A 55435-nucleotide genomic window follows, 5' to 3' on the forward strand; every position below is an offset into this window, starting at 1 on the left:
CCCGCCAGTTACTGGCCGACGCGCTCAAGGCGATCGACGCTGAACTCGGTGACGTCCGCGAGTTCCTCATCACCCATGTCCACCGCGACCACTACACGCAGGCGGTCGCGCTTCGGCGCGAGTTCGGCAACCGGATCGCCCTCGGCAAGCTCGAGCAGCCGTCGCTCGACGCGAGCGCCAACCCAGACCAGTTCCCCATGCAAGCGCAGCTCGACCTCCTTCGCCTCAGCGGCGGGCAAGAGGTCATCACCGCGCTCAGCAAGCTGTTCGGCTCGGAGCCTCGCCACCCGGAGGCGAATCTTTGGGAAGAGCCGGACGAATGGCTGACGCCTGGCCGGCGAGCGGTGTTGCCCGACCGTGAGTTCGACGTGGTCCACACCCCAGGACATACCAACGGCCACGTGGTTTTCGTCGACGGCGCAGCCGACCTGTTGTTCTCCGGCGACCACGTGCTCCCGCACATCACTCCGTCGATCGGCTTCCAGCCGGTTCCGGCCGAGTTGCCGCTGAACGACTATCTCGACTCCCTTCGCCTGGTTCGTGGCATGCCCGACCGGCGCATGTTGCCGGCACACGGTCCAGTCACCGACAGCGCGCACGCCCGTATCGACGAACTTCTCGAACACCACCGGCAACGTCTCGAAACGATGGCGGCTCAAATCGAAGCCGGAGCGAGCACCGCTTTCGAGGCCGCCAACCGCCTCGGCTGGACGCGCCGCGGCCGCAAGCTGTCCGAAATGGACGCGTTCAATCAGATGCTCGCCGTCCTCGAGACCGGGGCGCACCTGGACCTGCTGGTCTCGCAGAACAAGCTCGCAGCCGAAGACATCGACGGCGTTCGCCGCTACAAGACCGCGTAGCGCCCAGCCGTCCATCACTCCCTCGATGGAATACTGATTCGCCGTGCCTCCTATCACTGTGAGACGTGCTCGCGCCGACGATGTCGAGGCGATCGTCCAAATGCTCGCGGACGACCAACTGGGAGCAACCCGCGACTCGCCAGCCGACCTTGAGCCCTACCTTCAAGCGTTCAAAACCATTGCGGCAGACCCGAATCAGCTGCTGGTCGTCGCAACGGCAAACGACCGACCCCTAGCCACGCTTCAGCTGACGATCATCCCCGGCCTCGCACGGCGTGGTGCCCTTCGCGGGCAAATCGAAGCTGTGCGTGTCCACCGTGATCACCGGGGCTCAGGCATGGGCGCACAACTCGTGCAGTGGGCCATCGACGAATCGCGACGACGCGGCTGCAACCTAGTCCAACTCACGTCGGATACAACGAGGACGGCAGCGCACCGCTTCTACGAACGACTGGGCTTCGTCGCCAGCCACACGGGTTTCAAGCTGCATCTCTGATCACCCCCTCCACACAGCTTCAGCTTTCCGCGCTCGGTCGCCCAGCTTTCACCGTGCCAGAGTTGCGACGCAGAAGACAAGAGATTGCACGAGGGGTCCCTTCGTGCAATTTAGCTGACTGTGCTCGAATCAATGCGTATCGTGACCATCATGAGCAAGTCGACTGCCCCGGCGGGCACCGCCAGCCAGACCAACAACACCAAGACCGAAACCGCGGACCTCGCCTTCCTGCTTCGCGCCATGCACGCGAATCTCAGCCTCTTCGATCGGCTGCAACCAGACCAGCTGATGGCGGCAGTGAAGGACGCGAACCGTCAGATCGCGCGCTTGCAAGCGCTGCAGCTCCACTGCATGGCAGGCCTGCGAAGACGAAGATCAGACCCGCAAGAGCTCGCCTGCGAGCTCGCGATCGCGTTGCATATCACCGATACTCGCGCGGGAGCGATGATCGCCGCCGCCGAAGCTTTGGCCCAGCGCCTGCCTCGAACATTTCGGCTGATGGACCAAGGCAAGTTCGACCTCTATCGCGCCATGAGGGTCACGGACGGAACCAGCCAGCTGTCCGACCGCCACGCACGGATGGTCGACTACCTGCTCGAACACCGGTTGGAAGACAAGAACCCAACCCAAGTCCGCAAGGCGACCGCTTACGCCGCAACGAAAATCGACCCGGACGGCGCAATGAACCGGCTGGCTCAGCGGAAATCTGAACGTCGCGTCGCCCTGCAGCACCAGAACGAAGGCATCTCGCGGATCTCCGTCGACAACGTTTCGACGGACAAAGCTACCGCGGCCTACCTCCGCGTCGACAAGATCGCACGATCGCTCAAGACGGGCGACGAGAAGCGAACTCTCGACCAGCTGCGCGCTGACGTCGCGATCGACCTGCTGCTCAGCGGCAAGGGCGGCGTTCCAGAGAAAACCGAGGTATACCTCTATGTCGATCTGAAGACATACCTCGGCCTCAATGACAATCCCGCCGAATTGGCTGGCCACGGGCATATCCCGGCCGAACTAGCACGCCACATCGCCACTGGTCCCGACACGGTCGTTCGTCGAGTCATCACCGACCCGCTGACCGGGCAGGTGATCGAGGTCGGCAAGTTCCGGTATCGGCCAACCATCGATGTCGAAGAGTTCGTGCGGGTCCGCGACCGCGAGTGCCGACAGCCCGGCTGCCCGCGGCCCGCGCAAAACTGCTTCGCGGAACCGACCACTCCTGACTCCGCGGACGCCGACTCGACGTTGAGCTACTGCATACGCCACCGGCGGCTCAAGAACCGAGCCGACTGGAGTTACGAGGTCATGCAGGACGGCAAGCTGATCGTCACCACACCGACTGGCGAGAAGGCTGAAAGCGCGCCACCGCCGCTGCACGACCCCCAACCCACACCAGAACAGCCTGAAGAGGAACGCCTGGGCGCATAAGGAGATCAGCGCGTGCCGGAGATCTTGGCGCTGCCGAGCACGAGGTCGCCAGCATCATCGTCTCGCCGATAAAGGACAACTACCTGGCCGGGGGCCACGCCGCGCAACGACTCGCGCAGTTGGATGGAGACTCGCCCGTCTTCATCCACTTCGGCGACCGCATCGGCAATGCCCCCGTGAGCGCGAACCTGAACAGTGCACTCGGTCGGCCCGTCCAAGGCTCGCCCGCTCGGCCAGATGGCCCGGTCCGCTTCGATGGCCTGGACGCCGAGGTCCGCCGACGAGCCGACCTTCACCGTGCCCGAAACAGGTTCGAGCGAAAGGACGTACCGCGGTCGCCCGTCAGCGGCCGGCGCGTCGATGCCGAGACCCTTCCGCTGGCCCACGGTGAATCCGTGGACGCCGGTGTGACGCCCGAGCACTGCACCAGTCTCTGCATCGACGAGTTCGCCCGGACGCTCGCCCAACCGCTTCTCCAAGAACTTCTTGGTGTCGCCGTCCGGGATGAAGCAGATGTCGTGACTGTCCGGCTTCCGCGCGACGGAAAGCCCGCGCCGCTCCGCCTCCGCGCGCACATCCGACTTCCACGAATCGCCCAGCGGAAACATCGCATGACGCAACTGCTCTGGCTGCAATGAAGCCAGCACATACGACTGGTCCTTGCCCTCGTCCGCGCTCCGGCGAAGTTCCAACTCGCCGTCCACAGTCGCGAGCCGCGCATAGTGGCCGGTCGCAACGGCGTCGAAGCCGAGAGCGAGTGCCTTCTCGAGCAGAGCCTCGAACTTGATCTTCTCGTTGCAGGTCACGCAAGGGTTCGGCGTGCGCCCGGCGGCGTATTCGCCAACGAAGGTCTCGACGACCTCCTCAGTGAAGCGCTCCGCGAAATCCCAGATGTAGAAGGGGATGCCGAGAATGTCCGCGGCCCGGCGGGCGTCGTGCGAGTCCTCAATCGTGCAGCAGCCGCGGGAACCTGTCCGCAGCGTGCCAGGTTGGGCCGAAAGCGCCAGGTGCACTCCGACGACGTCGTGGCCGGCGTCCACTGCGCGCGCAGCGGCGACGGCCGAATCGACTCCTCCGCTCATTGCGGCCAGTACCCGCATTGCTTACACCTCTTGCTTCTGGGTCTGCTTGCGCATGCCGGCGAGACCGGCCTGTCGGGCGCGGGTGACGACGCCACCGATCTCGCGTGCCAGGGTGTGCACATCGTCCAGTGTTGACGTGTGGCCAAGCGAGAACCGGAGCGAACCGCGCGCTGCGGCGGCGTCTGCCCCCATTGCCAGGAGGACGTGACTTGGCTGCGCGACACCCGCCGTGCACGCCGAGCCGGTCGAGCACTCGATGCCTTTGGCGTCCAAGAGCATCAGCAGGCTGTCGCCCGCACAGCCGGGGAAAGTGAAGTGAGCGTGGCTCGGCAGACGCTCTCCGTCGCGACCATTCAGGATCGCGTCTGGGACCTCGCGAAGGACCGCAGCGACGAGTTCGTCGCGCAGCTTCTCGACGCGGTCGGCGTACTCCGCGCGTCCGCTGATGGCCGCCTGCACCGCAGCGGCGAAACCGGCGATCGCCGGGACGTCGAGAGTGCCCGAGCGAACGCTGCGTTCCTGGCCACCGCCGTGGAGGACCGGGACGCAGGAGGTGTCGCGGTCAAGAAGAAGCGCGCCCACACCGTACGGACCGCCAAGCTTATGACCGGTCAGCGTAAGTGCGGCTGCGCCGGAGGCGGTGAAGTCGACGGGAACTGCGCCGACCGCCTGGACGGCGTCGGTGTGCAGGGGAACCCCGTATTCGTTGCAGACCTCAGCGAGCGTGGCGATCGGGTTGACAGTGCCGACCTCGTTGTTCGCCCACATCACAGTCGCCAAGGCGACAGTCTCCGGTGCCGCATCAATCGCGGCGCGCAGCGTTTCCGGCGATACTCGGCCCTGGTCGTCGACTTCGAGCCAGGTGATTTCGGCTCCGGAGTGCTGCTCCAGCCACTCCACCGTGTCGAGGACGGCGTGATGCTCGACCGTGCTGCAAAGGATGCGCCGCCGAGCCGAGTCCTCGCCGTGGCGGGCCCAAAAGATGCCCTTGACCGCGAGGTTGTCACTCTCCGTACCGCCGCCGGTGAAGATAACTTCCGATGGTCGCGCGCCCAAAGCAGCGGCGATCACTTCGCGCGCTTCCTCGACGGCACGCCGAGCTCGCCGACCCGAAGAATGCAACGCGGAAGCGTTGCCCACGGTGGACAAAGCCTCAGTCATCGCCGCAATGGCTTCGGGCAGCATCGGTGTCGTTGCCGCATGGTCGAGATAGGTCATCGCTCTATCAGGGTAGACCGATGCGGCCTGTGACGAAGCTCGCCCCAGGCCGCGGAGTGGCACGTCACACCTGTTTCGGCCACCTGCTCGTGAGTCGGACGCCGAGCAGCGCCAGCAGGACGAGGGCGATACTGAGCAGTCCCATCGCGGCGGAAGGATGAGCCGCCGACGCAACGGCGGCCAGAAGCACCCCGCCGAGGCCGATGAGCAGCGCTGATCCGACCCAGTCGGCGAGCTGCATGGCGGATGTGTTGAACCCGCGCTCCCCCTCCGGCGAGTAGCGCAGCAGGAGGACCGAGATGGCGGGCATCGCGATTCCCATCCCCGCGCCGCCGACCGCGCAGACCACGAAGGCCACCCAGGCCGGGAACCACGGTTGCGCGACAAAACCGAAGCCGACCAGCCCGACGGCGACGAGCGCGAAGCCAGTCCGCAGCGATGCCTCGCGGGACCAGTCGAGGAACCGGCCTTGGAGCGCTGAGGCGGCGGACCAGCCGAGCGCCGTGATGGTCAGCGGCAGACCGGCGAGCGCGGGGCTGTAACCGTGGACGGCGGTCATGGTCAACGGGAGGTACGCCTCCATGCCCGCATATGCGCCGGCGATCAGGGCTCGGGAGGCGACCACCGTCGGCAGACCAGGACGAGAGGTCATGGTTCCGGTGGGCAGGAGCTTGCGCAGTGCGACGGCCAGTGCGACAAGGCCCGAAGCCCCGTATGCGACCGCGGCAGGCGACGGGTGCTGCGCGGCCCAGCTCAGGGCAGCGACTCCGAGAGCAGCCACCACAGCAGCGATCACCCCCGCGCGGCGGCTAGCCGGCAGCAGTGCATGGGCTGGCAAGCGGCGAGTGATCTTGTAAAGGAGAACCATGCCGACCCCGACCAGCGGAAGCAGCCCGAGGAAGACCCATCGCCAGCCCACGGTCACCGTCACCACACCGGCGACAGAGGGGCCGATGACCGCCGGGAGCACCCAAGCGGCCGCGTTGGCCGCATAGATGACGGGACGTTCGCGGTCGGTGAACGTCAGGGCGATCAGCAGCGAGACGGACACCAGGAGAAAGCCCGAGCCGAAGCCCTGCAGTGCGCGGCCGACCAGAAGCATCGGCATCGTGGTGGCAATGCCGGCGACAGCTAGTCCTGCGGCAAACAGCGCCGGCCCGACCAGGAGTGCCGGTGCTGGACCTCGACGGTCGCCCAGTCGTCCGGACAAGACCGTGGCGACCACGCTGGCCACCAGGAACGTGGTGAACGGCCAGGAGTAGAGCGCGAGACCGTGAAGTTCGGCGACCAGCGTCGGCATCGCGGTGGCGACGCCCATGTTTTCGAAGGCCACCAGCGTGACCACAAGGAGCAGGCCGACGGTGACAAGGCGGTGTTCGCGACTCCAGAGGACGCTCTTTCGAGGCTGCGCTTCGACGGTCTGGCTCATGATCGCGAGCTTGCAACCTCCAGCGCTCTGGAGGTCAAGTCGTCCGCTGGCCTTTCGGAGTGAACGGTAGGGCGTCTCATCGGGGTCGAAATCGAGACCTCGGGTTGGCGTTGCGCGGCTGAGGCCGGATCTGAGAAGGCTCGTGGATGCCAAGCCAAGGGCAAACGCGGGCGCTCGACTCAAGACGTCGATGTCGCGGGCTGCGTCGCAGCGCTCGGCTAGACCGACGGTTCGGGCTCTTGCGGCGGCGGGCAGCACTGTCTAGGTCACCGGGTTGGGTGGTCGAGGGCGACACAGTGCGCGGTGTTGCCGCTGACTGGCGAATCGAGCGCGCGGTTCGGAATGCGCTGGATGCTGGTTGGCTTTAAGTAGGACGTACAGCGACCGAAGGAGAGTGCGAACCGAGATGCGAGCCATCACTTTCGCCGAGTACGGCGGGCCCGAAGTGCTGCGACTGGAAGACGTTCCGGCACCGGAGCCTGGCCCAGGGCAGGTCCGGGTCGCAGTCCGGCGCGCCGGCGTCAACCCGATCGACTGGAAGATTCGTTCGGGGGCGATGGCCGGAGGCGCGGCGCTCGAAGGCCCGCGGATTCCGGGACTGGAGATCGCCGGCGTCGTCGACGCAGTGGGCGACGGCGCTGAATTCGGCGTCGGAGATGAGGTGTTCGGCTGGTCGGCGACCGGCGCGTACGCGGAGTACGCGCTCGGTGGAGCGATCGTGCGCAAGCCGGCCGATCTCTCCTGGGATGACGCGGCGGCGTTGCCGGTTGCTGGCGAAACTGCGCTGCGTGTGTTGCGACTGCTCGACGTCAAGGCTGGCGAACTACTGGTGGTCCACGGAGCGAGTGGCGCTGTCGGTCGTTTCGCGACACAGATCGCGGTCGCACTGGGTGCGACGGTGATCGGAACGGCTGGACAACACAATCTCGATGAGGTGAAAGCGCTCGGTGCGATTCCGGTGCGTTACGGCGACGGGTGGCTCGAGCGGGTACGCGAAGTCGCGGACCGACCGGTCGATGCGGTGTTCGACGCGTCCGGCCATGGCGTTTTGCCGGAATCGGTCGAGCTGCGCGGCTCGAAGGAGCGGATCGTGACCATTGCCGATGGTGCCGCGTTCCAGCTCGGGTTGCCGTTCTCGTCTGGCGGACAGGATGGGCAGACACAAGAGGTGCTCAACGAGATCCTCGGATACGTACGCAATGGACTGCGGATTGCGCAGGGGAATACGTTTCCGTTGGAGGAAGCGGCAGCCGCGCAGGAAGAGAGCCAGAACGGGCACCCTGGCGGGAAGCTGACTATTGCCGTTTCCTGACCACGGTCTTCGGTTAGGCTCGACAACGGATGCAGCTCGGACGACGTGACACATCGATGTCGTCATTGTGCGGCGACCTCGGCGAGTGAGCTGTTGCCGCACAGTGGCGAATGGCTAAGCGACGGACGCGCAGATGCGCAGAAGCAGGCGACTGTCGCCACTCAGCGGCGACAAATATGTGTCGCTGAAACCAGACGCGAGTGGTTCGTCGCTGTGAGGCGACGACCCGATAGGGAAATAACGGCTCGCAGTGAGGAGCCCGGGGGTGTAGCCATCCGGCGGTGAGACGGGGTGGGTGGCTGTCGCCGTTGAGTGGCGAATCGGCTCGGGCGAATCGGCTCGTCGGAACGTCCGCCAGTGGAGCCTGGAGAGCTCCGGAGAAGTGTCGCCAAAAAACGGCAACACCCTCCGCAGCCTCGTGACCAGGGTGTTCGTCAGTGCGCAACCGGCTGGGAAGGCGCAGGGCGGCCGACCAGAACCCGGCGACGCTGGGGCGGGATGCGGACCGTGCCGAGTGCCGAGTGGACGGCGGCCTCGGCGAGGGCTGCCAGCGAACGGCGGTCTTCGGCGCGGCCCGGGGCGATCTCCGGGCACACGTGCACTTCCAGGACCAAGCCGCGCAGCGCGGCGACCCGGCGTAAGGAGGCGATGAGCGATTCCGGCCCGATGAACGCCGGCTGGCTGGTTTCGCGACCGTCGGCGAGGCGGTAGCGGAGGGCGATCGGCCGAACCGGGACACCGCCGTCGATCGCGGCTTGGAAGGTGGCGGTCGTGAAACGGCCAGAGGCCAAGCCGCACCAGGTGGTGCCCTCGGGGGTGACGTTGACGAGCGCGCCGGCGCGGAGGCTGTCGGCGAGTTCGGTCATCGTGCCCGGCAGAGTGCGCAGACGGTTGCGGTCCAGGAAGATGCTGCCGCCGCGACGCACGAGCGCCCCCAGGATCGGCCAGGAGGCGATCTCGATCTTCGCGAGCGCGCGCATCGGGCGGAGTGCGTTGATGGCGATGATGTCCAGCCACGAGATGTGGTTATTCACCACGAGTGCACCGCGGCCGGCCGGAGCGGCGAGGAAATCCGCACCGCCCACGACAGACATTCGCACGCCGAACGCCCGCAGCACCGCGCGGAAAATCCGCCGCACCAACCGTTCCCGGCTCCGCCCGCGAATCACGAGCAACGCCGGCGCGATCAGCAGCGCCGCGACAAGCACTGAAATCGCCGCGGTGAAACGCAGAACCCGTCGCGGCAAGCCGACCGTTGGCGCGCCCTCGGTGAGGCAACCGTCACCGCAGGGTGACGTCGGCATCCATGCGTGGCTCATCCTTGCGCTCCGAGGAAGAACTTCAGGTAACGCTCGTCGACCTGCTGCAGGTCAAGAAGGACAAAGAAGTCCGCGACACCGAAGTCGGCGTCGAGGGCCGGCGGGCCGCACACCTTGGCGCCCAACCGCACGTAACCCTTGATCAGCGGCGGAAGCATGGCCCGGTCAGGACGCGCGATCGCGCCTGGCTCCCACGGGTTCAACGGCGAGACGCGCAGCGAGTCGTCGGCGTGATGCTTGGTGCGCAAGACATCCCAGACGACCGCGGCGTAGCTGCCGCCATCGTTCAGCGGGACCGAAGCGCATCCGGCGAGGTAACGGTGTCCGGAAAGGAGCATGTAGCGAGCAATCCCGGCCCACACCAGGCTCACGACGGCACCGCTGCGGTGGTCGGGGTGCACGCAGGACCGTCCGGTCTCGACCAAGGACGGCCGCAGCGCGGCGAGCGTCGTCAGGTCGAATTCGCTGTCGGAATAGAGCTTTCCGGCCTGCGCGGCGCGCTCCGGCGGGAGCATCCGGTAGCAGCCGACGATCTCACCGGTGTTGTCGTCGCGGACCACCAGGTGGTCACAGAATTCGTCGAAGTAGTCGACGTCCCGGCCGGGCTCCGGGGAATGCAGTTCCGCCCCCATCTCCTCGGCGAAAACCCGGTACCGCAGTTTCTGCGCGGCGAGCACTTCATCGTTCCCGTTGGCGACCAGAAGCGAATACCGCGGAGCGCCTGCGGGAAGGTCGGCACCCGCCTGATCAGTACTGACGAGGAGCTGTGACGACGTCATGGTCAAGGTGTACCTGCCGGTAAGAGGCCTCGGAGAGTGCCAATCGATGACCGGTCAGTGCACGTTTAGTTAATTGCGGGTTCTCAGGTTCCTCTCAGGCAGCCGGCACGGTCCCGGAGAACGCGGAAGGCCGCCGCGTGGCGAACACGCGACGGCCTTCCGGGCGAAAGAAAACGTCAGCCCTTGCGCTTCTCGACAGCCTCGGTCAGCTGCGGCGCGACGTTGAACAGGTCCCCCACCACGCCGAAGTCGGCGATCTCGAAGATCGGGGCCTCGGCGTCCTTGTTGACCGCGATGATCGTCTTCGACGTCTGCATGCCGGCGCGGTGCTGGATCGCGCCGGAGATGCCGAGCGCGATGTACAGCTGCGGCGACACCGTCTTGCCGGTCTGGCCGACCTGGAACTGCGCCGGGTAGTAGCCGGAGTCGACCGCGGCACGGGACGCGCCGACGGCCGCGCCGAGCGAGTCGGCCAGCTTCTCGACGACGTCGAACTTCTCCGCCGAACCGACGCCGCGGCCACCGGACACCACGATCGACGCCTCGGTCAGCTCCGGACGGTCGCCGCCCACGACCGGCTCGATGCCGGTGATCTTGGCCGACTTCGCCGGGTCCTGCGCCGGGATCTCGACGGTCTCCTCGGCGGCCGCGCCGTCGGCAGCCTCCGCCTCGACCGCGCCCGGACGCACCGAAACGACCGGCACGCCCTTGGCGGCCTTGGCCTTCACGGAGAACGCGCCACCGAAGATCGACTGCTCCACGGTCCCGTCGGAGTTGACGCCGACCGCGTCGTACAGCAGACCGGAGCCCAGCCGCAGCGCGACTCGCGCGGCCACCTCCTTGCCCTCGGCGCTGGCGGCGACGAGCACCGCGGCCGGGGAGACCTGCTCGGCGAGCTTCGCGAGCACGTCGACCTTCGGCGTCACCAGGTAGCCAGCGGCGTCGTCGCCCTCGGCGACGTACACCTTCGCCGCGCCGTGACCGGCGAGCGCTTCCTTGGCCTTCGCCGCGGTGCCGGTCGGGCCCACCACGACGGCGGAGGGCTCGCCCAGGGCGCGCGCAGCGGTCAGCAGCTCGAGCGTGACCTTCTTGACATCACCGTCGACGTGGTCGACGAGGACGAGTACTTCAGCCATTTTCCGGAATCCTCCTCGAAACCGTGTCTCAGATGAGCTTCTGCGCGACCAGGTACTCGGCGACCTTCGAGCCGCCGTCGCCCTCGTCCTCGACCTTTTCGCCCGCGGTGCGCGGCGGCTTCGGCGAGGCCTCGACGACCGTCGACCACGCGTTGGCGAGGCCGACCTCGCCCGCGTCGATGCCCAGGTCGGCGATGGTCAGCGTCTCGACCGGCTTCTTCTTCGCGGCCATGATGCCCTTGAACGACGGGTACCGCGGCTCGTTGATCTTCTCGCTCACGCTCACCAGCGCCGGCAGGTTCGCCTCGAGGTGGGTGATGCCGTCCTCGGTCTCGCGGTCGGCCTTCACGGCGGAGCCTTCGACGGTCAGCTGGCGCACGTAGGTCAGCTGCGGCACGCCGAGCAGCTCGGCGAGGATCGCGGGCACGGCAGCGCCGCGGCCGTCGGAGGCCTCGTTGCCGGCCAGGATCAGGTCGAAGCCCTCGACCTTGCCGACGGCGGCGGCCAGGACCTTCGCCGTCGCGATCGCGTCGGAGCCGTGCAGCGACTCGTCGGACACGTGGATGGCCTTGTCGGCGCCCATGGAGAGCGCCTTGCGGATCGCGTCGGTGGCGCGGTCCGGGCCGACCGAGATCACGGTGACCTCGCCCTCGCCGGCTTCCTTGATCTTGAGGGCCTCTTCGACGGCCTTCTCGTTGATCTCGTCGAGCACGGCGTCGGCGGATTCGCGGTCAAGGGTGTTGTCGGAACCGGAGAGCTTCCGCTCCGAGTAGGTGTCCGGTACCTGCTTGACCAGGACAACGATGTTCGTCATGGGTCTTCTTCGACCTCCCGGTTGGGGCCGGCTCTCGGCCGCGGGACAGTGCTCTACTGAGCGGTAGATTAGGGCCAATTCCGCGGCCGGACCCCTCGAGGTGACGGCATTCACCTGGATGAGCAATCTATTGGGACCATCGTCCCAGTAGTTGGCCGGTTAGCCCGTCCAGCGCGCCGCTCGCCCGATCGGAGCAACGGTCACTTACTCGCAGTAGGCCGTCAGGGGTTACGCTCCGACACCATGTCCGCGCACATCGCCGTAGTCACCGACTCGACCTCGTGCCTGCCCGAGCAACTCGCCGCCCAGTGGCGAATCAGTGTCGTCCAGGTCCAGCTGCACGTCGGCGACCAGACGGACGACGAGCACCGCTTCGACCGGAGCGAGCTCATCCAGACGATGAAATCCGGCGCGGCCGTCACGACTTCGCCGCCCGATCCGGGTGCGTTCTTCTGGAGCTACCAAGACGCGGCCTCCGCGGGCGCGTCCGCCATCGTGAGCCTGCACATCTCCGGACGGCTTTCGCAGACCGTCGAAGCGGCCCGCGAAGCCGCCCAGCAGGTCCGAATCCCGGTGCACATCCTCGACAGCGGAACGGCGAGCATGAGCCTCGGCTACGCGGCGGTGTCCGCCGCCCGGGTCGCCGGGGCCGGCGGACAGCTTGAGCGGGTCCTGGACGCCGCGGAACGGCGAGTGCGCAACTCGACCGAGCTGATCTACGTCGACACCCTCGAGTACCTGCGGCGATCGGGACGGATCGGTGCCGCCCAGTCGATGCTCGGAAGCGCGTTCGCGATCAAGCCGCTGCTCACCGTCCGCAATGGAGAGGTGAGCCCGCTCGCCCGCGTTCCCGGCACTAAACGAGCGATGAACCGGCTCGTCGACCTGGCGGTGAAGGCCGCCGGCGACCAGCCCGTGGACCTCGCGGTGACCCGGTTCGGCTCCGACGAGAGCGAGATCGTCCAGCGGCTGCGGGAGCGCGTGCCAGGTGCGGGCGAGATCGTGGTGGGCGACGCGAGCACGGTGATCGGCGCTCACGTCGGTCCGGGTGCGCTCAGCATCACGGTGTCGCCGTCGAACTGACCTCGATTCGCCGCCCCGGGACCACAAGCACCACGAGCGGAAGCAGGACCGTCACCGCTAGGCCGCCGATGATGAGTACTTGGTCGAGCTGCGGATAGTGCGCGACGTGCCCAGCGTGGTACACGAGGTGCGGGACGGCGAACAGCAGCGCCGCGATCGCCACCAGCCGCGCGACAGTTGTGGTCCCCATCACTGCTGCCCCGACCAGCACCGCGCCGAGCGCCAGGCTGAGGCCGCCGAAATCGATGATGAAGTGCTCGTTGTAGGGCCCGTCCATGGACACCCAGCCGTGCCGGAAACCGGGGAAGTCCTGGTAAAACCCCATCGGGTCGAGCAGCGGCCATAGGCCCTGCGCCAGGGTGTAGAGACCGAGCAGGATCAGGAGGATGCGCGTGATCGTCCGTTGCATACGGCTGGAACGAGACGGCTGCGCGAAACGTGACAGGCGCTAGGGTCGCGCAGGTGACCAACGCAGCCACCCGGGCCGAGGCACTGCACCTCACCGGCGAACGGACCGTCCCCGGCATCCCCGAGGAAAATTATTGGTTCCGCCGCCACGAAGCCGCATACCTCGCCCTCCTCCCCCACTGCACCGACGCGACGGTGCTCGAAGCCGGCTGCGGCGAGGGCTACGGTGCCGGGCTCATCGCCCAGCACGCCCGCCAAGTCCTCGCTCTGGACTACGACGTGCCGACTACCGAGCACGTGGCACGCCGGTACCCGGACGTCGCCGTCGCGCGGGCGAACCTGGCGTACCTCCCGCTTCGGGACGGCGCGGTCGACGTGGTGGCGAACTTCCAGGTCATCGAGCACCTCTGGGACCAGGCCGGCTTTCTGGCCGAGTGCTTCCGCGTCCTGCGTCCTGGCGGAAAACTGCTGGTCACGACCCCGAACCGGCTCACCTTCACGCCAGACAGCGACACCCCGCTCAACCCGTTCCACACGCGCGAACTGGCACCGTCCGAAATGGACGACCTGCTCCGCGCAGCCGGATTCACCGTTGCGGCGCTGAACGGGCTGCACCATGCGGAATCCCTGCGCGCGGTGGAGGCCCGCTACGGCGGCTCGATCATCGACGCGCAACTGGAGGTCGTCATGGGTTCTCTGCCCGGGCAGGCCACCTGGCCAGCTGACCTCCTCGCCGACGTCGCAGCGATCCGAGCCGACGACTTCTCCGTGCACGGTGACGACCTCGACGCGAGCCTCGATCTGGTGGCCGTGGCGGTGCGCCCGTGAGCGCCCGGAATCCCGCGTACGAAGGCACGTTTTGCCTCGTCCTGCACAGTCACCTGCCGTGGCTGCCCCACCACGGCAGCTGGCCGGTCGGCGAAGAGTGGCTGTACCAGGCGTGGACGCATTCGTATCTGCCGGTCGTCGACCTGCTGCGCCGTTTCGCCGCTGAAGGGCGACGCGAGGTTCTGACGCTCGGCATGACGCCAGTCCTCGCCGCACAGCTTGACGACCCGTACGCGATCCGCGCCTGCCACGACTGGGTCGGCCACTGGCAACTGCGCACGCAGCACGCATCGACGCTCTGGCACGGCGATCCGTTGCTGCGCGATCTCGCCGCCGCCGAGCACCAGGCCGCGATGCACGCCACCGAAGAGCTGGAAACGCGCTGGCGGCACGGTTTCTCGCCGATCCTTCGGTCGCTTGTGGACAGTGACACGGTCGAACTGCTCGGCGGGCCGCTGGCGCATCCGTTCCAGCCACTCCTGGACCAGCGAGTGCGACGGTTCGCGCTCCAGGCCGGGTTGGAGGACACCGCGCTGCGCATCGGCCGCGCGCAAGAAGGTATTTGGGCACCTGAATGTGGTTATGCACCGGGAATGGAGCGAGATTATCACGACGCTGGTGTGCGGCGCTTCCTCGTCGATGGCCCTTCACTCCATGGTGACACTTCGGCCGCGCATCCCGTCGGCGATTCCGACGTGGTCTGCTTCGGCCGTGATCTCGAAGTGACCTACCGGGTTTGGTCGCCGAAAGCAGGCTATCCAGGCCACGCGGCGTACCGGGATTTCCACACCTGGGCGCACGAAGTGGGGCTGAAGGCGTCACGCGTAACCGGCAAAACTGTTGAGCCGCAAGATAAAGCTCCCTACGACCCCGCACTCGCCGCGGACGTTCTAGGTTCGCATGTCAAGGATTTCGTCGAAACAGTCGTCACGCGGCTGAGGTCCCTCCGCGAGCAGCACGGCCGCGAATCGCTGGTCGTTGCGGCCTACGACACGGAACTCTTCGGCCACTGGTGGCATGAAGGACCCGCGTGGCTCGAAGGAATTCTCCGTGCTCTGCCTGAGGCGGGAGTCCGCGCGACCACATTGCGCGGCGCGCTCGAGGCCGGCCATCTCGGCGAACCGGTCCAGCTGCCCGCGTCCTCGTGGGGCTCCGGCAAGGACTGGCGAGTCTGGGACGGCGAACAGGTCGCGGACATGGTGCAGGACAACACCGCACTGCAAACCCGACTTCTCGACCTGGTCGACATGCACGATGGGACCACTCGCGACGCAGTCGCCGATCAGGCCGTCGCCGAGGCGATGATGGCGCTGTCCAGCGACTGGGCGTTCATGGTCACCAAAGACTCCGCCGCGGACTACGCCCGCCGGCGCGCCCGAGTGCACACCGAACGATTCGACACCTTGGCAGGGTTGCGGCGCAGCGGTGATCGTGCTCGCGCACTTGCTCTTGCCGAGGAATACCGCCGGGCCGACGGCCCGTTCGGACATCTGGACGCGCGCGCCCTGCGGCGTCCACGCGCATGACGATCGAAGGGAATTCCATGGGAATCCGCGACCTGCCCCTCAAGACCCTGGCCGGCGAGGACACCACTCTCGACGGACCGCTGGCCGGCAAGACGCTGCTCGTGGTGAACGTGGCGTCGAAGTGCGGGTTGACGCCGCAGTACACCGCTTTGGAGCGACTGCAGAAACGCTACGGCGACAACGGTTTCTCTGTCGTCGGATTCCCGTGCAACCAGTTCGCCGGCCAGGAGCCAGGAACGGCGGAGGAAATCCAGACGTTCTGCTCCACCACGTACGGAGTGTCCTTCCCGCTGTTCGAGAAGATCGATGTCAACGGCGAAGGCCGGCACCCGCTCTACGCGAGCATCACGGAAACTCCCGACGCGGACGGCGAAGCCGGCGACGTGCAGTGGAACTTCGAGAAGTTCCTGATCAGCCCGGACGGCAAGGTGCTCGGTCGCTTCCGCCCGCGCACGGAGCCCGAAGACGAGACGATCGTCGCCGCGATCGAAGCGGCTCTGCCTGCTTGAGTTTCGGTCCTGCTCTCCGGCCAGCGTTCATCGCGGCCGGAGAGCATTTGCCGTTTTTCGGCAACTGCCAGCGACCGCATAGGCAGCTCGCTCCCGACGGGCCGCGGCAGCCGTCGGTCCCGCCGTTGCCGTTGAGTGGCGAAAGGCCCATCACCCACCGCACTTGCTCATCCGCAACGTAGTCGCCACTTATCGGCGACTACCGACCGACGACATGAGCGTGCGTCACCACAACCTCTGCCCGAGGCCACCCGGCCGAGATGCCGCCGCTGTCCCCAAGCCAGGCTCGCCGACAATGGTCGCCACGGTGCCGTAGCCGCCAACCGGCGACGGCGACGCAGCGCGTCCGCGCCGGAGTGCACTAGCCAGCGTCGAATGACCGTTGGCCAGTTCATCGCCGGTGAGCGGCGAAACGCAAGTCGGCCTGGTTCGCCCCCCAGGCCACAGTCCTTGTGCAGACTGCGTCTCTTGCGTCGCCGCTCAGTGGCGAATCGCAGGTCAACGGCTGTCCGAAGCTTCACTAGCCAGTTCGGCAGCGGTCTTCACCTCGGGATGCGAGCCACGCGCGATCACCGCTCGGTTGTGGTTCGCGGCGCCGGCGAAGTCGAGCTTCCGCACTCGGCGGTCGTAGGTGAGAAGGCCGTTCACTTCGTTCTCTACATCAGTGGTCTGAGTATAGATCGCGCCGGACAGCCCAAGATCGGAAACCAGCCGTTCGAGCCGTTCGCTCACCTCTGCGTACCGGCGACTGAGGTGTGCGGAATCGGTCGTCATTTCGTAGGCGTTGGGTGGACCTGGCCAAATGTGGCCTTCGAGAACCAAGCCCAGGCCGCCGTATTCGCCGTCCACCAATGCGCGATGGTCCCCTTCGTGCGGCTCCCCCGGGCCGACGTAGGTGTGATCGTCGTAGACGTCGCCGGCACCAGTGTCCTGGCGGGAGAAACAGCAGTTCACGCCGCTGTTGGCGATCACCAGCCGAGTCGGGTCGAGTTCCTTTACGAGTGCCGCGATCCGTGCGGTGTCGAATTCTCCCCAGCCCTCGTTGAACGGCACCCAGGCGATGATCGACGTGATGTTGCGCAGCTGCGCGACCATTTCCCGCAGTTCGGCTTCGAATCGCTGTTGTCCTTCTGGCAACGGATCCGGCGCGTGCCCGGGCGGTCCGGCGAATGAGACGACCAGCGACGGCATGTCCTGCCAGACCGCCAGACCCAGCCGGTCCGCCCAGTAGTACCAGCGTGCGGGCTCGACCTTGACGTGCTTGCGGACCAGGTTGAACGCGAGTTCCTTCGTCTTCTCGAGATCGAAGCGGAGGGCCTCGTCCGTCGGCGCGGTGTAACCGCCGTCCGGCCAGTAGCCCTGGTCGAGTGGTCCGTGCAGGAAGGCGATCCGGCCGTTCAAAGCGATTCGTGGCCGTCCGTCGACATCCGGGACGATTTCTACCGTTCGCAGGCCGCAATAGCTGGCGACTTCGTCCAAGACGTCACCGTGCGAATCCAGGAGCCGGACGGTGAGGTCGTAGAGAAACGGATCGTCCGGAGACCACGGATGTGGTTCCGGAAGGTTGGCCCGCAGCCGCGTGCCTGCCGCGCCGCGAACCCGAGCGGCCTCGTCGCCGTTTGGCGGCGAAACGATCAACTCGACTTGAGCACCGCCGGTGACCTGCGGGAATATCGACACTCCGGACAGGTCTGAGGTGACTTCGACAGAGGAGATGCGTTCGTTCGGCACCGGCTCGATCCACACCGTCTGCCAGATTCCTGACGTCGGGGTATAGCAGATGCCGCCGGGTTCGTTGCGCTGCTTGCCGATCGGGTACGGCTCGATGTCCGTCCGGTCCTCGGCGCGAACGGTAATCTCCTGCGGTCCCGATGCACGGAGCGCGTCCGTGATGTCCGCGGAGAACGATGTGTAGCCGCCCTCATGGGTGACCACCGACTGGTTGTTGACCCGCACTTCGGCCTTCTGGTCGACTGCACCGAAATGCAGAAGCACCCGTCGCCCGCTCCAGCTTTCCGGGATCTCGAAGAGCCGTCGGTACCACAACACTTCGTCGCGTCGGCCAATGCCGGAGAGCGCCGATTCCGGCGCGAAGGGAACCAGGATGCGTTCGCTGTACCCGACAGGTCGCGGCTCAGCGGGCGAAGCAGGCCATCCTGCGTACTCCCAGATGCCGTTGAGGCTCAGCCATTCCGGCCGGCGGAGCTGCGGGCGCGGGTACTCGGGCAGCACCGCGGCCGGGTCGACTCGATCGGTCCACGGGGTGGTCAGCGGTGCGTCCGCGCGCTGCCATTCGGGCTCTGTGGGAGTCATCACTGGCCATGGTGGCAGAGAATCGCGGTCCGCGGCATGGCCTGCGGGCTACATGGCCAACCGGTGGGCGACCGCCGTTCGACGGCGATGGCGGGGGCTTCGGTGACCGATGGCTGGCAACGGGTCATCGGCGAGCCTTCCCGGTCAAGCAGCAGAGGTGCCGTCGATGACATTTTCGCCGCCGAGCGGCTAATAGCTGGTCAGCAGGTGGCCAGGGCCGGTCGACAAGGGTACCGAGAGCCTGGCGCGGCGCGTGAGGATCGCTGATCGTCGCAGTTGGCCGCAGCAGGAGACTCGCGTTCACTCTGGCGGCCGCGACTGTCCAGGCAGAGGGCTGAGCTGCGGCGATGCTTGCATCGCGGGCTGGCCAAGCGACCAGGCGGACCTGTTGCCGTTTTTTTGGCGAAACGCTCTGACCAGCGCGTTCTTTCCGGCTCAGGCACTTTTTCGCCAGGCTACGACGAGGCTTTCCACCGGTCGTTCGGGCGGCCGCCCCGGAGTAAGCGACTGGCGAGTAACCTCGGGCCATGCGCGTGCTGATGTTGTCCTGGGAGTACCCGCCGGTGGTCATCGGCGGCCTGGCCCGGCATGTTCACGCGCTGGCGAGGCATCTCGCGCAGCAGGGCCACGACGTAGTCGTCCTTTGCCGGCACACCGCGGGCACCGACGCGTCGACGCATCCGCGCAGCGACCGGGTCATCGAGGGGGTCCGAGTCGTCCGGGTGGCCGAGGACCCGATGCACCTGACTTTCGAGCGGGATCTCGTCGCCTGGACACTCGCCATGGGACACGCGATGATCCGGGCGGCTCAGGATTTGCTCCGCACGTGGCAGCCGGACGTGGTCCACGCGCACGACTGGTTGGTCACGCATCCGGCGATCGCGGTCGCCGAGGCTGCCCGGGTGCCGCTCGTTGGGACGATCCATGCGACCGAAGCGGGCCGGCACTCCGGGTGGCTGTCGCATCCGCTCAACCAGCAGGTGCACTCGGTCGAATGGTGGCTGGCCAACCGCGCCGACGCGGTGATCACCTGTTCGCAGGCGATGCGCAAGGAGGTCGCGCATCTCTTCGAGATCGACCCGGCCGATGTCTCGGTGATCCACAACGGCATCGAGGGCCGCAGCTGGCGCGTGTCGTCTGGGGAAGTCGCGAGGATGCGGGAGCAGCACAGTCCGGACGGCGCTCCGTTCCTGCTGTTCTTCGGCCGGTTGGAGTGGGAAAAAGGCGTGCAAGACCTGCTGGCCGCGCTGCCGCGGATCCGGCGTCGGTTCCCGGGGACCCGCGTAGTCGTCGCCGGAAAAGGGCGACATCACGACGAGCTTGTCGCACAGGCTCGCAAGCTGCGGATTCGCCGGGCGGTGGACTTCGTCGGCCACCTCTCCGACCGCGACCTGCGTGCGCTCCTCGCCGCGGCTGACGCGGTCGTGCTGCCCAGCCGGTACGAGCCGTTCGGGATTGTCGCGCTGGAGGCGGCTGCCGCGAAAGCGCCGCTGGTGGCGTCGACTGCGGGCGGGCTCGGCGAGGTTGTCATCGACGGGGAAACCGGCTTGGCCTTCGCGCCGGGTGACGTCGCAGGCCTCGCCTCTTCAGTGGTGAAGGTCTTGAGCGACGTTCCGGCCGCGGCCCGGCGCGCGCGTGCGGCGCAGGCCCGGCTTGGCGCGGATTTCGATTGGGGCCGGATCGCCGAGGCGACCGTCGAGGTTTACCGGCGAGCCCGGGTCGGCGAGCCGGTAGAGTTGGGGCGGCCGAAGATCGCGACTGGCAACGCGTTCGAGGTGTAGGACGCCGAGGTGCAGGACGCGCGCTGGTCAGCGGCGCTGCGGAGATTCGCCGCTCAGTGGCTAATGGCTGGTCAGCGGGGGTCGACGGCGGCGATGAGGTCGCGGTAGTCCGGGTCCGCTGCCACTCGGTCGAAGGCGCTCGCCAGAGCTGCTTCGTAGACCGGGACGGCTTTGCGCAACGTGGCTCGGCCGGCGTCGGTGATTCCGGTGTAGACGCCTCGGCGGTCGTATTCGCAGAGACGTCGTTCAGTCAGACCGGTACGCTCGAGGCGGCCGACGAGGCGGGTCGCGGAGCTCTGGTTGAGCGACGTCGCGTCCGCGAGTTCCTGCATGCGGAGTTCACCGTCGGGGCGATCGGCGAGCGACATCAACGCAACGAATTCCGAGAAGCCCAGGTGCAGCTGCCGCTGCAAGGCCTGCTCGACCTCGTGGTCGATGCGGCTGCGAAGCGCCATCATCCGGGGCCACATCGCGCCGAGGGTGCTGAGTTTCGCCCCTGCCTGCTTGCGGCCAGGGGAAGGTGTGGTGGTCACGCGAACGACCTCTCCGGCAAAGGCTTGTCCGGCATCGACGAGTGACGCCGACGATTCTTGTATAGCACATGTGCGTGCATGCAATTGGGCGTTCGGCAAGCCTGTCGTTGGTCGGCGAGCGTGGTTGATCAGCGCGGCAGGGGATGGTGGGGACTCGGCGTTCCGACTGCGGATGAGCCCGGATAGCCGAGGGAAAGAGTCAGACCAAAGTCTGCAAAAAGTGGTGCAGCAAGGGGTTTGACCTGCTCTGGATGAGTCAAGGTCGGGGTGTGGGCTGCGCCTCGGATTACGTGCACCTCGCTCGCGTTCGGGAGGCGTTCGCTCAGCAGGTCCATGCGGTCGCGCGGAAGCGAAACGTCCTTTTCTCCCCACATGAGGAGCGTCGGGCAGGTGATTTCGTTCAGCCGATCCGAGACGTCGTCTCGCTCCAGAAGGCAGCGCGCGGCTGGACCCAGCGGCAGCGCGGGAGTGGCGCGCCATCGTGCGCGTAGTTCGTCGCGCAGATCGGATTCTCCGAGTAGCTGCGTCGACAGGGGTATGGTCAGGTCATCAAGAGGGCCGTGTTCGCGCAAGGCAGCGAACATGTCGCAGTAGGCTGCCTTGTCGGTTGGGTCGCACGGTGTTGCTTCGGTGTCCCATAGAACCAGAGCTGCGACCCGTTCGGGTGCCAGCAATGCGGTTCGTAGCGCTGTGAAGCCGCCCTGAGACAGTCCACCTGCGACAGCGCGTTCGACGTCGAGGTGGTCCAGCAAGGCGAGTGCGTCCCGAGCCTGGTCCCAATAGGTGTATGACGTGCCGGGTTCGTCGTCCGGGGTTTGTCCATGGCCCCGGGCGTCCCAGGTGATCAGACGCCACTCCGGTGCGAGCGCCGATGCTTGCGGCGAGAACGTTGAGTGGTCCAGGAAGTAGCCGTGTCCCAGGAGCAAGGCCGGTCCGTCTCCCCCGGTGTCGGTGAAGAAGATCGGGCGGTCGTTGACTGTCACCGTGGGCATCGGCTGGCCTCCAGGTTCGTCGCATGCGAAGGTGCAGCGTAGTGACAAATCATGAGCACGGGTCCGCGGCCAGAACTGCCTGGTTCGCTGCCAGCTGGCGGATTTCGGTCGGACGTCGGGCTGGATACGGTCAGTCGCAGGCTTTCGCCGAATCGGTTGAGCCGCCAGCGAGTTTGAGGCAGATGACTCCGGCGATGATCACTGCGAGGAACAGGATTCGGAGCGGGCCAAGGTTTTCGCCGAAGATGATCGCGCCGAAGATCGCGGCGCCGCTGGCACCGATGCCGGTCCAGACCGCATAACCGACGCCCACGTCGATGGTGCGTAAGGCAAGGCTGAGCGTGAAGATCGTCGCGGCAGCCGTTACCACTGTGGCGATTGACCACGGCAGGTTGGTGAAGCCGCGGCTGCCGTCCGTGCTGACGGCGAACGCAATTTCGCAGACTCCGGCGAAGAGGAGAATCCCCCACGCTCGGCGAGTGGTCTGCGTCTTCGTCGGTGTGATGGCTGCTGCTTCGGGCTGAACGGACACGGCGAGAATCCTTTCGGGAGAGAGAAGGCCGGGTCAGACACCGGTCAACTGGAGACCGACGATGCCGCAGATCACCAGGCCGAATCCGATGAGCTTGCGCCAGTTGAGCTTCTCCTTGAAGATCAGCGCGCCCAGCAGCACGATGCCGACCGAACCGAGACCGGTCCAGATCGCGTAGCCGACGCCGACGTCGAGGGTCAGCAGGGCGCGGCTGAGGAAGAAGATGCCGCCGGCCGCCATGACCAGCGTGAACACGGACGGCCACAGCTTGGTGAATCCGTTCGTGGCGTTGGCTCCAAGCGCGAAGGCGATCTCGAAGAACACAGCGATGCCGAGGTAAAGCCAGTGCATGGTTTCTCCGGAGGCGAGTGAGGTCGGAAGCTGCTCGGCGCCCTCGCCGGCGACGCCCCCCCAGGTAGTTACATGTGCAATATATGTATGTCGAATCAAATAGGCAAGAGGGTTCCGGCCGATCCGTCGCGGTGGGAGCGAGTTGGGGCTGCCAGCGGCGAGATCGGGCCAAAAGAGGTGCTGACCAGGTATTCGCCGCTGAGCGGCAACGGCAGTTCGGGCGAGGCGAAGTCGGAGCCGGAGAGTTCAGTGCAGCCCATTCGCGCACCGCGCGGGCCGAGCGGCCGGGCGGGCCGGGCCAAGAATCGAGACCTCCACGAGATCGTCCGTCGAGAGACGACGGCGGCCAAGCGTGGACAAGGCCTCGGTAATGATGGAACGGAGCACGCGGGGGGCATGGACTTACGTGGAGCCGCGCCGGTCCGGGCGCATTAGGCCACCCTGGAGGTCGCGTCCGAACTGGGCAATCTGGCCGCACCGGCGGTTGGGAATCACGGGCGCCGGGGCAAAACGAGTCCTGGCACCGAGGCCGGTATTCGCCGCTGAGCGGCAACGGCGAACGCACGCTTCGGCAAGCCACCCGAGATTTCCTGGCAGAGCATCGACAGCGGCCGAGCACGGAGGTCGGAAACGCCCAAGAACCCGAGCCAAGCAAGGCAGCAACCGAGAACACCGGGAACTCCCCAAACCGAAACCCGCGCTCTTTCGCCGCTGAGCGGCGAAAGAGCGCGGGTTCGGAAAGACCCGGGCCCGGTGGCGGGGAGCCTCCGCCACCGGACCCGTCCCCTGCACCATCCCAAAAGTGGTGCGGGGTAACCGGTCGCCGGTGGTCAGGTCACTGGCGACCGGAGCCGGTCACCGCTCGGTCAGGTAGCGGGCGTAGGCGACGGTCGTGAGGAAGCTCGGCAGCTTCTCGCCGAGGGCGGTTTCGGTGAAGATCGCGCGGGCGTCGTCGAGGCGGGCCGACGGGCCGAGGTCCGCGCGGACCTTCGCCAGTTCGTCGTCCAGGAATTCGACAGCCAGTTCGTGGGTCAGCGCCGTGCCGTCCTCGAGCTTCGTACCGTTGCGGATCCACTGCCACACCTGGCACCGCGCGATCTCGGCCGTCGCGGCGTCTTCCATGAGGTTGTGGATCGCCGCGGCACCGGTGCCGCGCAACCAGGAGTCGATGTAGCGGAGAGCGACGTTGATGTTCGCTCGCACCCCCGCCTCGGTGACCTCGCCGCCGGCGCTCGCGACGTCGAGCAGGTCGGAAGCCTCGACCGTTACGTCCTCGCGCAGCTTGCCGAGCTGGTTCGGCCAGCCACCGAGGACCTGGTCGAACACCTCGCGGCACACCGGAACCAGGCCGGGGTGCGCGACCCACGAGCCGTCGAAGCCGTCGCCGGCCTCGCGTTCCTTGTCCTGGCGGACCTTCTCCAGCGCGTGCTCGTTGGTCGCCGGGTCCTTGCTCGGGATGAACGCCGCCATCCCGCCGATCGCGTGCGCCCCGCGGCGGTGGCAGGTGCTGACGAGCAGTTCGGTGTAAGCGCGCATGAAGGGGACCGTCATCGTCACCTGGGCGCGGTCCGGCAGCACGAAGTCGGCACCGTGCGCGGAAAAGTTCTTGATGACGCTGAAGATGTAGTCCCAACGTCCGGCGTTCAGACCGGCCGCGTGCTCGCGGAGTTCGTAGAGGATCTCGTCCATCTCGAACGCCGCGGTGATCGTCTCGATCAGCACGGTCGCCCGGATGGTGCCGCGCGGGATGCCGAGTTCCTTTTGCGCCAGCAGGAACACGTCGTTCCACAAGCGCGCTTCCTGGTGGCTTTCCAGCTTCGGCAGGTAGAAGTACGGGCCGCTGCCGCGCGCCAGGAGCTGGCGGGCGTTGTGGAAGAAGTACAGGCCGAAGTCGACGAGGCTCGCCGAGACCGGGCGGCCGTCGATGCGGATGTGCTTCTCGACCAGGTGCCAGCCGCGGGGACGGGCGACGATCGTCGCCGGGTCGTCGCCGATCGTGTAGCGCTTGCCGGCCTCGGTGGTGAAGTCGATGTTGCGGCGGATGGCGTCGAACAGGTTGAGCTGTCCGTCGATGACGTTGTGCCAGGTCGGCGAGGTCGCGTCCTCGAAGTCCGCCAGCCACACCTTCGCGCCGGAGTTGAGCGCGTTGACCGTCATCTTGCGGTCGGTCGGGCCGGTGATCTCGACGCGGCGGTCCTCCAGGCCGGGCGCGACGGGAGCGACGTGCCAGCTCTCGTCCGACCGGATCGACCGGGTCTGCGGCAGGAAGTCCAGCTGCTCCTCCCCCGACTGCAGCCGCTCGCGACGGCGGCGGCGCTCGTCGAGGAGTTCGCGGCGGCGTCCGGCGAAGGTGTTGTCGAGTTTGGCTACGAAGTCCAGAGCTGCCGGGGTGAGGATCTCGGCGAACCGGCCGTCGGCGGGCCCGGTGACCTCGAGGCGGGTGTTCAGCGTGTCAGCCATCTCGTACCTCCGCGAAGGGGGAAAGGAAAGGGGCGGGCCGGCGACCGGAATCGCCGGCCCGCGGGGTGCGTCAGTGGAACTGGTCTTCTTCGGTCGAACCCTTGAGCGCGGTGGTCGAGCTCTCCGGGTTCAGCGCGGTGGACACCAGGTCGAACCAGCCGGTGCCGACCTCGCGCTGGTGCTTCGTCGCGGTGTAGCCGCGCTCCTCCGAAGCGAACTCGCGCTCCTGCAGGTCGACGTAGGCGCTCATGCCGTTGCGGGCGTAGCCGTGCGCCAGGTCGAACATCGAGTAGTTCAGCGCGTGGAACCCGGCCAGCGTGATGAACTGGAACTTGTAGCCCATGGCGCCGAGCTCGCGCTGGAAGCGCGCGATGGTGTCGTCGTCGAGGTGCTTCTTCCAGTTGAACGACGGCGAGCAGTTGTAGGCCAGCATCTGGTCCGGGTACTGCGCCTTGATCGCTTCGGCGTACTTGCGGGCGACCTCGAGGTCCGGCGTGGAGGTCTCCATCCACAGCAGGTCGGCGTACTGCGCGTAGGCCAGGCCGCGGTCGATGCACGGCTCGATGCCGTTGTTGACCTCGTAGAAGCCCTCGGAGGTGCGGCCGCCGGTGAGGTACTTGCGGTCGCGCTCGTCGACGTCGCTGGTCAGCAGGGTCGCGGCCTGTGCGTCGGTGCGGGCGACAACCAGCGTCGGCACGTTCAGCACGTCGGCGGCGAGGCGGGCCGCGTTCAGGGTGCGCTCGTGCTGCTTGGTCGGGATGAGGACCTTGCCGCCGAGGTGGCCGCACTTCTTCTCGGACGCGAGCTGGTCTTCCCAGTGCACGCCCGCGGCACCGGCCGCGATCATGCCCTTCATCAGCTCGAACGCGTTCAGCGGACCGCCGAAGCCGGCTTCCGCGTCGGCGACGATCGGGGCGAACCAGTCGATGTCGCTGTTGCCCTCGGCCCAGTTGATCTGGTCGGCGCGGCCCAGCGCGTTGTTGATGCGGCGGACGACGGCCGGGACCGAGTTGGCCGGGTAGAGGCTCTGGTCCGGGTAGGTCTGGCCGGCCAGGTTGGCGTCGGCGGCGACCTGCCACCCGGACAGGTAGATGGCCTTCAGGCCGGCGCGCACCTGCTGCACGGCCTGGTTGCCGGTGAGCGCGCCCAGCGCGTGGACGTAGTCCTCGCTGTGCAGCAGCTCCCACAGCTTCTCCGCGCCGCGGCGGGCGAGGGTGTGCTCTTCGACGACAGAACCGCGAAGCTTCACCACGTCGGCGGCGGAGTAGGTCCGCTGGACACCCGCCCAGCGGGGGTCGGTCTTCCACTGCTCGGCCAGCTCGGCCGCCGCCTGCTCGAGCTGATTGGCCTGCTCGGTCATCGGACTCTCCCGTGTTGCGAAGTTTGCGATTGCTCGCCTTGCCTGGTCACAACCCTGACACGAGCCCGAAAACGCGGTCTACCGCTCCAATTTGCCAATTTCTGCGAAGATTGCCTAGCATGTTGCAAAGGTTGCGAATCAGCGGTTCGCAATCGCAGCGAAAATTCGCGGGCTTGATCGTTCACGTAATCGTTCAGGCCCGGAAACCTTCCGGCCGGACGGAGCACCCATGGACAAAACTTTCGCCGGAGCGAGGCTGCGGCATCTTCGCGAAAGCCGGTCGATGAGCCAGGCGGATCTCGCCCGTGTGCTCGAGATCTCACCCAGTTATCTCAATCAGATCGAGCACAACTCGCGCCCGCTGACCGTGCCGGTGCTGCTGCGGATCACGCAGGCGTTCGGGGTCGACACCGAGTTCTTCGCCAACAACGACACCTCGCGGCTCGTCGCCGATGTGAAAGAAGCCCTGCTCGACGAGGTCGTGGGCATCGAGGCGACCACGAGCGAGCTGAACGAGCTGGCCAGCAACCTGCCGTCGATCGCCCAGGCGCTGGTGAAACTGCACCGCAGCTACCGCAACGCCGTCGAGAGCACGGCCGCGCTGACCACGGAAAACGGGCTCGGCCTGCACGGGAGCGCCGCGGCGCCGTTGCCGCACGAGGAGGTTCGCGACTTCTTCTACGAGCGGGAGAACTACGTCGCCGAACTGGACGAGCGGGCGGAGAAGATGGCCGCGCAGATCCCGTTGCGCCGCGGGTCGGTGCTGGGGTCGCTCAAGGAACGGCTCTGGCAGCGCTACGGCGTCGACGTGACAAACGAGGGCATCAACGAATCCGCGGGTGAACAGCACCGATACGAGCCGGCGACGCGGGTGTTGCGGCTGGCCCCGAGCCTGCGCGTCGGACAGCAGGCGTTCCGGATGGCCTCCCAGATCGCACTGCTGGAATACGACGACTTGATCACCGAACTCGCCGATTCGTGGGCGTTTTCCGGCCCGGCCGCTCGGACGCTCGCGCGCGTCGGCCTGGCGAACTACTTCGCCGGCGCGCTGATCCTGCCGTACGGCCCGTTCCTGGCCGCGGCCGAGGAGTTCCGGTACGACATCGAGCGGCTTTGCGACCACTTCGGCGTCGGGTTCGAGACCACGTGCCACCGACTGTCGACTCTTCAACGGCCAAAACAGCGCGGCGTGCCGTTCTCGTTCGTGCGGGTCGACCGGGCCGGGAACATGTCGAAACGCCAGTCAGCGGCGGGTTTCCACTTCTCGCGCGTCGGCGGCGCTTGCCCGTTGTGGAACATCTACGAGGCCTTCACCTCGCCGGGCAAGATCCTCACGCAGATCGCGGCGTTGCCGGACGGGAAGCGATACTTCTGGGTCGCGCGGACGGTGTCGCGCAACATCGGCGGGTACGGCAGCCCGGGCAAGACGTTCACGGTCGGCCTCGGCTGCGAACTTCGGCACGCTGGCCGGCTGATCTACTCGACCGGCCTTGACCTGGACGAACCCGCCGCCGCGACGCCGATCGGCATGGGCTGCAAGGTCTGCGACCGGCCGGCTTGTTCGCAACGCGCGTTTCCGGCGATCGGCAAACCGCTCACGGTGGACGAAAACACCAGCACCTTCGTCCCGTACCCGGCGGTGCCGAAGACGTGAACGCAGCCAGTGACATGAGTGCCCCGGACGTGTTCACCGGGTGCGAAGTACATTCACCCGAGTGCACGACATCGACACGGTGAACGCAGAACTGGTCGAGCAGGCCGCCGAACGGCTCTCGGGCGTGGTCACACGTACGCCCCTGGAGCCCAACGCGCGTCTCTCGTCCCGCGTAGACGCGCGCGTCTGGCTTAAGCGCGAAGACCAGCAGACGGTCCGCTCGTACAAGATCCGCGGCGCGTACAACTTCATCGTGCAGCTCGACGCCGAGACGCGGGCCCGCGGTGTCGTGTGTGCGAGCGCCGGCAACCACGCCCAAGGCGTCGCGTACGCGTGTCGCCGTTTAGGGGCGAATGGTCGCGTGTACGTGCCGGGCACGACGCCTCGGCAGAAGCGCGAACGTATTGCGGCGCTCGGTGGCGCACACATCGAGGTCATCGTCGTCGGAGAGACCTACGAAGACGCCTTCGCCGCCGCGAAGGACGACGCTCACCGCACAGGGGCGACGCTCGTGCCGGCATTCGACGACGTCCGCACTGTCGCCGGTCAGGGCACTGTCGCGCTCGAAGTGGTCTCGCAGCTCGGCTTCGTGCCGGATGTCCTGGTCGTGCCGGTGGGCGGCGGTGGGCTACTGGCCGGGATCGCGACGTGGGTTCGTGAGCGGCATCCGGACATCCGGGTCGTCGGCGTCGAACCGGCGGGCGCGATGTGCATGGCAGCTGCTCTCGAAGCGGGCGAGCCGGTGCGGATCGATGCGGTCGACCCGTTCGTGGACGGTGCCGCGGTGCGCGAGGCTGGCCAAGTGACGTTCCCGTTGATCCGGGACAGCGGCGCGGAACTGACATCCGTCGACGAGGGCGCGGTGTGTACGGAGATGCTGTCGATGTACCAATCGGACGGCATCATCGCCGAGCCCGCGGGTGCGCTCGCGGCTGCTTCGCTCGGCACCAGCGTGCAGGTCGAGCCCGGGCAGACGGTGGTGTGCATCGTGTCCGGCGGCAACAACGACGTGAGCCGGTACAGCGAAATCCTCGAACGTTCGCTGATGCACGAGGGGTTGAAACACTACTTCCTCGTCAGCTTCCCGCAGGAACCCGGGGCGCTCCGGCGGTTCCTTGACGAAATCCTCGGTCCGGAGGACGACATCACGCGGTTCGAGTACGTGAAGCGCAACAATCGCGAGATCGGTCCGGCGCTGATCGGCGTCGAGATCCCGCGGCGCGCGGACCTGCCCGGGCTCCTGGCGCGGCTGGAGAAGAGCCCGCTGCAGGTGGAGCGGGTGGAACCGGGGAGTCCGTTGTTCCACTTCCTTCTCTGAGCTTCGCTGAGGTGCCGCTGGGCTGGCTTGCCTGGGGAACGCTTCGGTCTCTGGGCTGCCGCAGGTTGGCGACGTTGGTCCCTGCTCCGGCGACGCTCCGCCGCTCCGTCTGCGCCACCGACAACGGGAATCGCGCACTCGGCTTCGGCGGCTTGCTGTCTACCGTCTGGATGCCGCCCATACGGGTGTCACGCTGAAGCGTTCACTCGCCCCTCGCGTCCGCGCCGATGGCACCTCAGCGAAGGTCGTCTTCGTCGACGAAGCAGAGGCGAAGGCGAGGGCGGAGCCGTCTCGTGTAGGTGCCGGGCGGAAGGCGTGCAGACCGTTCACCGCCGCCGTTGATTGGCTAATCGAGCAGCACCGCATCGCATTTCCGCTGGTCAGCGCGATTCGCCAAAAAACGGCAACACAGGTCAGTCGAGTTCGGCGCTGCCCTCGCGGTAGATCTTCGCCGACTTGATGCGGTCGCCGGACAGCCGATAGAACCCGGCGATGGCGAAAACGTGGTCCTCGCCGTTGTGGGTGAGTCGCTCCGTCAACTGGGCGGCGACCTGGTCACCGTCTGCGAGAACGTTTTCGACCGCCAGCGTCGGGAGAAGTTGTTCCATGGCACCGCTGAACAGCTCGGTGAGTTCGTCGCGTCCGCGCGCGACGCTGCTTCCGGTGATCCAGACCGCGTCGTCGGTAAAGCCGTCGAGGAGCGCCTGGAGGTCGCGGTTGTTGAAGGCGGCGACGTGCCGATGGAGGGCTTCGCTCATAAGGCGAGGCTATCGGCGCTGTCAGGTCATTTTCGGCACCGAACTCGACGCGCGGCTGCGCTGGCGTCAGCTTTCGCCGAGCGTTTTCTGCAGGGCCTTGTTCGCCTTGCGCGCCATATCGGCGACCGCTTCGCGCCGGGCCGCATCCGCGGCGTAGTCGTCCTCGCGGTTGCGGACCACCCGGGCCGGTGAACCGACCGCGATCGAGTAATCCGGGATGTCACCGCGCACCACCGCGTGCGCGCCGAGCACGCTGCCGCGGCCGACGCGCGTGCCCTTGAGGACGCTGACCTTCGTGCCGAGCCACGTGTCCGGGCCGATCCTGACCGGCGACTTGACGATGCCCTGGTCCTTGATCGGCACGTGGATGTCCGCGGTCACGTGGTCGAAGTCGCAGATGTACACCCAGTCGGCGACGAGCGTGGCGGCGCCGAGCTCGATGTCGAGGTAGCAGTTGATCACGTTCTGCCGCCCGAACACCGACTTGTCGCCGATGCGAAGGGACCCCTCGTGACAGCGGATGGCATTGCCGTCGCCGATGTGCACCCAACGGCCGATCTCCATCCGGCCGTACCCGGGCCGGCAGTGGATCTCGACGTTCTTGCCGAGGAACAGCATGCCGCGCAGGATGATGTGCGGGTTCGCGATGCGGAATTTGAGCAGCCGGTAATACCGCACGAGGTACCACGGCGTGTACGCGCGATTGCGCAGAATCCAGCGCAGCGAGTCGGCCGTCAGGAACTTCGCCTGGTGCGGGTCCCGCCGGGCCCGCCGCCAGGCGCGCACGCGCGACAACGCGGGCGCACCCCACATCGACGTCATGTCCTTGACCGTAACCTGTGGTCGACGGCCGGCCACAGGCAAGGGGAGCAGGATGGGCACCAAGCTGATCATCGACACCGATCCCGGCGTTGATGACGCTTTCGCGATCGCACTGGCCGCGAGGTCGGCGGACGTCGACCTGCTGGCTGTGACGACGGTCTTCGGCAACGTACCGCTGACCACGACGACCTCGAACGCGCGCCGGCTGCTGCAGTTGTGCGACCGGCCGGACGTGCCGGTCGCCGCGGGTGCGTCGCGGCCGCTTCTCTACCGCGAACTGCACCGGGCGAGCACTGTTCACGGCTCCGACGGACTTTCCGGGCACGCCGCTTCGCTGCCCGACGCCACCCGTCCGCTCGAGGATTCCGACGCGGTCAGCCTGATGGTCTCGCTGCTCGAAGCCTCGGACGAACCAGTGACCATCGCGCCGATCGGCCCGCTCACGAACATCGCCGCCCTGCTCGCGGCGCATCCCGGGGTGTGCTCGAAGATCGCGCGAATCGTCCTGATGGGCGGCGCGATCACCCTCGGCAACTCGACCGCCGTCTCCGAATTCAACATCTGGGCCGACCCGGACGCGGCACGGCGCGTGATCGCCGAGGACGACGTCCCGTGCGTGATGGTCCCCCTCGACCTCACTCACCGGTGCGCGGTCGACAGCGCGTGGCTGGCGAAACTCGCCGCGTCCGGACCGGTCGGGCAGGCGCTGGACTCGTTCACGCCGGACTACCTCGCGCACTACCGCAAGGTGCTCGGTTACGAAGGCATCGTCCTGCACGACGCGGTGGCTGTCGCCGAGGCGATCCAGCCAGGGATCTTGCGCACGGAGACCTACCCGGTCGACATCGACTCCGGCTTCGGCCCGACCCGCGGCATGACGATCGTCGACCGGCGGGCGGTGCCGACCAGGTCGACCGGGCGGTCGGTCGAGGTGGCGGTGGATACGGAACTGGATGTGCTGCGCGAGTTCGTGTTGTCGAGACTCGCCGGGGGCCGGTGATGGCCGGGGCCGGGGATTCGCCGCTGGATGGCGAATCGCTGGTCACTCCCGGTGCGGCGGCTGGTGTGGGCGATGGCGAGCCTGGGGGTGCGGGGGCGTTGCCGGTTAATGGCGAATCCGTTGGCTCGGGTGGTTCGTCGGCGGGTTGGGCGTCGCCGGTGAGTGGCGAATCCGTCGGTGGCGGTGCTTCGGCTTCCGGCGAGGTGTCGCCGGTAAGTGGCGAATCGGTCGGTGCCGGTGCTTTGTCTCCGGGTGGGACGTCGCCGGTTTGTGGCGAAACAGCGGGCACCCGAGTTTCGGTCGGCGGTGAGGTGTCGCCGGTTGTCGGCGAAGCGGGCGGGACCGGCGCTTCGGCTTCCGGTGAGGCGTCGCCGGTCAGCGGCGAAACAGGCGGCTCGGGTGAGGTGGCGGTTGGTGCGGCGTCGCCGGCCGGTGGCGAAAATGTTGGGTCGGCCAGGGTGTCGCCGCTGAGTGGCGAAACTTCTGGGGTGGGCGATGTCGCGTCGCGAGGTGGGGACTCGGGCGAGGTGGGCAGCGGGTCGCCGTTGGGTGGAGACGTTTTTGGAGCGTCTGGTGGTTCGTCGTCGAGTGGCGAAGGTTCTGGGGCCGGCGTCGATTCGCCATTAAATGGCGACGAAGCTCAGGCGTCGGAAGGAGGGGGCGCGGGGGCTGCGGGGCAGGGGGTTCTCGCGCGGAATCGGCGAGTCGTGGTGAAGTTGGCGGCGGTTGTGGTGGTCGTCGCGGCGTTGGTGGTCGCGGTGCGGGTTTTGCCGGGCGGTGCCGGTCAGGCGAATTCGGGGGACGTCGCGGCGACGTCGTCGTTGGCTCCGGGGGGTCAGAAGACGGTTCCGACCTCCGCTGCGTCGACGTCGGCAGCGCCAGCTCAGCCTGGGGTGCCGCGGGCTGGGGAGTTCGGGGCGTGGGCGTCGCGGACCAGTCAGTGGCTCGACATTCCGTTGCGGGCGATGAACGGCTACGCGCAGGCAACCGTGACGCTCAGCAAAGAACAGCCTGACTGTCACCTGTCCTGGATCACTCTCGCCGCGATCGGGAAGATCGCCAGTGATCACGGGCGGGCGCAGGGTGATCGGATCGGAGAGAACGGGACTCTCGCGAAACCGCTTGGCACGGTGGAAGTTCTCGACTTCTATCACCGGCCCGTGTCGACGCCGGGGGCCGCGGGGCCGTTGCAGCTCTCGCCTGCGGTGTGGGGCAAGTGGCAGCGCAGTGCGTCCGGCGGCAAGCCTGACATTCAGAGCATCGACGACTCGGCGCTCACGGCTGGGCGTGCGCTCTGCGCGAATGGCCGCGATTTGGCGACGGACTGGTGGAACGGGGTCGCCACGTTGGAACCGGCGCCGGTCGTCTTGCATCGGACGCTGGCGACGACCAACGTCTACGGCACGGTGGGGCAAAGCGATCAGCCGCCTAATCCCGCGGTGCTTACTGCGGTCGACTTCGCGATCGATCAGATCGGGCTGCCCTACGTCTGGGGCGGCAACGGCACTCGCGACGCCGACCCTGGGTTTGACTGTTCCGGTTTGACGACCGCGGCTTACGCGAGCGCGAACGTCAAACTGATGCGGACGGCGGATACGCAGTTTCGCAGCGTTGCCCATGTGAGCGAACCTCAATTGGGCGATTTGATCTTCTTCGGCGAGCCCGCTTCGAAGATCCATCACGTGGGCCTGTACATCGGGAACCAGCAGATGATCGACGCGCCGCAGACTGGGCAGGCGGTGCAGGTTCATCCGTATCGGAAGCCGGGTGACGACTATGCGGGGGCTGGGCGGCCGACGGCCTGATCCGGTCGCAGCTTCCGTACAAGAGCGGCCGTTGCCGACGGCGTCGTGTAGTGAGCGATCCCGGTAAGGGCCGTGGTTGTCTACGACAGGTCGGACAGGTCCAGGACAAAGCGATAGCGGACATCGCCGTGCCCCAGGCGGTCGAGAGCTTCGTTTACCCGAGCGGAGGGCATGAGCTCAATGTCCGCGGTGATGTTGTGCTGGGCGCAGAACTCCAGCATCTCGGCGGTCGCCGGGCGGCCGCCGCTGCCGGCCGAGCTGAGGTTCTTGCGTCCGACGAGCAGGTCCATCGCCTGCACGGTGACCGGCCCGAGGTGCCCGAGCTGGGTGAGCGTCCCATCCATGGCTACGAGCCCCAGGTAGGGGCCTAGCTCATGGGGGACGGCGATGGTGTCGAGCAGGACGTCGAACCGGTTGCGGGCAGCGGTCATCTGTCGCTGGTCGGTGGACACGATCACTTCGTGGGCGCCCAGCCGACGCGCGTCGTCAGCCTTGTCCGCCGATCGGCTGATAACCGTGGTTTCGGCACCGAGAGCGACGGCGAGCTTGATCGCGAGGTGCCCGAGGCCGCCCAGTCCGGCGACCGCGACGCGGGTGCCCGGTCCGACGCCGAGAGCGCGCAGCGGCTCCCAGACGGTGATTCCGGCGCACAGCAACGGAGCCGCGGCCGCGGCATCGAGCCCGGCCGGCAGCGGGTAGGCGAACAGGTCGCGGACGACGTACTCGCGGGAGTAGGCCCCGAGCGTGGCCGACCCGTCGTGGCGGTCGGTGCCGCCGTAGGTCAGAGTCGGGAACTCGGCGCAGAAGTTCTCTTGGCCCGCCCGGCACATCGCGCAGGCGCCGCACGAGTCGACGATGTTGCCGACCGCGACCACGTCGCCAACCGCGAAAGCGGTGACGTCGGGACCGATCGCGGTCACCACCCCGGTGAATTCGTGGCCCGGCACCAACTCTGCGTCCCCGGTCTCGGGCAGGGCGTGGATGGCGTGCAGATCGCTGTGGCAGACGCCGCAGTAGTCCACTCGCACCGCGACGTCGTCGGGCCGCAGGTCCCGGCGTTCGAATGACACCCGGCGCAGCGGGCTCCCGGGCCGGTCGGCCAGCCAGCCCACGGTGCTCCTCATGATCACTCCCATAATAAACAGACTGTTCGGTCTATCGCGAGAGTAGCTGCGCACGGACACTTCGGCAAACCGACTGGTCTGTTGTTAGCCTGTCCGGCATGGCTGACAAGCCCCTGACCGCGCGTGGCGCAGCCACCAGACAGCGCATCCTGGACGTGGCCACCCAGGAGTTCGCCGAGCACGGCATCGCCGGGGCCCGCGTCGAACGCATCGTGTCCGCTGCACGCACCAACAAGGCTCAGCTCTACGGTTATTTCGGCAGCAAGGAAGGGTTGTTCGACGCGATCTTCTTCGGCTCGCTGGAACGGATCATGACCGTCGTGCCGATCGACGCGACCGACCTGGCGGACTGGGCCGTGCGCCTCTACGACGAGTACCTCCGTCGCCCCGACCTGATCCGGCTGGCCACCTGGGCGCGACTGGAACGCCGCCCGGCCGGCCATCTCGTCGACGACGCCGACCGCCTCGACGACGCCAAACTGCGCGCCATCGCCGAGGCACAGGCCGCGGGCCTGATCCGGTCCGGCGACCCGTTCGACCTGATGGCCATGGTCATCGCGATGTCCATGGCGTGGTCCCCGGTGAGCAACGTCTACGCCGCCACCGAGCAGGAACCCGAGCACGTGCATGAACAACGCCGCGCCCTGCTCCGCGAGAGTGTGCGGCGCGTCGTCACCCCCGACTGAGGCAGCTCCCGGCCAAGGAGCGCCGACGCGAGGCGTGTGCTTCGTCCGGCAGGTCGTGCCATTCCGTGCGGGCGATCGGTCGGTCCTCATTGGACAGTCCGGGCGGGACAGCAGGTTCAGCGACGGGCGGCCGGTTCAGCGACGGGCGGCTGGTTCAGCGACGGGCGGCAGGTTCAGCGGCGGGCGGCTGGTTCAGCGACGGGCGGCTGGTTCAGCGGCGGGCGGCTGGTCGGTTCGAGCGGCAGGAAGTCGGTGAGCGGTTCAGCGGCAGGCGAGTGCGGATCCGGTCGCCTTGGAAAATATTGCCGTTGCGGCGGTCGAACTGTTCGGCCAGGCCCAGGGCGAGGCGGCGCATTCGGCCGGCGAGAACTTGCAGCGGGTCGGTGTTCGGATCCCGGGTCCAGCACGGCGTCTCCGCGGCCGGTGCAAACCAGGCGGTCGGCGCTTCGTACTGCATCGGCCAGCAACGCGGTCCGTTCCGGGCTGGGGCCCATCGCGTTCGCCACCCGCGATGACAACCACAGATCGTCTCCGCGGCGGAAACATTGCGGATCAAGGCAGGGCAATTCAGGGAAACGACCCGGTGGCACCAAATTTTGCGCGGACCGTGTCGGAGATCCAGCCTGGTCAGGGCTGGCGGACCAGAGCGAGAGACACCTCCCACAGTTGCCGTGCGGCGGCGGGGTCGCGGGCCCAGCGTTTGACGGCGTGGCTGTTGCCGGTCAGGTCGACGTCGTCCGGAACTGTCGCGGCTTCGTTGCCGTCGTCCAGGTAATGGCCACCGTTATGGGCGAATTCTGGCGCGGTCGCGGCGACGAGAGTGGTGGCTGCGCCTTGTCCGATGGTCTTGTATGTGAAGACTCCCGCGGCTTCCAGCCGGTCCAAGTGGTCCTTCATGTCTTGGGTGAAATCCCGTTGCAGGCCAGTGGAAACTCCGCCGGGGTTGACCGCGTTGGCGACGATTCCCTCCGGCGCCCACCGCCGGGTCGCTTCCACGGCGAACAGCGAGTTGGCAGTTTTCGACTGCGCGTAAGCCCATTGGGGGTCGTAGGCGCGACGAGTAAAGTGGAGATCATCAAAGACAACAGGTGAGTACATGTGCGCACCGGAGGTCACCGCCACGATCCGGGCCGCCCCTCGCTGATTCGCGCCTGCGGCTAAGGCGTCGTGCAGGCCCAGTGCTAGTGCGAAATGGCCGAGGTGATTGGTCGCGAACTGCAGTTCCCAACCCTGCGGAGTGCGGCCCAGAGTCGGGCGCATGACGCCGGCATTGTTGATCAGCAGGTGCAGCGGACCGTGCCAGCTGTCGGTGAATTGGGTGACGGTGCCGAGGTCGGCCAGGTCGAGGTGGGCGAAGCTCACGGCGCGGTTTCCGGTGGACGCGACGATGTCGTCGGCGACGGTCGCGCCGAGGGCGGTGTCGCGTACGGCCAGCGTGACGTCCGCGCCGACAGAGGCGAGCGCGCGGGCTGTTTCGCGGCCGAGGCCGGAGGTGGCGCCGGTGACGACTGCGCGGACGCCGGCGAGGTTCTGGCCTGCGACGACGTCGTCGGCGGCGCTGGTGGCGTCGAAAGCGGTGCGAATGAGGGAGGGTTGAGGCACTCTTTGAACTATACGCAGTAGACGAAGTTTGTATAGTGTGGCTATGGGCAGTGATCGGCGCACGCAGGTACTGGACTCGGCCTTGGAGGTGTTCGCGCGCTACGGCTATCGCAAGGCGTCGATGGACGACGTCGCGAAGGCGGCGGACATTTCGCGTCCGGGCCTGTATTTCTACTTCTCGTCCAAGCCGGAGCTGTTCCGCGCCACCGTGCAGCATTCGCTCGAAAGCAGCATCGAGGAAGCCCGGGCCGCTCTCGCCGATTCGCGGCAACCGCTGCGCGAGCGGCTGGTCGAGGCGTTCGACCATTGGGCCGGACGCTACGTCGGGCCGATGGCCGCGGAGATCGGAGTGCTGATCGACTCGAACCCCGATCTGCTCGGCAGCATGCCGGCCGAGTACCCGAAACGGTTCCGCGAACTCGTCATCGAGGCGATCGGAGGCCGCTCCCCCGCCGACGTCGCCGGAACGCTGATCAGCACCGCGATCGGGATCAAGCACGACGCGGAGACCCGGGACGAATTCCGCGCCCGGATGACCGTCGCGGTCGATCTTTACCTCAACCGCTGAAAGTCAGGCATCCGGCCAGTTGCGCAGGGCCGTGTCGGCGACTTCCTGCAGCTCTTCACGGGTTGCGCCGCTGGCCGCCTCGACGGCGATCCCGAACGCGACGGTCATGATGTAGCGAGCCAGCCGCGCCGGATCGGCATCCGGCGGCAAGTCGCGCTCGTCGATGGCGCGCTGGAATCGCTTCTCCAGCGCCCGACGCGCGGCGTTTCGCCACTCGACGAGCAATTCACGCGCGGGGTGGCCCAGTTCGCCCGCCGCCAATGAGCCTTGCACCCCAAGGCATCCGCGCGGCCAGTCGGGAGCGGTCGTCGCCTCGACGGCCCCGTTGAGTATCGCGGCGGCCACCTTCGCGGCGGTCGGTTCCGCCCACGCTCGCGGTCCGTAGGAGGCGGGGCCTTCGTCGTAGAGCGCCAAGGCTTTGCGGAACAACTGCTCTTTGTTGCCGAAAGCCGCGTACATGCTGGTCTTCGTGATGCCCATGGCACCCGTCAGATCGGCGAGGCTGGCCCCTTCGTAGCCGTGCTCCCAGAAGACCAGCATGGCGCGCCGCAGCGCCTCGTCGGCATCGAAGCCGCGCGGCCGGCCGAGGTGCGCCTTGCCCGGATTGGTCACCGCGCCAGCATACCCCTTCGGTACCGATCGGTTCAGAAGTGCTACGGTCGCTTTAAGTACCGATCGGTACCGAAATATGCGGAGGTCAGCAAATGGGACAGCTCGAGGGCAGGACGGCGGTCGTCACCGGCGGCAGCAGCGGGATCGGCCTCGCCGCGGCCGAACGGCTCGCCGCGGAGGGCGCGCACGTCTTCATCACCGGCCGGAGCGCCGACGCGCTGGAAGTGGCCGCGAAGACCATCGGTTCGGCCACCGCGGTGCCGGGCGACATCGCCGATCCGGCCGACTTGGATCGGCTTTACGACGCGGTTCGCGCCCGCGGCAAGGGGCTCGACATCGTGTTCGCCAATGCGGCGGCGGGATCCTTCGCCAGCCTGGAGGAGACCACCGTAGAGCACTTCGACCAGGTCTTCGGCACAAACGTGCGCGGCACGCTCTTCACTGTGCAGAAAGCGTTGCCGCTGCTCAACAAGGGCGCGTCGGTGATCCTGAACTCGTCGGTCCGCGCCGACGACGGCCTCGCATCGTTCGGGACGTACTCGGCGTCCAAGGCGGCGATCCGTTCCTACGCCCGGACTTGGGCCAATGAGCTGAAGGGCCGCGGCATCCGGGTCAACGTCGTCTCCCCCGGGACGATCGACACGCCGGTGCTCGAGAAGACGGTCGGCGCGGACCAGGTCGACGAGGCCCGGGCGAGTTTCGCGGCGCGGGTTCCGCTCGGCCGGATGGGCACGCCGCGCGAGGTCGCGGACGCCGTGCTGTTCCTCGCTTCGGACCAGAGCAGTTTTCTCCTCGGCACGAACATCTACGTCGACGGCGGCGAAAAGCAGTTCTGAGCAGCGCCGCCGCGGGGACGACGACGTTCTCGCGCCACATCGCCCTGCGCGCTGGCTATACGAAGGTATAGTCTACTGTTCATGCGTATAGCGACGGCGTCATGACCGACCCCGACGACCTCACCGCGCGCGCCCGCATCCGCGACGCGGCGATGCGGCACTTCGGCGAGCACGGCTTCGAGCGCGCCACCATCCGGGGCATCGCGGCGGAAGCCGGAGTGTCGCTCGGGTTGGTGCGGCACCACTTCGGGTCCAAACAGGCGCTCCGCGAGGCGTGCGACGAACACCTGATCAAGCTCCTCCGCCAGCTCGACGACCAGGTGCCGGAAGACCTCGCGACCAGCGGCACCGCGAATCCGGTCGCGGCGGCGCGAGTCGCGGTCGGGCCGTACCGGGACTACCTCGTCCGGGCGTTGGTCGAAGGCGGCGTCGCGCCGTTGTTCGACGAGATGGTCGAGCTCGGCACGCGCCGGCTTGTCGCCGCTGATCGGCAACGGCCGGATCCGCCGACGGTCGACCCCAAGGTCCGCGCCGCGATCGGCACCGCGATGGCGTTGTCGATCACCTTGCTGCACCAGCACATTTCGCGCGCGGCCGGCGTCGACATCCTCAGCCCGGCGGGCGACCGCCTGCTCGCCCGCGCGCTGATCGACATCTACTCGCATCCGCAGCTCAGCCTCGACGAAGCGCAGGCGGCGCTCGACCGCCTGCCCGCGGAAGGAAACTGACATCCCGCACGCGACGACTCCCCGCATCCCGCCGCTCGAACTCGACGAGATGGATCCCGAACAGCGAAAGCTGGCGAAACTCGGCGCGGACACCGTGATCCAGGTGCTCGCCCGCGCGCCGGAAGTCCTGCAGGCGTCCGGCGCGCTGGGTGCTTACCTGCTGGGCCGAGGGAAACTGCATCCGCGGATCCGCGAGCTGGCGATCCTCCGCGTCGCGCTCCGGTGTGACGCTCCCTACGAATGGGCGAACCACGCGCCCGCGGCGCTCGGCGGCGGCGCGACCGAGGAGGAGATCGCGGCCCTCTCCGCTCCGGACGCGAGCTGGCCGCCGGAGGACGACGCGGTGCTGCGTGCCGTCGACGAGTTGTGCGCGAATGTCTTCGTGTCCGACGAAACCTGGGCAGCTCTCGCCGCGACCCGCGACCACGCGGAGATCATCGAAATCCTGTTCCTCGTCGGTTACTACCGGATGATGGCGGGGTTCCTGAACTCCGCAGGCGTTCCGGTGAAACCCGGGCAACCGGCACTCGGCGAAGTTCCGGTTCCCGTGGCCGCGCCGGACCGCCAGTCCCGGCCGGCCAGTGGCGAAACCGGTCCGGACGGAAGCTGGAAGGTCACCTTCATCCATCCCGCGGGAAGCAAGGACCTGCTCCTCGACCTCGTCACCCACGGCACTAAGGTCTCCGGTTCCATTTTCGACACCCAGCTGAAGATCACCGTCCCCATCGTGTCGGGGACGGTCGAGGGGCAGAAGGTCGCCTTCACCGCCCTGGTATCCGATCCGGTGCGCTTCGAGGTGAGCGTGCACGGCACGGTCGACGGGGACGCGTTCTCCGGCTCCGTCACGGTGTCCGGCGGCGGCACCTTTCCGCTCACCGGGGTGCGGGAGGCCAGTACCAGTAATTGAACGACCGTCGCCGCAATCCGCACGGCCGGTCCCCCGCCAGTGGATGCGGAATTGCGGCGGGCGGGGGCGGGTGGTCTTCTTGGCGCGAGATCGAAAGGTGAGCCGCCATGCCGTACGCGTACACATTCGACCAGATCCGCGACCGGCCGGTCACCGTGTTCGGGGCCGGGACGCTGGGCAGGCGCATCGCGCTGATGTTCGCCTCGCGCGGCGGCACCGTGCGGATCAGCGACCCGAGCGCGGAACAGGTCGCGGCGGCCGCGGACTACGTGGCGGAAACCTTGCCCGTCGTGCTGGAAAAACGCGGCAGCGGCGAGCTCGGCCGGGTCGAGGGCGCGGCGTCGATCGAGGACGCGTTGCGCGACGCGTGGCTCGCCGTGGAAGCGGTGCCGGAGCGGCTGGACATCAAAATCCCGCTGTGGGGCCAAATCGACGAAGCCGCGCCCGCCGACACGATTTTCGCGACAAACTCGTCGTCGTATCCGTCGCGGATGATGGCCGAGAAGGTGCGCGACAAATCGCGGCTGTGCAACATCCACTTCTACATGCCGCCGACGGCGAACGCGGTCGACCTCATGTCCGACGGCGAAACCAGCCGCACCGTGCTCGACACGCTGCTCGGAGTGTTGCCGGAGTTCGGCATTCATCCCTTCGAGGCGCGCAAGGAAAGCGTCGGCTTCATCTTCAACCGCGTGTGGGCGGCGATCAAACGGGAATCGCTGGCCGTCGTCGCGGAGGGCGTCGCCCGGCCGGAGGACGTGGACGGGATGTTCAAGATCAACTGGCGTCTGCCGTACGGGCCGTTCCAGATGATGGACCAGGTCGGCCTGGACGTCGTGCTGGACATCGAAAACCATTACGCGGACGAGAATCCGCACCTGCCGGCCGGGCCGAGGGAGCTGCTGCGCGGGTACGTCGACGCGGGAAAGCTCGGGGTCAAGACCGGCGAGGGCTTCTACTCCTACGGCTGACGCCGGGTCGAGGCGGTCCGGGCCGCGGGACCCCGGACCGCCCGCGCGCGGCTCACTCCAGCGAGACCGCGACCTCTTCCAGCGCGTCCATCGACTCCTGCATGCCGCCCTCCATGCCGGATTCGATGATGGCGTCGCGGACTTCCTTGCTGTGCGTTTCGGTCAGCATGGTCACCGTCGTGCGGTCGCCCGATTCGGTGAAGGTCACGGTGACCACGGGGGCGTTGTCGTCCGAGGCGCCCGGCATTTCGTAAACCTCGGTGTGGACCAGGCGTTCGTTCGGCGTTATTTCTCGATATTCGCCGTGGAAGGCGACCTCGAAATCGCCGTTCGCCCGCATCACGTAGCGCCATTGGCCGCCGACGCGCAGGTCGATGTCCACGGACGTCACCGTGCCGCGCTTGCCCGCCCACCAGCGCTTCACCAGGTCCGGCGTGGTCCAGGCGCGGTAGACGCGGTGCCGCGGAGCGGCGAAATCCCGGGTGATCAGGATCTGGTCGTCAGCGGGCAGCGTCACCTTCGCCGTGCCGGTCGTCGTGTCGGTCATGGTTTTCCTCCTCGGTCGAACCCATTTCTTCCAGCACGGCGTCCAGCGATTCGAACCGTTCCTCCCAGGACCGTTCGTAGCGGCGCACCCAGTCGTGGATCGGTTTGAGGGCGCGGCCGTTGAGCCGGTAAAGCCGTTGCCTGCCCTCGTCGCGCACCTCGACCGCGCCGACCTCGCGCAGCACCCGCAGATGCTTCGACACCTGCGGCTGCCCCAGGCCCAGCACGCGGACGAGGTCGTTCACCGGACGCTCGCCCTCGGCGAGGACGTCCAGGATTTCCCGGCGCCGCGGTTCGGCGACGGCGTTGAAAACGTCCGCGGTGGTCGCTGCCCGTGCCATGCGGCAATCATATGCCGATATGGGTATGCGTCAAGAGGCAGGCCGGGCGCGGACGTGGAACCGTTCGCCTTGCGGGCCGAACAGCGCCAGGACCTCGCAGACCTCGTCGCCGGCGTTGCCGAACCAGTGCGGCACGTGCGTGTCGAACTCCGCGACCTCGCCCGGCCGGAGGACGACGTCGTGCTCCCCCAGCATCAGGCGCAACTGTCCGGAAAGGACGTACATCCACTCGTACCCCTCGTGCACCCGCTGGTCCGGCGGCTCGGCCGCGCGCTCGGGCGGAAGGATCATCTTGTACGCGCGCAGCCCGCCCGGGCGCCGGGTGAGCGGCAGGTAGGTCCGGCCGTGCCGGACGAACGGTTTCGGGTGCAGCCGGGGATCGCCGGTCGGCGGCGCGCCGACCAGTTCGTCCAGCGGGACCTGGTAGGCGCGGGCCAGCGCGAGCAGCAGCTCCAGCGTCGGTTTGCGCTGGCCGGCTTCGAGCCGCGACAGCGTGCTCACCGAGATCCCGGTCGTTTCCGAGAGGCCGGTCAGCGTCGCGTTGCGTTGTTTGCGCAGGGCGCGCAGCCTCGGGCCGACCGCGTGCAGGACCTCGCCGAGGTCCTGGTCGTCTTCGCTCATGCCGGTCAATTTGCCACTTCGGCAAAGAACTTTGTCAACCCGGCGCGTTCTCCGGATAGTCCGGGGCACGGGGATTGACAGGAGGATCCAGTGGACGAGAAGTACGACGTGGTGGTGGTCGGCGGCGGCGCGGCCGGGCTCAGCGGAGCGGTGGCGCTCGCGCGGTCCCGGCGGTCGGTGCTGGTCGTGGATTCCGGCGAACCGCGCAACGCGCCGGCCGGGCACGTGCACAACTACCTTGCCCGCGAAAGCACGCCGCCCGCCGAACTGCTCGCGCTCGGCCGCGCGGAGCTGGCCGGGTACGGCGGCGAGGTGCTCGCGCAGACGGTGACGTCGATTGCCAAGGGCGGCAACGGATTCGAGATCTCGCTGGCCGACGGGCGGCGCACGCACGCGCGGCGGGTGCTGGTCGCGACCGGTCTCGTCGACGAGCTTCCCGAGGTCGCCGGACTGGCCGCGCGATGGGGCCGGGACGTGCTGCATTGCCCGTACTGCCACGGCTGGGAGGTCCGCGACCGCGCGATCGGCGTGCTGTCGACCGGCCCGATGACCGTGCACCAGGCGCTGATGTGGCGGCAGCTGTCCGGCGACGTGGTCGTTTTCCGGCACACGCACGGGGATTTCGACGAGGCGCCGCTGCTGGCCCGCGGGATCCGGATCGTGGACGGCGTGGTCGCCGCGGTCGAGACCGAGAACGACCAGCTGACCGGGGTGCGGCTCGAATCGGGCGAGGTCGTCGCGCGCGAGGCGCTGGCCGTCGCGGCTCCGGCCAAGACGCGGGCGGGCTTTCTCGCGCCGCTCGGGATCGAGCCGGAACCGGTGGAGTTCAACGGTTTCGTGATCGGCACCCGGGTTCCCGCGGACGCGACCGGCCGGACGTCGGTGCCCGGGTTGTGGGTGGCCGGCAACGTCACGGACATGCGGGCGCAGGTCGTGGTTTCGGCCGCGGCCGGGTTGACGGCCGGGGCGGCGATCAACGGCGACCTGGTCGAGGAAGAGGCCGCGGAAGCCGTGCGGCTGCGGGAAATGCCGTTCTCGCACGAAATGGAGCGGGAGGTCGCGCGGGCCAACCAGCAGCACCCGGAGCCGCCGTTCGACCGCGCATCCTGGGAGGAGCGGTATCGCTCGCAAGACGGGATATGGAGCGGACGGCCCAACGAGCAGCTCGTGACCGAGGCGCGCGCCCTGGAACCGGGCCACGCACTGGACGCGGGCTGCGGCGAGGGCGGCGACGCGCTGTGGCTCGCGCAGCAGGGCTGGCGCGTGACGGCGGTCGACTTCTCCACGACGGCCATCGAGCGCGGGCGTGCGCAGGCGGCCGAACTCGGCGTGGCGGACCGGATCACCTGGGTCGCGGCGGACTTGGCCGAATGGGCGCCGGAATCGAAGTACGACCTCGTGACGTCGCATTTCCTGCACGTGCCGTCGGCGGCCCGGACGGTGGCGTTCGCGCGGCTCGCCGAGGCGGTTGCACCGGGCGGGACGCTGCTGGTGGTCGGGCACGACCCCGAGGACCACCACGCCGGGCGGCCGCACCTGCCGGACATGATGTTCACCGCGCAGGAAGTGGCGGAGACGCTGGACCAGTCGTGGGCTTCGGTGGCCGCGGAGGTGCGCGAGCGCGCCGCGGTGGACGGGGAGACGGTGGTTCGGGACACGGTTCTGGTGGCTCGGAAGGGGTGACGGTGGCCCCGGTCTGGCCGGAACGCGGCACCCGGAACCCGGCCAGACCGGGGTCGCTCACCCCAGGTTGTCGAGCAAAGGCGCGAAACAGCCGCCGTCGCCCCGGGCGAACGCGGCCAGCATGGCCCGTGCGTTCGCGAGGTCGGCCTCGTCCGGATCCGGGGCCGACGATTCCCGTTCCAGCGTCCAGGCTTCCAGCATGATCGAGTACCCGAGCAGCACATCCGGACCGCCGCCCGCCGCCAGGGTCTCGCGGGCGATCCGGTCGACCACCGGCCGCAGCGGAACCCGTTCGGCGGGCGGGCCCGGGGCGTAGCCGATTTTCACCAGTTCGTTCAGGTCGGCCGCGGCCGGAGCGGCGAACGCGAACTCGAAATCCAGCAGGGCCGTCACCCGGCCGTCGTGCCAGAGGGTGTTCGGCACGCAGAAATCGCCGTGGTTCACCACGCGCGGCGCGGCGGGCAGGGCTCTCCAGAAGCGAGTCATCACGCGGTCCAGGCCGTCGGCCTCGGACCGGGTCAGCTCGCCCGCGGCGGTCAAGCGGCCCAGCAGCGCACTGGCCTCGGCCGGGGTGGTCGAGAAGAACGGCGACCGGGAGCGGAGGAACGGGCGGACGGTCTCCACCGCGGTCCGGTGCACGAAACGGACCCGGTCCCACATCTGATCCACCGCGCTGGCTCGCGCGGTGTCGTCAAGGTCCGGCCAGACCTCCTCCAGGTTCCGCCCCGGTATTCGCCGGCTCAGGACCCATTGGTGGCCGTCCAGCACGCCCGCGGCCAGCACGGGCGGACAGCCGGTTTCGGCGGGCAGCAATTCGACCAGGCGTGCCTCGCGAAGCAGGTCCGCTGGACCGGGGCGAGACGCCACGCGGACAACGCAGTCCTCGGCGAGCCAGGTGGCGTTCGTCCAGCCGCGGCCGCGTTCGGCAGTGCTGATGTCCACGCCGTGCTCGCTCAGGACTGCCGTGGCCACGCGCCGGGGATCGGTCACGGCAGCACGCTAACAGCGCGGCAAATCGGACCCCAAGGCTTTTTCCGGTCGACCTGACTTCGCGGAGGTGCGGCTAGAATCCCCCTCCGGAACCGCACCTGCGGATTTCAAGGAGCCAAGGAGGCGCGGATGCGCAAAGCCTTGATCGCACTGGCGACAGCGGGTCTGTTGATCGGGTCCATCGCGGCGCCAGCCGAAGCGGCCGTCGGGGTCGAGGTCGGCGGCGCGGTCGCGAAGCCCGGCGAGCGCAGCGCGGCGCAATTGGCAGGCGCACAACTCGACCAGGTCGTGAACGACGCGTCGCCAGTACTGCCGGCGGGGAAGAACACCGTGCTGCGGGTGACGGTTCGGGTCACCGGCGCGGCACATCGGGCGGTGACGTTCGCGCTTGCCGAACTGAGCCCCTCGTTCGGCAATCATCCGGCGCTCTTCCGCGACGGCCGGCACGGGGTCGACCTGACCGTGCCCGGCGATCGCGACGGCTCCCGGACGGTTCGGAACGTCCGCACGGTCTCCGTTGCCGTTTCCTCAGCACAGCCGGCCGCGCAGCCGGTCCGGGTCACCGCGCACGGCCGATCGGTGACGTTGCCGCCGGCGTTGCTGGCGAAGCTGCCGCGGCAGACGGTGACCGCGCGGTTCGGCTCGGACGCCGGAACGCAGACTCACCAGGAGTCCGGGCCGCCGCTCGCACTGGTGCTCGCCTTGGCGGGCGTACTGCCCAAGCCGGACACGCCGGTGGTCGCGGTCGGGGCGGACGGCTATGGCGCGGCGGTGACCCTCGCCGAAGCGTGGACCGGCGGACGGCCGTTGCTTCTATCCACAGTGGAGGACGGGAAGCCCCTCGCGGAACCTCGTTTGGTGCCGCTTAGCGATGTGAAGGGCGGGCGGTACGTCTCGAGGGTCACCGCGCTGGCCGTCGGCTGACCAGGAAATCAGGCGTGGGGCACCGACTCCGGGTCGGCGAGCACGACCTGGAACGCGACGGGCAGGCACCTTTTGCGTAAGGTTCCTGTCATGGGTCAAGAGACGACGCATCGGCCGGGATATCTCGTGAAGCGGGTGCAGCAGGCGTTCCGGCAGATGTCCGACGAACTGTTGCGGCCGATCGGGTTGTCGATGTCGCAGTACGCGGTGCTGGTCGCCCTCGCGGAGAAGCCGGGGGCGTCGTCGGCCGAGGTGGCGCGCCGGTGTTTCGTGACGCGGCAGTCGCTGCGGGACGTGCTGACCGGGTTGAAGACGGCCGGGCTGGTCGCGGTCGCCGAGGAGGCGTCGACGGGGCGGGCGCGGCCGGTGCGGCTGACCGCGTCCGGGGAAGCTCGACTGGAAGAGGCGCACCGGGTAGTCGGCGAGGTCGAGGAGCGGATGCTGACCGGGATGTCCGAGACCGACCGGCGGCGGCTGGCCGCGCTGTTGAGCACCTGCGCGGAGAACCTGGCGTCCGACGACCGATGAGTTTTGGCCGCCGTGGCGGTCTACCTCGTATCAAGCGCACGAGGAGGACTCCATGGGCAAGGTGTTGTGGCACGTCGCGATGTCGCTGGACGGGTTCGTCGCCGCGGACGGCCATGCGATGGACTGGATGGCGGGCGTGCACGTCACGCCGGGGGTGCACGAGGAATCCATCGCGCGGGTCGGCGCGATTCTGGGCGGGCGGCGCGGATTCGACGCACTTGCCGCGCGGGCGCCGGGGAAGGTCGCCAAGCAGCCGTATGGCGGAGCGTGGAGCGGGCCGGTCTTCGTGCTCACCCATCATCCGGAGGACGCGCCGGCCGAGGACGGCGTCACGTTTCTCGAGTGCGATATCCGGGAGGCGGTCGAGATCGGGCTCGCGGCGGCCGACGGGAAAGATCTTGAGCTGCACAGTCAGGATATCGCACGGCAGTGCGTTGAGCTGGGGATTGTCGACGAGTTCATCGTGCATCTGATGCCGGTGATGCTCGGGTCCGGGATCCGGCTGTTCGACAATCCGGGCGGGGAACCGGTCCGCTGGGAACGGGTGCACGACGGGGATCCGGCACTGGCGGTCGACCTGCGGTACCGGCCCGCCTCGACGCGGTGAATCCCGCTCAGCGGGACGGCGCGGCCTACTAATGGCGTATGGCATCCACGGAGCTATTGGTCTATACCATTTGGACAGGGGTTTACCGCCCCTCGGTCCTCACCGTGGAGGTTCCACCCATGCGTCTCCCCTCCCCCCGGAAACTGGCGGCCGCGCTCGGCGGATTGCTGGCCATCGCCGGACTCGCGGTCCCCCAGGGCACCGCGGCCGCGGCGAGCGGCTCGTCGATCGCGCTCGCGCCTTATGTGGACATGGGCGCGTGGCCGTCGCCCGTGTTGTCGTCGATGTCCGAGCAAAGCGGCATCAAGAATTTCACCCTCGGGTTCGTCACCGGAGCTGCGTGCAAGGCCAGCTGGTTCGCGGCCTACGACCCTCGGCAGGGGTGGCAGTCCGACGAAATCGCGAAGATCCGCGCGGCGGGCGGAGACGTCAAGGTCTCCTTCGGCGGCGCGTCCGGCGTCGAGCTCGCGCAGGCGTGCGGTGACATCAATTCGCTGGCCGGCGAGTACGAGGCGGTCATCAAAGCCTATGCCCTCAAGTACATCGACGTCGACATCGAGGGCGCGGCGGTCGCCGACCCCGGTTCGATCTCGCTTCGTTCGCAGGCACTGAAAAAGGTGCAGGACGACAATCCCGGGCTCAAGATTTCCCTGACACTGCCGGTGCTTCCCACCGGGCTCACGTCGGACGGGCTGAACGTGGTGACCTCGGCGCGCGACGCGGGCGTCGACCTCGACCTGGTGAACGTGATGGCGATGGACTACTACCAGGGCTCCGGCGACCAAGGCGCGAAGGCGATCCAGGCGGCGCAAGCCACGCAGGCGCAACTGAAATCCGCGCTCGGACTGTCCGATGCGGACGCTTGGCGGAAGGTCGGGCTCACCCCGATGCTGGGCGTCAACGATTCCCAGAGCGAGATCTTCTACCAGAAGGACGCCAGCGCGGTGGTGAGCTTCGCGCAGAGTGTCCACCTGGGAATGCTGTCGTTCTGGGAACTCGGCCGCGACGCGAACGCGTGCAGCGGGCCGCTTTACCGGTGCACCAACATTGCCCAGCAGCCGTACGAATTCTCGAAGATCTTCGCCGGGTACTCCGGCTGACGAAGACGGAGCCAGCCCGGGCCCGGCGCGGGACCCGGGCTGCCTCCGGCACGGGATCAGGGCAGGTAGTACATCGGGTTCGGCAGCTTCACCGGGTGGTCCGCGTAGCCGCCTTCGAGGTCGCTGAACTGGTCGCCGACGTTGAGCACGATGTGCGCGCCGGTCGACTCGATGTGCGCGCGGGTTCCCGACTTGTACTGCACGGTGGTGCAGTTCAGCCCGCACGGCAGGTAGTCCGGCGGAGTGGTCTTCGGCTTGAAGTACGCGCCGGCCGGCGTCGGGTAGCCCTCGTTCGCGAGATTCTTGAGCGACTGCGGGCCTTGCTTATCGTTGCGGCCGGTCAGGAAGTAGATCCGCACGCCGCGTTCAGCGGCCCACTTCGCCAGCTCCAGCACCGGCCTGTTGGCCTCGAAAGTGCCGTCGTCGATGGCTTTCTGCTGCTTCGCCGGGTCGAAGCCGAAGTCGTTGTCGGCTTCCCAGCCGTAGGTGACCTCGGAAGTGTCGTCCACGTCGAGCACGATCGCCGGGTTCTTCACCTTCCCCAGCTTCTGCTGCAGGTACCGCTGCGCGTCGGCGACCACGCGCTTGGTGTCGGTGACGAACCGGCTGGTTCCGGAGTAGTGGTGCTTGCCGGCCGCGTCGAGCCAGTCGCCGTAGTACGCCTTGACGTCGTTCTTCACCTGGCCGATGTTGGCCGGTTCGCGGCCGTGCGCCGCGGTGCCGGCGTCCGACCCGGCGAGTGCGGTCGCGCCGCCGGCGACGGTGGCGCCGACGGCCGCGGCGGCGGCCAGTTTGACGAGAGCGGGAAAACGAGACACAGGGACCCTCCAGTGATCATTCGTCAACCCGCCGAACTTACGCCGCGCTACCCGGCTTGAAAACCCTCCGTTGGGATGCGTTCGGCCCGGCACACGAACGCCACCGGCGACCGGCCGATCCGCGTCAGCACCACAGTGGACTCTTCGCTGCCGCGTGGTTTCAGCTTGCGCCGCAAGGCGTCCGGATCGACGTCAAGGCCGCGGACCAGGATTTCCAGCCGTCCGACGTCGAGCTTCTTCAACGCCTGCCCGAGCGTCTTTTCCCGGTACGGCAGCTGTTCCAGCACCCGGAAGGCCCGCACGCCAGGCGGCGGGGTGTCACCGGTGAGGTAGGCGATGCGTTCGTCCAGCTGCCACAAGCCATGCCGTGCCGCGTAATGGCGGACGAGCCCGGCACGCACGACCGCGCCGTCCGGGTCCACCAGCCATTCCCCCGCTGCCCGCACGGGGATGTCGTCCGGCTCTGCGTCGGTGAGTGTCCACTGTGCACCGTCCGAACGCAACACGGTCGCCCGGCGGGTGACGCCGGACGAGAGTCCTCGCCACAGGCATGCTTCGCGGACTTGGCCGTCGAGCGACACGAGTTCCACCTCGTCCGCCCACGGCGCGATCGAGAAGTCCAAGCCGGGCGCGCATTTCACCGACAGGATCCGGCCCGGATAGGCGGCCACGAGTTCGTCCAGCGGCGGCAGGAAGTCGGCCGGACGCCACACCCGGCGACCCGCGGAGTCACGGCGTGCGGGGTCGGCGACCACCGCGGCGTCCCGGGAGACCGGGCGCAAGGCGTCGGCTCGCGCGACGAGCGGGGAAACCCCGGCGACGGAAGCGTTGTGCCGGGCCATTTCCAGCCGTACCGGGTCCACATCGGACCCGATCGCTGCCGAAGCGTTCCGGGACAGTTCGACCAGGTCCGCACCGACCGAACAAGTGACGTCGTGCACGGCGAGACCCGCGAGCCGAGCAGCGCGATGCCGGGCCACCGGCGTGGCGCTCGCCTGCTGCAACGCGTCGCCGGTGAACAGCCAATCGCCGGAAGAAGCCAGTTTCAGTACCGATTTACGCCGCAGCGCAACGGTTTCCAGCACCGAGGCAGCGCGCTCGCCGACCAGCCGACGAGCCGTGGTGACGTCCGCGATCCGCGAGCCGTCCAAACCGGAACATTCGGCGAGCGCCGCCCGTCCCGCGTCCGAGCGCAGGAAGGCGACGTCGTCGAGCGTGAAACTGTAGGGCAACTCAGGACGGCCGCTTGGTCCCGGTGATCATCACGTTGTAGAACAGCTCGCGCGGCAGCACCTTCGACAGCAGCTTCTTGTCCAAAGCGGACAGCCGCAGCCACAGGTGGTAGGCGAACAGCCGCCAGCGCACGGTGAGCTTTTCCTGCGGCACCGCGGCCTCGAAGGTGCGGATCGGCCAGCCGGCCAGCGCCGCCGAGAACTCCTCGGTGACCGCGCGGACGTCCTGGGCGCCGGCCCCGCGCGCCATCGCTTCCAGCTCCGACGGGTCGAAGGTGTGGATGTCGACCACGGCCTCCAGCGCCGCCGCGCGCGACGACTCGTCCAATTCGGACTGCGGACGCCGCCAGCCGCTCAGCGCGGGCAGCTTGGTGATGTTCGTGGTGAGGAACCAGGTGAGCTGGCCCAGCCGGCGCGCGTAGCGGTCGCCGATCTTCGTCGGCTCGCCGGCGAACACGAACCGCCCACCCGGCTTGAGCACGCGCAGCACCTCGCCGAACGCCTGGCGCACGTCCGGGATGTGGTGCAGCACCGCGTGCCCGACCACGAGGTCGAACGTGTTGTCGTCGTACGGGATCCGCTCCGCGTCGGCGACCCGGCCGTCGACGTCGAGACCGAGGCCCTCGGCGTTGCGCAGCGCGACCTGCACCATGCCGGGCGACAGGTCGGTGACCGAACCCTTCTTCGCGACGCCGCCCTGCATCAGGTTGAGCAGGAAGAACCCGGTGCCGCTGCCCAGTTCCATCGCGTGCTGGTAGGGCTGGCCGTCCTCGCCGGCCACCGCGTTGAACACGTCGGTGGCGTAGGAAATGCAGCGCTCGTCGTAGGAAATGGACCACTTCTCGTCGTACGTCCCGGCTTCCCAGTCGTGGTAGAGGACGTTCGCGAGCTTCGGGTCGGCGTAGGCCGCCTTGACCTCGTCTTCGGTGGCGTGCGGGTGCGGCGCCGGGTCGGACACTCCGGAGTCGGGCACGGAAGTCACTTCCCCTCGAAACTGGCTTTGCCGGGGCCGTTGTCGATGAACGACTGCATGCCGTTGCGCTGGTCCTCGGTCGCCCACAACGCGGTGAACAGCTGCGTTTCGATCTTGAGACCGGTGGCCAGGTCGACGTCGAGGCCGGAGTCGATCGCCGCCTTGGCCGCGCGCAGCGCCACCGCCGGGCCGTTCGCGAACTGCGAGGCCCACTTCCGCGCGGCCGCGTACACGTCGTCCGGGGCCACGACCTCGTCGACGATGCCCAGCTTGAGCGCCTCGTCGGCCTTCACGAACCGGCCGGTGAAGATCAGGTCCTTGGCCTTGCTCGGCCCGATCAGCCGGGTCAGCCGCTGCGTGCCGCCCGCGCCGGGGATGATGCCGAGCTGGATTTCCGGCTGGCCGACCTTCACGTTGTCGCCGGCGATGCGCCAGTCCGCGGTCAGCGCCAGTTCCAGGCCGCCGCCGAGGGCGTAGCCGGTGATCGCGCAGACGACCGGCTTCGGGATGTTCGCGACCCGGGCCAGCGACGCGGTCAGCTCGGTGCCGAACTTCGCGATCTCCGGGTACGTGCGGGAGGCCATCTCCTTGATGTCCGCGCCGCCGGCGAAGGTCTTCTCGCCGCCGTAGAGGATCACCGCGCGCACGTCGTCGCGGTCGGACGCCTCGCGCGCGGCCTCGGCGAGCTCGGCCTGCACCTGGTTGTTCAGCGCGTTGACCGGCGGCCGGTCCAGCCGGATCGTGCCGACCCCGCCCTCGACCTCCAGGGTTACGAACTCTCCCACGCGAACTCCTCCTCGTTAACGGCGTTGACGCAGTGCCAGCAGGCTACCGGCGGGTAAGCACAACCTACCTGCGGCGGGCGAAAAACCGCTCGCCCGAACGCTCCAGCACCAGGTCCTGATCGAACGTCTTGGACAGGTTCTCGCTGGTGATCACGTCGTCCACCAGCCCGGACACCACCGCGCGGCCCTCGCGCAGCAGCAGCGCATGGGTGAAGCCCGGCGGGATCTCCTCGACGTGGTGGGTGACCAGCACCATCGCCGGCGCGTCCGGGTCCATCGCGAGCGCCGACAGCCGGGCCACCAGGTCCTCGCGGCCGCCGAGGTCGAGTCCGGCGGCGGGCTCGTCGAGCAGCAGCAGCTCCGGGTCGGTCATCAGCGAGCGGGCGATCAGCACGCGCTTGCGCTCGCCCTCGCTCAGCGTGCCGAACGTGCGCTCGGCCAGGTGCGCGATGCCGAGCGTGCCGAGCAGTTCGGTCGCCCGGTCGAGGTCCATCCGGTCGTACTGCTCGCGCCAGCGGCCCATCACCGCGTACCCGGCGCTGACCACGACGTCGCCTACGCGCTCGTCGCCGGGCACGCGCTGGGCGATCGCGGCGGAGGTGAAACCGATGCGCGGACGCAGGTCGAAGATGTTCACCTTGCCGATCCGGTCGCCGAGCAGGTCGACGGTGCCGGAGGTGGGGTGCAGTTCGGCGGCGGCCAGGCGCAGCAGGGTGGTCTTGCCGGCCCCGTTCGGGCCGAGCACCACCCATCGCTCGTCCAGCTCCACCGCCCAGTCGAGGGCCGCGAGGAGGTCGTTTCCGGTACGGCGGACGCCGACACCGGACATCCGCACGACGAGGTCGTCGGGATCGCTGGGCAGGATCGGCTCGCTCACGGGCCCCATTGTGGCGGTCGCCCGGGCGCGGGCGCGCACCCGCCCGGGGGTAACGGCCGACGCCAGGAACTCGAGCCGCGCGCCCGCTGCCCGCTGACCGTTTCCCCGGGTCGGTGAAGCGGGTCTGACTCTCCCTCGGGGTTCCCCCACGGACGGACAATCCGCACCCCGCCGCCGGCTGGCCAGGTGGGCGTGTCCACTCCGTTGACCTGGGCAGACGTGCCTCGAACGGGCCGCCTCGGGTCTCCTCGCGTGGGGTGCCGGGTGTCCAGCGGATGGGACGAGCGGCCTTGATCACCGCGCTGTGGCAGCATCCATGCCATGTTCAGGTCCGCGCGCCCCGTGTTCTGGCGCCGTCGCGCGATCGACCTGCTCCTGGTCGCTTCCAGCGGATGTAGCCGGGCGCGGCACGCACGCTGATCCTCGTCGGCGTGCCGCGCTGCCTCGCGTCCCGGCACCGACTCACCCCAGGAGCACCTGCGTTGACCACGTCCATCGTCCGTCCGGACGTCGAAATCCACCCCCAGCTGACCGATCCGCTGCTGCCCGAGCTGCTGCACCCGTCGCGGCTGCTGTGGACGCCGCGCGAGCTGGCCGACCTGACCCGCACTGTCACCACCGAACTGACCACCGGCCTGCGCGAGGTCCTGCGCTTCGACGAGGACCAGCGCTGGTGGGCGCGCCTCGCGCTGACCGACGGCGTCGAGCTGTGGCTGCTGTCGTGGCTGCCCGGCCAGCACACGAAACCGCACGACCACGGCGGCGCGTCGGGTTCGTTCACCGTGCTGCAGGGCGAACTCGGCGAGGAGTACCGCTACCCCGGCGGTCCGGTGCGCCGCCGCACGCACACCGCCGGGCAGGGCATCGGCTTCGGGGCCGGGCGCGCGCACCAGGTGCTCGGCGTCGGCAGCGAACCGGCGGCCAGCGTGCACGCGTACTCGCCGCCGCTGGTGCCGACGCGCGAATACGCGAGCCTCGCCGACGTGCCGAACGAGATCCCGCCGTTGCCTGCCATTGTGCGGTCATGACCGCACTCGACGCTTTCCTCGCCGCCGCCCGGTCCACGTTGGACCGGGCGGATCCGGCGCGCGCCGCCGACCTGCAGGCCGAAGGCGCGCTGATCGTCGACATCCGGCCGTACGCCAACCGGGTCGCCGAGGGCGAGATCCCCGGGTCGGTGGTCGTGGAGCGGATCCACCTGGAGTGGCGGCTCGCTCCGGAGAGCGAGTGGCGGCTGCCGGGGGTTACGGCGGAGACCGTCGCAGTGGTGGTGTGCAACGAGGGGTACGCGTCGAGCCTGGCCGCGGCGGATCTGCAGCGGCTGGGGCTGACCAAGGCGACGGATCTCGTGGGCGGGTTCCGGGCTTGGGCGGCGGCTGGATTGCCGGTGCGGGAAGGCGGAACGCCGGCGGTCGACTGAGCTCTTGGGGCACGCGTCCCGACGGTCCGTGAAGGACTCCTTGAGGGAAT

At 68.0% G+C, this 55435-nt stretch carries 56 protein-coding genes (1 of these 56 running past the window's edge); 26 read left to right on the top strand and 30 right to left on the bottom strand.

All coding sequences use genetic code 11. The features are described 5' to 3' along the window. From L942_RS30640 to L942_RS30645, 3 genes are all read left to right on the top strand, one after another. Window positions 1-860, top strand: the 3' portion of a protein-coding gene (locus L942_RS30640; RefSeq protein WP_037367190.1) for an MBL fold metallo-hydrolase. It extends 184 nt beyond the left edge of the window; the window shows 860 of its 1044 coding nt (coding positions 185-1044); the start codon falls outside the window, past its left edge; it ends in the stop codon at window positions 858-860. 52 nt (window positions 861-912) lie between these two features. Next, window positions 913-1356, top strand: coding sequence for a GNAT family N-acetyltransferase (locus L942_RS43270; protein ID WP_081655309.1), 444 nt, complete (start codon window positions 913-915; stop codon window positions 1354-1356). A 150-nt stretch (window positions 1357-1506) separates the two neighbouring features. After that, the gene (locus tag L942_RS30645; protein ID WP_063695822.1) at window positions 1507-2784 is read left to right on the top strand and encodes a DUF222 domain-containing protein; all 1278 of its coding nucleotides are present in this window, start codon (window positions 1507-1509) and stop codon (window positions 2782-2784) included. 5 nt (window positions 2785-2789) lie between these two features. On the opposite strand, the gene mnmA is transcribed toward L942_RS30645, so the two are convergent. The 3 genes from mnmA to L942_RS30660 form a co-directional block, all read right to left on the bottom strand. Continuing rightward, window positions 2790-3884, bottom strand: coding sequence for a tRNA 2-thiouridine(34) synthase MnmA (gene mnmA, locus L942_RS30650; protein WP_037367192.1), 1095 nt, complete (start codon window positions 3882-3884; stop codon window positions 2790-2792). A gap of 3 nt (window positions 3885-3887) precedes the next feature. After that, entirely contained in the window at window positions 3888-5084 is a 1197-nt protein-coding gene (locus tag L942_RS30655) for a cysteine desulfurase family protein (protein WP_037367193.1), read from the bottom strand. Between the two features lie 64 nt (window positions 5085-5148). Beyond that, a complete protein-coding gene (locus tag L942_RS30660; protein ID WP_037367194.1) occupies window positions 5149-6513 on the bottom strand; it encodes an MFS transporter in 1365 nt (454 codons plus the stop codon). A 406-nt stretch (window positions 6514-6919) separates the two neighbouring features. Here L942_RS30660 and L942_RS30665 point away from each other — a divergent pair, with 406 nt between their 5' ends. Continuing rightward, window positions 6920-7825: an NADP-dependent oxidoreductase gene (locus L942_RS30665; RefSeq protein WP_037367195.1), complete on the top strand. Its 906-nt coding sequence runs from the start codon at window positions 6920-6922 to the stop codon at window positions 7823-7825. A 434-nt stretch (window positions 7826-8259) separates the two neighbouring features. On the opposite strand, the gene L942_RS30670 is transcribed toward L942_RS30665, so the two are convergent. From L942_RS30670 to L942_RS30685, 4 genes are all read right to left on the bottom strand, one after another. After that, on the bottom strand, window positions 8260-9144 hold the full coding sequence (locus L942_RS30670) for a lysophospholipid acyltransferase family protein (protein WP_037367196.1): 885 nt from the start codon (window positions 9142-9144) through the stop codon (window positions 8260-8262). Further along, the gene (locus tag L942_RS30675) at window positions 9141-9923 is read right to left on the bottom strand and encodes a GNAT family N-acetyltransferase (protein ID WP_037367197.1); all 783 of its coding nucleotides are present in this window, start codon (window positions 9921-9923) and stop codon (window positions 9141-9143) included. Before L942_RS30675 ends, L942_RS30670 begins: the two co-directional genes overlap by 4 nt. A gap of 176 nt (window positions 9924-10099) precedes the next feature. Next, complete coding sequence (locus L942_RS30680; protein ID WP_037367198.1) at window positions 10100-11059, bottom strand: electron transfer flavoprotein subunit alpha/FixB family protein; 960 nt, start codon at window positions 11057-11059, stop codon at window positions 10100-10102. Between the two features lie 28 nt (window positions 11060-11087). Beyond that, complete coding sequence (locus L942_RS30685) at window positions 11088-11873, bottom strand: electron transfer flavoprotein subunit beta/FixA family protein (protein ID WP_037367199.1); 786 nt, start codon at window positions 11871-11873, stop codon at window positions 11088-11090. A 243-nt stretch (window positions 11874-12116) separates the two neighbouring features. On the opposite strand from L942_RS30685, the gene L942_RS30690 reads away from it, so the two are divergent. Then, window positions 12117-12956 (top strand): DegV family protein, encoded by an 840-nt coding sequence (locus tag L942_RS30690; RefSeq protein ID WP_037367200.1) that lies wholly within the window; start codon window positions 12117-12119, stop codon window positions 12954-12956. Here L942_RS30690 and L942_RS30695 read toward each other — a convergent pair. Further along, a complete protein-coding gene (locus L942_RS30695) occupies window positions 12934-13365 on the bottom strand; it encodes a hypothetical protein (RefSeq protein WP_037367201.1) in 432 nt (143 codons plus the stop codon). The genes L942_RS30690 and L942_RS30695 overlap by 23 nt on opposite strands. A 53-nt stretch (window positions 13366-13418) precedes the next feature. Between L942_RS30695 and L942_RS30700 the strand changes: the two genes are divergently transcribed. The 3 genes from L942_RS30700 to L942_RS30710 are packed head-to-tail and all read left to right on the top strand — an operon-like array spanning window position 13419 to window position 16227. Continuing rightward, the gene (locus L942_RS30700; RefSeq protein WP_037367202.1) at window positions 13419-14192 is read left to right on the top strand and encodes a class I SAM-dependent methyltransferase; all 774 of its coding nucleotides are present in this window, start codon (window positions 13419-13421) and stop codon (window positions 14190-14192) included. After that, complete coding sequence (locus L942_RS30705) at window positions 14189-15718, top strand: 1,4-alpha-glucan branching protein domain-containing protein (protein ID WP_037367203.1); 1530 nt, start codon at window positions 14189-14191, stop codon at window positions 15716-15718. Before L942_RS30700 ends, L942_RS30705 begins: the two co-directional genes overlap by 4 nt. 17 nt (window positions 15719-15735) lie before the next feature. Beyond that, window positions 15736-16227: a glutathione peroxidase gene (locus L942_RS30710; protein WP_037367390.1), complete on the top strand. Its 492-nt coding sequence runs from the start codon at window positions 15736-15738 to the stop codon at window positions 16225-16227. Between the two features lie 498 nt (window positions 16228-16725). Here L942_RS30710 and L942_RS30715 read toward each other — a convergent pair whose 3' ends face one another. Beyond that, on the bottom strand, window positions 16726-18540 hold the full coding sequence (locus L942_RS30715) for a glycoside hydrolase family 2 protein (protein ID WP_037367204.1): 1815 nt from the start codon (window positions 18538-18540) through the stop codon (window positions 16726-16728). Window positions 18541-19067: 527 nt separating this feature from the next. Here L942_RS30715 and L942_RS30720 point away from each other — a divergent pair. Continuing rightward, window positions 19068-20321 (top strand): glycosyltransferase family 4 protein, encoded by a 1254-nt coding sequence (locus L942_RS30720; RefSeq protein ID WP_037367205.1) that lies wholly within the window; start codon window positions 19068-19070, stop codon window positions 20319-20321. Window positions 20322-20392: 71 nt separating this feature from the next. On the opposite strand, the gene L942_RS30725 is transcribed toward L942_RS30720, so the two are convergent. The 6 genes from L942_RS30725 to aceA form a co-directional block, all read right to left on the bottom strand. Next, window positions 20393-20854, bottom strand: a complete 462-nt coding sequence (locus L942_RS30725) for a MarR family winged helix-turn-helix transcriptional regulator (RefSeq protein WP_106965091.1) — start codon at window positions 20852-20854, stop codon at window positions 20393-20395. Between the two features lie 128 nt (window positions 20855-20982). Next, window positions 20983-21846, bottom strand: coding sequence for an alpha/beta fold hydrolase (locus tag L942_RS43275; protein WP_081655297.1), 864 nt, complete (start codon window positions 21844-21846; stop codon window positions 20983-20985). Between the two features lie 130 nt (window positions 21847-21976). Beyond that, window positions 21977-22378, bottom strand: a complete 402-nt coding sequence (locus tag L942_RS30730; protein WP_081655298.1) for a DMT family transporter — start codon at window positions 22376-22378, stop codon at window positions 21977-21979. 33 nt (window positions 22379-22411) lie between these two features. Continuing rightward, on the bottom strand, window positions 22412-22729 hold the full coding sequence (locus L942_RS30735) for a DMT family transporter (protein WP_037367207.1): 318 nt from the start codon (window positions 22727-22729) through the stop codon (window positions 22412-22414). 855 nt (window positions 22730-23584) lie between these two features. After that, window positions 23585-25189 (bottom strand): malate synthase A, encoded by a 1605-nt coding sequence (aceB, locus tag L942_RS30740; RefSeq protein WP_037367208.1) that lies wholly within the window; start codon window positions 25187-25189, stop codon window positions 23585-23587. Between the two features lie 70 nt (window positions 25190-25259). Beyond that, the gene (gene aceA / locus L942_RS30745; protein WP_037367209.1) at window positions 25260-26549 is read right to left on the bottom strand and encodes an isocitrate lyase; all 1290 of its coding nucleotides are present in this window, start codon (window positions 26547-26549) and stop codon (window positions 25260-25262) included. Window positions 26550-26778: 229 nt separating this feature from the next. Here aceA and L942_RS30750 point away from each other — a divergent pair, with 229 nt between their 5' ends. Further along, window positions 26779-28203, top strand: a complete 1425-nt coding sequence (locus L942_RS30750; protein ID WP_037367210.1) for a short-chain fatty acyl-CoA regulator family protein — start codon at window positions 26779-26781, stop codon at window positions 28201-28203. A 61-nt stretch (window positions 28204-28264) separates the two neighbouring features. Continuing rightward, on the top strand, window positions 28265-29521 hold the full coding sequence (gene ilvA, locus L942_RS30755) for a threonine ammonia-lyase IlvA (RefSeq protein WP_037367211.1): 1257 nt from the start codon (window positions 28265-28267) through the stop codon (window positions 29519-29521). A gap of 413 nt (window positions 29522-29934) precedes the next feature. Here the strand turns inward: ilvA and L942_RS30760 are convergent, their stop codons facing one another. Then, window positions 29935-30279 (bottom strand): nuclear transport factor 2 family protein, encoded by a 345-nt coding sequence (locus tag L942_RS30760; RefSeq protein WP_037367212.1) that lies wholly within the window; start codon window positions 30277-30279, stop codon window positions 29935-29937. 66 nt (window positions 30280-30345) lie between these two features. After that, window positions 30346-31101, bottom strand: a complete 756-nt coding sequence (locus tag L942_RS30765; protein ID WP_037367213.1) for an acyltransferase — start codon at window positions 31099-31101, stop codon at window positions 30346-30348. A 52-nt stretch (window positions 31102-31153) separates the two neighbouring features. Here L942_RS30765 and L942_RS30770 point away from each other — a divergent pair, with 52 nt between their 5' ends. Together L942_RS30770 and L942_RS30775 are read left to right on the top strand one after the other, a co-directional pair. Continuing rightward, entirely contained in the window at window positions 31154-32101 is a 948-nt protein-coding gene (locus L942_RS30770; RefSeq protein ID WP_037367214.1) for a nucleoside hydrolase, read from the top strand. A gap of 707 nt (window positions 32102-32808) precedes the next feature. Next, window positions 32809-33906: a C40 family peptidase gene (locus tag L942_RS30775; protein ID WP_037367215.1), complete on the top strand. Its 1098-nt coding sequence runs from the start codon at window positions 32809-32811 to the stop codon at window positions 33904-33906. Window positions 33907-33986: 80 nt separating this feature from the next. On the opposite strand, the gene L942_RS30780 is transcribed toward L942_RS30775, so the two are convergent. Beyond that, entirely contained in the window at window positions 33987-35030 is a 1044-nt protein-coding gene (locus tag L942_RS30780; protein ID WP_037367392.1) for an NAD(P)-dependent alcohol dehydrogenase, read from the bottom strand. A gap of 98 nt (window positions 35031-35128) precedes the next feature. On the opposite strand from L942_RS30780, the gene L942_RS30785 reads away from it, so the two are divergent. Next, window positions 35129-35716, top strand: coding sequence for a TetR family transcriptional regulator (locus L942_RS30785; RefSeq protein WP_037367216.1), 588 nt, complete (start codon window positions 35129-35131; stop codon window positions 35714-35716). Between the two features lie 211 nt (window positions 35717-35927). Here L942_RS30785 and L942_RS30790 read toward each other — a convergent pair whose 3' ends face one another. Both L942_RS30790 and L942_RS30795 read right to left on the bottom strand, forming a co-directional pair. Next, window positions 35928-36173: a hypothetical protein gene (locus L942_RS30790; protein ID WP_037367217.1), complete on the bottom strand. Its 246-nt coding sequence runs from the start codon at window positions 36171-36173 to the stop codon at window positions 35928-35930. A gap of 170 nt (window positions 36174-36343) precedes the next feature. Next, window positions 36344-37318 carry an SDR family NAD(P)-dependent oxidoreductase gene (locus L942_RS30795; RefSeq protein ID WP_037367218.1) on the bottom strand — a complete coding sequence of 325 codons (975 nt, stop codon included), beginning with the start codon at window positions 37316-37318 and terminating at the stop codon, window positions 36344-36346. Between the two features lie 43 nt (window positions 37319-37361). On the opposite strand from L942_RS30795, the gene L942_RS30800 reads away from it, so the two are divergent. Then, window positions 37362-37886, top strand: coding sequence for a TetR/AcrR family transcriptional regulator (locus L942_RS30800; RefSeq protein ID WP_051166364.1), 525 nt, complete (start codon window positions 37362-37364; stop codon window positions 37884-37886). 3 nt (window positions 37887-37889) lie between these two features. Here L942_RS30800 and L942_RS30805 read toward each other — a convergent pair whose 3' ends face one another. Next, a complete protein-coding gene (locus tag L942_RS30805) occupies window positions 37890-38498 on the bottom strand; it encodes a TetR/AcrR family transcriptional regulator (RefSeq protein ID WP_037367220.1) in 609 nt (202 codons plus the stop codon). Window positions 38499-38590: 92 nt separating this feature from the next. Between L942_RS30805 and L942_RS30810 the strand changes: the two genes are divergently transcribed. From L942_RS30810 to L942_RS30825, 4 genes are all read left to right on the top strand, one after another. After that, on the top strand, window positions 38591-39334 hold the full coding sequence (locus L942_RS30810; protein ID WP_037367221.1) for an SDR family oxidoreductase: 744 nt from the start codon (window positions 38591-38593) through the stop codon (window positions 39332-39334). A gap of 101 nt (window positions 39335-39435) precedes the next feature. Then, window positions 39436-40062, top strand: coding sequence for a TetR/AcrR family transcriptional regulator (locus L942_RS30815; RefSeq protein ID WP_037367222.1), 627 nt, complete (start codon window positions 39436-39438; stop codon window positions 40060-40062). Between the two features lie 49 nt (window positions 40063-40111). After that, window positions 40112-40969 carry a carboxymuconolactone decarboxylase family protein gene (locus tag L942_RS30820; protein ID WP_235079517.1) on the top strand — a complete coding sequence of 286 codons (858 nt, stop codon included), beginning with the start codon at window positions 40112-40114 and terminating at the stop codon, window positions 40967-40969. 107 nt (window positions 40970-41076) lie between these two features. Beyond that, complete coding sequence (locus L942_RS30825; protein WP_037367224.1) at window positions 41077-41940, top strand: 3-hydroxyacyl-CoA dehydrogenase family protein; 864 nt, start codon at window positions 41077-41079, stop codon at window positions 41938-41940. Between the two features lie 52 nt (window positions 41941-41992). Here L942_RS30825 and L942_RS30830 read toward each other — a convergent pair whose 3' ends face one another. Genes L942_RS30830 through L942_RS30840 form a run of 3 tightly spaced genes read right to left on the bottom strand, consistent with a single transcriptional unit; the run spans window position 41993 to window position 43448 of the window. Next, window positions 41993-42487 (bottom strand): SRPBCC family protein, encoded by a 495-nt coding sequence (locus L942_RS30830; RefSeq protein ID WP_037367225.1) that lies wholly within the window; start codon window positions 42485-42487, stop codon window positions 41993-41995. Beyond that, window positions 42441-42827, bottom strand: a complete 387-nt coding sequence (locus L942_RS30835) for an ArsR/SmtB family transcription factor (RefSeq protein WP_037367226.1) — start codon at window positions 42825-42827, stop codon at window positions 42441-42443. The genes L942_RS30830 and L942_RS30835 overlap by 47 nt, the downstream gene beginning before the upstream one ends. Before the next feature lie 30 nt (window positions 42828-42857). Beyond that, window positions 42858-43448 carry a helix-turn-helix domain-containing protein gene (locus tag L942_RS30840; RefSeq protein ID WP_106965092.1) on the bottom strand — a complete coding sequence of 197 codons (591 nt, stop codon included), beginning with the start codon at window positions 43446-43448 and terminating at the stop codon, window positions 42858-42860. Window positions 43449-43538: 90 nt separating this feature from the next. Between L942_RS30840 and L942_RS30845 the strand changes: the two genes are divergently transcribed. Beyond that, entirely contained in the window at window positions 43539-45131 is a 1593-nt protein-coding gene (locus tag L942_RS30845; RefSeq protein WP_037367228.1) for a methyltransferase domain-containing protein, read from the top strand. Between the two features lie 57 nt (window positions 45132-45188). On the opposite strand, the gene L942_RS30850 is transcribed toward L942_RS30845, so the two are convergent. Continuing rightward, window positions 45189-46121 carry a phosphotransferase family protein gene (locus tag L942_RS30850; RefSeq protein ID WP_037367229.1) on the bottom strand — a complete coding sequence of 311 codons (933 nt, stop codon included), beginning with the start codon at window positions 46119-46121 and terminating at the stop codon, window positions 45189-45191. Window positions 46122-46250: 129 nt separating this feature from the next. On the opposite strand from L942_RS30850, the gene L942_RS42240 reads away from it, so the two are divergent. The 4 genes from L942_RS42240 to L942_RS30870 all read left to right on the top strand — a co-directional run bounded on the left by L942_RS42240 (window position 46251) and on the right by L942_RS30870 (window position 49280). After that, entirely contained in the window at window positions 46251-47045 is a 795-nt protein-coding gene (locus L942_RS42240) for a hypothetical protein (RefSeq protein ID WP_051166365.1), read from the top strand. Window positions 47046-47135: 90 nt separating this feature from the next. Beyond that, complete coding sequence (locus tag L942_RS30860) at window positions 47136-47573, top strand: MarR family winged helix-turn-helix transcriptional regulator (RefSeq protein ID WP_037367230.1); 438 nt, start codon at window positions 47136-47138, stop codon at window positions 47571-47573. A gap of 52 nt (window positions 47574-47625) precedes the next feature. Then, window positions 47626-48180 carry a dihydrofolate reductase family protein gene (locus L942_RS30865; protein ID WP_037367231.1) on the top strand — a complete coding sequence of 185 codons (555 nt, stop codon included), beginning with the start codon at window positions 47626-47628 and terminating at the stop codon, window positions 48178-48180. Between the two features lie 119 nt (window positions 48181-48299). Continuing rightward, window positions 48300-49280 carry a chitinase gene (locus L942_RS30870; RefSeq protein ID WP_037367232.1) on the top strand — a complete coding sequence of 327 codons (981 nt, stop codon included), beginning with the start codon at window positions 48300-48302 and terminating at the stop codon, window positions 49278-49280. A gap of 56 nt (window positions 49281-49336) precedes the next feature. Here the strand turns inward: L942_RS30870 and L942_RS30875 are convergent, their stop codons facing one another. From L942_RS30875 to L942_RS30895, 5 genes are all read right to left on the bottom strand, one after another. Next, a complete protein-coding gene (locus L942_RS30875) occupies window positions 49337-50098 on the bottom strand; it encodes an HAD family acid phosphatase (protein WP_037367233.1) in 762 nt (253 codons plus the stop codon). 47 nt (window positions 50099-50145) lie between these two features. Next, window positions 50146-51330: a class I SAM-dependent methyltransferase gene (locus L942_RS30880; RefSeq protein WP_037367234.1), complete on the bottom strand. Its 1185-nt coding sequence runs from the start codon at window positions 51328-51330 to the stop codon at window positions 50146-50148. A 1-nt stretch (window position 51331) separates the two neighbouring features. Continuing rightward, the gene (locus tag L942_RS30885) at window positions 51332-52288 is read right to left on the bottom strand and encodes a class I SAM-dependent methyltransferase (protein WP_037367394.1); all 957 of its coding nucleotides are present in this window, start codon (window positions 52286-52288) and stop codon (window positions 51332-51334) included. Between the two features lie 20 nt (window positions 52289-52308). Continuing rightward, window positions 52309-53088, bottom strand: coding sequence for an enoyl-CoA hydratase/isomerase family protein (locus tag L942_RS30890; RefSeq protein WP_037367235.1), 780 nt, complete (start codon window positions 53086-53088; stop codon window positions 52309-52311). Window positions 53089-53152: 64 nt separating this feature from the next. Continuing rightward, window positions 53153-53974 carry an ABC transporter ATP-binding protein gene (locus L942_RS30895; protein ID WP_440201348.1) on the bottom strand — a complete coding sequence of 274 codons (822 nt, stop codon included), beginning with the start codon at window positions 53972-53974 and terminating at the stop codon, window positions 53153-53155. Window positions 53975-54447: 473 nt separating this feature from the next. Here L942_RS30895 and L942_RS30900 point away from each other — a divergent pair, with 473 nt between their 5' ends. Together L942_RS30900 and L942_RS30905 are read left to right on the top strand one after the other, a co-directional pair. Continuing rightward, window positions 54448-54993: a cysteine dioxygenase gene (locus L942_RS30900; RefSeq protein ID WP_037367237.1), complete on the top strand. Its 546-nt coding sequence runs from the start codon at window positions 54448-54450 to the stop codon at window positions 54991-54993. Further along, window positions 54990-55385: a rhodanese-like domain-containing protein gene (locus tag L942_RS30905; protein WP_037367238.1), complete on the top strand. Its 396-nt coding sequence runs from the start codon at window positions 54990-54992 to the stop codon at window positions 55383-55385. Before L942_RS30900 ends, L942_RS30905 begins: the two co-directional genes overlap by 4 nt. Window positions 55386-55435 lie beyond the last annotated feature (50 nt).

The sequence above is a fragment of the Amycolatopsis orientalis DSM 43388 genome (assembly GCF_000411975.1).
GTDB lineage: Bacteria > Actinomycetota > Actinomycetes > Mycobacteriales > Pseudonocardiaceae > Amycolatopsis > Amycolatopsis orientalis_D.

What these genes read in the sequence shown, in the direction of transcription:
- L942_RS30645 (WP_063695822.1), top strand. Translation starts at nt 1,507, where the DNA reads ATGAGCAAGTCGACTGCCCCGGCGGGCACCGCCAGCCAGACCAACAAC.
- mnmA (WP_037367192.1), bottom strand. Translation starts at nt 3,884, where the DNA reads ATGCGGGTACTGGCCGCAATGAGCGGAGGAGTCGATTCGGCCGTCGCC.
- L942_RS30655 (WP_037367193.1), bottom strand. Translation starts at nt 5,084, where the DNA reads ATGACCTATCTCGACCATGCGGCAACGACACCGATGCTGCCCGAAGCC.
- L942_RS30660 (WP_037367194.1), bottom strand. Translation starts at nt 6,513, where the DNA reads ATGAGCCAGACCGTCGAAGCGCAGCCTCGAAAGAGCGTCCTCTGGAGT.
- L942_RS30665 (WP_037367195.1), top strand. Translation starts at nt 6,920, where the DNA reads ATGCGAGCCATCACTTTCGCCGAGTACGGCGGGCCCGAAGTGCTGCGA.
- L942_RS30670 (WP_037367196.1), bottom strand. Translation starts at nt 9,144, where the DNA reads ATGAGCCACGCATGGATGCCGACGTCACCCTGCGGTGACGGTTGCCTC.
- L942_RS30675 (WP_037367197.1), bottom strand. Translation starts at nt 9,923, where the DNA reads ATGACGTCGTCACAGCTCCTCGTCAGTACTGATCAGGCGGGTGCCGAC.
- L942_RS30680 (WP_037367198.1), bottom strand. Translation starts at nt 11,059, where the DNA reads ATGGCTGAAGTACTCGTCCTCGTCGACCACGTCGACGGTGATGTCAAG.
- L942_RS30685 (WP_037367199.1), bottom strand. Translation starts at nt 11,873, where the DNA reads ATGACGAACATCGTTGTCCTGGTCAAGCAGGTACCGGACACCTACTCG.
- L942_RS30690 (WP_037367200.1), top strand. Translation starts at nt 12,117, where the DNA reads ATGTCCGCGCACATCGCCGTAGTCACCGACTCGACCTCGTGCCTGCCC.
- L942_RS30695 (WP_037367201.1), bottom strand. Translation starts at nt 13,365, where the DNA reads ATGCAACGGACGATCACGCGCATCCTCCTGATCCTGCTCGGTCTCTAC.
- L942_RS30710 (WP_037367390.1), top strand. Translation starts at nt 15,736, where the DNA reads ATGGGAATCCGCGACCTGCCCCTCAAGACCCTGGCCGGCGAGGACACC.
- L942_RS30715 (WP_037367204.1), bottom strand. Translation starts at nt 18,540, where the DNA reads ATGACTCCCACAGAGCCCGAATGGCAGCGCGCGGACGCACCGCTGACC.
- L942_RS30720 (WP_037367205.1), top strand. Translation starts at nt 19,068, where the DNA reads ATGCGCGTGCTGATGTTGTCCTGGGAGTACCCGCCGGTGGTCATCGGC.
- L942_RS43275 (WP_081655297.1), bottom strand. Translation starts at nt 21,846, where the DNA reads ATGCCCACGGTGACAGTCAACGACCGCCCGATCTTCTTCACCGACACC.
- L942_RS30735 (WP_037367207.1), bottom strand. Translation starts at nt 22,729, where the DNA reads ATGCACTGGCTTTACCTCGGCATCGCTGTGTTCTTCGAGATCGCCTTC.
- aceB (WP_037367208.1), bottom strand. Translation starts at nt 25,189, where the DNA reads ATGGCTGACACGCTGAACACCCGCCTCGAGGTCACCGGGCCCGCCGAC.
- aceA (WP_037367209.1), bottom strand. Translation starts at nt 26,549, where the DNA reads ATGACCGAGCAGGCCAATCAGCTCGAGCAGGCGGCGGCCGAGCTGGCC.
- L942_RS30750 (WP_037367210.1), top strand. Translation starts at nt 26,779, where the DNA reads ATGGACAAAACTTTCGCCGGAGCGAGGCTGCGGCATCTTCGCGAAAGC.
- L942_RS30760 (WP_037367212.1), bottom strand. Translation starts at nt 30,279, where the DNA reads ATGAGCGAAGCCCTCCATCGGCACGTCGCCGCCTTCAACAACCGCGAC.
- L942_RS30765 (WP_037367213.1), bottom strand. Translation starts at nt 31,101, where the DNA reads ATGACGTCGATGTGGGGTGCGCCCGCGTTGTCGCGCGTGCGCGCCTGG.
- L942_RS30770 (WP_037367214.1), top strand. Translation starts at nt 31,154, where the DNA reads ATGGGCACCAAGCTGATCATCGACACCGATCCCGGCGTTGATGACGCT.
- L942_RS30780 (WP_037367392.1), bottom strand. Translation starts at nt 35,030, where the DNA reads ATGAGGAGCACCGTGGGCTGGCTGGCCGACCGGCCCGGGAGCCCGCTG.
- L942_RS30785 (WP_037367216.1), top strand. Translation starts at nt 35,129, where the DNA reads ATGGCTGACAAGCCCCTGACCGCGCGTGGCGCAGCCACCAGACAGCGC.
- L942_RS30790 (WP_037367217.1), bottom strand. Translation starts at nt 36,173, where the DNA reads ATGCAGTACGAAGCGCCGACCGCCTGGTTTGCACCGGCCGCGGAGACG.
- L942_RS30800 (WP_051166364.1), top strand. Translation starts at nt 37,362, where the DNA reads ATGGGCAGTGATCGGCGCACGCAGGTACTGGACTCGGCCTTGGAGGTG.
- L942_RS30810 (WP_037367221.1), top strand. Translation starts at nt 38,591, where the DNA reads ATGGGACAGCTCGAGGGCAGGACGGCGGTCGTCACCGGCGGCAGCAGC.
- L942_RS30815 (WP_037367222.1), top strand. Translation starts at nt 39,436, where the DNA reads ATGACCGACCCCGACGACCTCACCGCGCGCGCCCGCATCCGCGACGCG.
- L942_RS30820 (WP_235079517.1), top strand. Translation starts at nt 40,112, where the DNA reads ATGGATCCCGAACAGCGAAAGCTGGCGAAACTCGGCGCGGACACCGTG.
- L942_RS30825 (WP_037367224.1), top strand. Translation starts at nt 41,077, where the DNA reads ATGCCGTACGCGTACACATTCGACCAGATCCGCGACCGGCCGGTCACC.
- L942_RS30830 (WP_037367225.1), bottom strand. Translation starts at nt 42,487, where the DNA reads ATGACCGACACGACGACCGGCACGGCGAAGGTGACGCTGCCCGCTGAC.
- L942_RS30835 (WP_037367226.1), bottom strand. Translation starts at nt 42,827, where the DNA reads ATGGCACGGGCAGCGACCACCGCGGACGTTTTCAACGCCGTCGCCGAA.
- L942_RS30840 (WP_106965092.1), bottom strand. Translation starts at nt 43,448, where the DNA reads ATGAGCGAAGACGACCAGGACCTCGGCGAGGTCCTGCACGCGGTCGGC.
- L942_RS42240 (WP_051166365.1), top strand. Translation starts at nt 46,251, where the DNA reads ATGCGCAAAGCCTTGATCGCACTGGCGACAGCGGGTCTGTTGATCGGG.
- L942_RS30860 (WP_037367230.1), top strand. Translation starts at nt 47,136, where the DNA reads ATGGGTCAAGAGACGACGCATCGGCCGGGATATCTCGTGAAGCGGGTG.
- L942_RS30865 (WP_037367231.1), top strand. Translation starts at nt 47,626, where the DNA reads ATGGGCAAGGTGTTGTGGCACGTCGCGATGTCGCTGGACGGGTTCGTC.
- L942_RS30870 (WP_037367232.1), top strand. Translation starts at nt 48,300, where the DNA reads ATGCGTCTCCCCTCCCCCCGGAAACTGGCGGCCGCGCTCGGCGGATTG.
- L942_RS30895 (WP_440201348.1), bottom strand. Translation starts at nt 53,974, where the DNA reads ATGGGGCCCGTGAGCGAGCCGATCCTGCCCAGCGATCCCGACGACCTC.
- L942_RS30905 (WP_037367238.1), top strand. Translation starts at nt 54,990, where the DNA reads ATGACCGCACTCGACGCTTTCCTCGCCGCCGCCCGGTCCACGTTGGAC.